Below are 57,671 nucleotides of genomic sequence, written 5' to 3' on the forward strand. Positions count from 1 at the left end.
GACGTGAAATACCTATGATGTGTTGCATGCTTAAAAATACGAAAAATCTTCTTTTTATACCAACATTTTGTTATATTTGTTAATAAGTAAACGGAAGTTTTTTCACAGACTGACGTTAGCGGTCAGTTTAAAGAGCCGAATGAAAAACGATAAAAATAAATATCGAAAGAAAGCAATTAATAGAATTATGTGACAAATTTTTAAATGATGAAATCAATTCAAATGATTTATCAGTTTTTGCTTTTGATGCAATCATGTCAGATGAAGTAGAATGGAATGAAAATGACGAAATAATTTCTGAAACGCTTTTCGAATGGGATAATGAAGAAATAAACTTTCCTATCAACAAAGTAAATATGAAGCTTTGGAAAAACAGGCTTGAAAATGATGTTGACGAATTAATGATTTATAACAATTGGAATGTCCACATTGAAAAACAAAAAGAAATTTGTGGAAAATATGGCTCAAATTGGAAGCCCATCAATAAAACACTTAACATTGGTATTTCAGAAAATTTAGATTTAGGCACATTAAATGGATTAAGACATAGAACCAAAAAAGGCGAAGTCTGTTGGTTTATTTGGAGTGGAGAATATTCGGAAGACGATAATTTTTTTCAACTAATTTGTGCTGAACATTTAATGCATAGAAAACCGAAACTGATTGACTATTTAGGACTTGACGTAGGATTTAGATTTATAATAAGCGAAAATGGATATGAAGATGTCTGGTTTGACGAAAAGCTATTGGAAATAGAAAAACCGAACCGCTAACAGCCACTGCAACGGATTTGGGCAATAGGCTTAATGGAAAATGGTTTTGCATTTGAGATGATTTGTCAAGCCCGCTGTAGTAATACAACGCTAGGCATCATTACATCGTAACACCCTAGCCTTAGAGATTTCGAGTAAAAGATTTTAGATAAGAGAACCAATTAAAAAATAAAAATTATGGCACTTATTAATCCTTATGTAAACTACAATGGCAATGCCGAGAAAGCATTCCTTTTTTACAAATCAGTATTTGGTGGAGAATTCGCCAAAATTATTCGTTTAAAAGACATATCGAGTCCTGAATATCCAGTAGCAGAAAATGATGCGAATAAAATCATGCTCATTGCCTTGCCCATTGGCAAAAACATTTTAATGGCCAATGACGTTCCAGAAAGCATGGGTCGAGTAAATGAAAATGAAAATAGGTCAAAAATATCTATCAGTGCAGAAAGTCGTGAAGAAGCTGATAAATTATTTAACGGACTTTCAGTAGGTGGAAATATTGAAGTGCCAATTAGTGACAGTCCTTGGGGTTCCTATTTTGGGATGTTTAGAGATAAATTCGGTATTGAATGGATGGTGGATTTTGATCCAAAATTTAACGGGAAAGTATAAGCAAAAAACCCTTAGCGGTGGTTCATACTTGGCACGCAACATTTTTTTGTGAGAACTGCATTTGATATTAAAAATGTCATTATTTTTTTTTAATTTTATACAGATGTATAATTTAAACCAATATATCGTAGATACTCCCAGCCGTTGCCACAGACTCAGTTGTGGTGATTCTCTTTTTACGGTTTATAACTGTAGGCTTGATGATAAATTTGCGGACCTGTGGAGTCATAATAATTACATTGTATATGTTGCAGAGGGGAAAAAGATTTGGCACACTCCTCATGGTTCCTATGATTTGCAAGCCGGAAGTTGTGTATTCATAAGACGCGGAGCCGCAATTGTAGAACAGTTTCTGGATACAGAGTTTTGCTTTTATCTTTTTTTCGTTTCCGATACATTCATTTGTGACGTATTGAAAACAAAATCAACAGCACTTCATCAATCTGACAAAAAATATGATCCCATCATACCCATTGAAAGCTCAGAAGCAGTGCATTCTTTTTTTAAATCGATGCTTCCTTATTTCAATGCAGTTGTTCCTCCAGACCAGTCGCTATTGCAGCTTAAATTCAAAGAACTAATTCTTACACTGGCAGACAACAAAACAAACGAAGCTTTATTATGTTATTTCTGCTCCTTACTCCATGCACCACAAACAGTAGCATTACAATCGGTTATGGAAGATAATTTTTGCTTTAATTTAAAAATGGAGGATTTTGCCAAATTAAGTTATCGCAGTTTATCTGCTTTTAAAAGAGATTTTGTAAAGGTTTATAATACTTCTCCTGGCAAATGGTTAATGGAGAAAAGATTGCAACATGCCAAACACCTGCTTACCAGTGGAGTCCAATCAGTCAGTGATGCGGCTTTTGAAAGTGGCTTTGAAAGCATCTCCCATTTTAGCAGGGTTTTTAGCAAAAAGTTCGGAACATCTCCCTCAACTATAAAGAGAGCTATAAATATTTTGAGCTGAACAGTCAAGTAAATGAACTTTGCAGTAAAGCAGTTTATCGAAAGGTTTTTTAGTTTTGATTAACTAAAAATTAAAAGCCATGAATGCAAACAAATTACTTTGGGAAAAAGGCGATTTCACGCGAATAGCAGAAAGTATGCGTGAAAGCGGAGCAACTTTGGTTGCCAAACTTGATATTACTAAAAATCTTAACGTTCTTGATTTAGGTTGTGGTGATGGTACTACAGCAATACCTGAAGCAAAACTTGGCGCCAATGTTTTAGGTGTTGATATTGCGAGTAATCTTGTTGCAGCAGGAAACATCAGGGCAAATGCTGAAGGACTTACCAATTGTACTTTTCAGGAAGGCGATGCAACAGATTTAAATGGACAAAAAGACGAGAGTTTTGATCTTGTGGTGAGCATCTTTGGAGCTATGTTTGCACCAAAGCCTTTTGATGTGGCTAAGGAAATGGTTCGTGTTACCAAACCTGGAGGAAGAATCGTAATGGGTAACTGGATACCAGGAGACCCAACATTAGTGGCACAAATATTAAAAATCAGTTCTTCCTATACTCCGCCACCGCCAGAAGGTTTTATCAGTCCAATGCTTTGGGGTATTGAAGAAAACGTTACACAGCGTTTTGTAGATGCAGGCGTACCAAAAGAAAATATAGCATTTACCAGAGATACTTTTACATTTAAGGCTCCATATTCCCCAACCGAATTTTTGAACAATTTCAAGAACTACTATGGACCAACCATGAATGCTTTTGAAGCAGCTGAAAAGAATGGTAAAGCTTTAGATCTTCAGAATGAACTGGAAACATTGTTTATAAACCAAAATAAAAGTCTCGATAAAAATACTACTGATATAACAGCAACTTTCCTACGAGTAGACGTTTCAATATGAAAGCATTAAAAACGTTAACCAAAACGCATTGATATACCACAATTATTCGTTTAGTTTGCAAATTGTGTTTATAATAGCGAACCAATAATACAAAAAGCCATGATTGAACATGCCCCAAAAAGTTAGACACTATTTGGGGCATGTTCAATCATGGCTTTTGCTGTTTTAAATCCCTTATTTCATTCAAAAAAAGCGTACCTATTTACTCTTAATCCTAAAATAGATTAGCTCCATACTTAGCAACAAATATGAAAAAACTACTTGTTAATTCAATTTAATTAACTAACTTTCATACACTTATACTTAAATTATCAATTCTAGATAATGAGCTTATTACTATTTAATTTTTATACCGTACGACTATGAAAATTTCTTTAGAAAAAAAAATAATCATTGGATTCATCCTCAATTTATTCGTTGTTTTTGCTATAGCTTGGATTTTTATTCTAAGGATTGACAAACAAAGAGACCAAACTTTAGACAAGTCTTTGAATTGGATAGAAATTGCATTAATCATTCTTTCGGTTATATTACTGACCGTTGTTTATTTTATCATTCGGTCCCAACTTCGGGCTAAAAACGTTTCCCAAGATTTACTTTTAGAAAACAAACAATTACTACAATCGATTATCGACAATACTTTGAGCCCCATGTTTATAAAAAAAATAAATGGCGAATATCTGTTGATTAATAAACAATTTGAGTCTTTATATAAAATCACAAATGAAGACATAATAGGCAAAACGGATCATGATTTTTTACCCGCATCAATAGCTGATGTCTACCGAAACTCCGATTTTGAGGTTGTAAAAGCATTAAAAGAGTTAAAAACCGAAGAAACAATTCAACAATCTGACGGAATGCACACGTATATCGCTGTGAAATTCCCAATCTATGACGCCACAAAAAGGATTTATGCTATTGGCGGCATTTTCACAGATATCTCCGAAAGAAAAAAACTGGAAGAATCTTCCAAAGCCGCCGATACATTCTTCAACATGTCAGTAGATATGATGATTATTTCTTCTATGAATAAATTTGTAAAAGTGAATCCGGCAGTCAGTAAAATTTTAGGATACTCAGAGGAAGAACTACTAAGCAAAAGCTTTTTGGAATTTACTCATCCGGAGGATATTGAAATCACACAAAAAGAAGTTTCTAAACTTCAAACGGGAGCTCCCTCAATAAAATTCGAAAACAGATACATTTGTAAAGATGGTTCAATAAAATGGCTCATTTGGTCTGTATTTCCTGATGTCACAACTGGATTATTGTATGCTGTAGCCAGTGATATAACCGCTCAAAAAGAAATTGAAACCGCATTAAATGTCGCTAATACATTTTTCTACATGTCCTTTGATATGTTTGTTGTCATTAAAAACGAAAAATTTGTAAAAGTAAATCCTGCTTTTACAAGAATACTTGGATACGATCAAAGAGAAATAATCAACAAACCCTTTTTAGATTTTATTCATCCTGAAGATGCTAAAGTCTTTATGGATGGAATTAAAAAACTACAAATCAGCGACTCCGTTATCAGTCACAGAGTTCGAGAAAGACTAAAAGACGGCTCCTATAAATGGTTTGACTGGACAAGCACAATCGACATTCAAACAGGGATAATTTATGCCGTGGCAAGAGATGTTTCTGAATTGATTAAAAATGAAGAATCCTTGAAGATAGCAAATATGTTTTTTGACATGGCATTTGATATTTTAACCGTAGCCAAAGACAATCATTTTATCAAAATTAATCATGCGTTCACAAAAACCCTCGGGTATAATCAGGAAGATATGGATCGGATTAAATTTATGGATTTAATACACCCTGACGATAAGGAAACTGCTGAGAAAGTATTGGAAAAACATTTAAAAGGGGAATCAATTATTAATTTTAGAATACGGTTTTTGTGTAAAGACGGTTCTTATAAATGGCTCGATTGGAATAGTAATATGGATCTTCAAAACGGCATTTTTTATTCTGTTGGACGAAATGTCACAGAACTTGTAGAACTCGAGAATGAGCAGCAACAAGCCATAGACAATCTCTATGAAAATGAAGAAAAATTACGATTAATAGTCGAAAACATAAGTGAGGGAATTGTTGTAGCAAACACAGATAAAAAAATAATTATGGCCAATGATATGGCCAATGAAATTTTTGGAATCGAAGAAGACGACAAAATATCCCCAAATTTAAGCAATCATTTTGAGCTCTATTTCCCTGATGAAAAAACCATTTTCCCTTCGCAAAATTTACCTATGGAACGCGCGTTGAGTGGCGAAGTGACTACTGATGTTGAAATAGTTCTTTGGAATCCAATGGCACAGGAAAAGAAAAGAGTGCTGATTAGCGGCAGACCATTAGTCGATCAAAACAACAATGTGGTTGCAGCTGTTGTAACGATAAAAGACATCAGTAAATACAAACAAATGGAGGAAGATTTGAAAGAATCAGAATCTAAATACCGACAATTAATCGGATTCCGAAAAGGCAATACTGATACGCTGATATAAGCCTGAAACTATGCGCTACAATTTCCTTTTTAAATTCTCTTTAACCTCATCAAACCATTCATTTTTCAAGATGCTTAATATAATACTGTCACGCCGAGCATCACTTCCCAGAGTTGGCATGTGATTGCGCAATACTCCTTCAACTTTACAACCGATGCTTTTCATGGCAGCAATGCTTCGTTCGTTATTATTATCAGCGCGAAACTCAACACGTTCGACTCCTAATGTTTCGAATGCGAATTGCAACAGTAAAAATTTACAATGCTTGTTTAACCCAGTTCCACGAAACGCTCCTCCGTACCAAGTATACCCCAGTTGAAGTGTTTTGAATTCTAAATTGATATCGTAAAAACGAGTACTTCCAGCATATTTCCCTGATTTTTTATCGAAAACTATAAAGGGAAATTCTACTCCGTTTTCTTCGGCTTTTAGAGCAATCTGAATGTATTTTTCTAAATTTTCTTTCCCATTCGCCCGAACAAGGGAATACTTCCAAGTTTCAGGTTCATTAATAGAAATTTCCATTAGATTCTCAACATCCGACTCCAATAATGGGCGCAGTAAAACAGTTTCGTCTTCTAGGATGGTATTTTGGAATAAAACTAAGCTCATATTTATATTCAGTTATGGGTATAAAAAACAATCTATTTTGAATCACTTAATTCATGTATTAAAATCGAGTTTTTTGAAGATAGACTACATTAAATCAAGTCGTAAATTTAATATAAAAATTGAAATTTAACTTCTTACGATTTAGAGATTTATTATTTTTATTTTCTTAATTTCGTTATCGGTAGCAAAAAATTAGTTTCACTAAATAAATAACTATGGAATTCAATTTTAAAAATTAATCCATGAAATCAATCCAGTTTTTAATCCTTCCGTTCGTTTTTTTTACTGCATTCAGTTCTTATTCCCAAAATCAAAGTAAAACGGATAAATCAAAAGAATTTAAAGTAGCATTCGAACAGTTCACACTAGAAAACGGACTGCATGTAATCCTGCATATTGATCGATCTGACCCAGTAGTCGCTGTTGCTTTGACAAGCCACGTGGGATCTGCGAGAGAAAAAGCAGGTCGTACCGGATTTGCACATTTATTTGAACATTTACTTTTCTTGGAATCTGAAAACTTAGGAAAAGGAGGTCTTGATAAAATGAGTGCCCGTATTGGTGGGGCTGGTGCCAATGGTTCTACCAGCAGAGACCGCACTAATTATTTTCAGACTGTTCCTAAAGACGCATTAGAAAAAATGATTTGGGCCGAAGCCGATAAATTAGGTTATTTCATCAATACGGTAACAGAACCGGTTTTAGCCAAAGAAAAACAGGTCGTTAAAAATGAAAAAAGACAGAGTTATGACAATAGACCTTATGGACACAATTTTTCTGTAATATCTAAAAGTTTATACCCGGCAACGCATCCGTACAGCTGGGATGTGATTGGTTCCTTAGAAGATTTACAGAATGCCACACTGGAAGATGTAAAAAGTTTTTACAACCGCTGGTATGTACCTAATAATGTCACCCTGACTATTGCCGGAGATTTCGATGTCAAACAAACCAAAGCTTGGGTCGAAAAATACTTTGGAGAAATAAAACGTGGGGAAGCAATTCCTAAAATGGAAAAGCAGTCTGTAACATTGACCGAAACTAAAAAACTGTATTATGAAGATAATTTTGCCAAATTACCGCAACTCACACTGACTTGGCCTTCGGTTTACGAATACCATCCTGACAGTTATGCTTTGGAAGTTTTGGCCAGTTATCTGTCAAAAGGTAAAAAGGCACCTTTGTACAAAACCCTTGTCGAAGACAAAAAATTAACTGATGCGACTGACGTTTTCCAATACAATTCAGAAATAGCGGGTCAGTACATGTTGAGTGTTACTGCTTTTGAAAAAACAAATTTGAATGAAGTAATGAATGGCGTAAACGAAGCTTTTAAAAACTTTGAAGCTGAAGGAATTTCTCAACAGGATTTAAATCGGATTAAAGCCGGACAGGAAACCGCTTTTTACACAAATCTATCCAGCGTATTAGGAAAAGGATTCCAACTGGCGCAATATGAAATTTTTGCAGGAACTCCAGATTATATTAATCAAGATGTGAAAAATATTCTAGCGGTAACTACCGAAGATGTGATGCGTGTGTATCAAAAATACATCAAAGGAAAACATTTTGTGGCCACAAGTTTTGTTCCAAAAGGTGAAACCAATTTAATCTTGGACGGTTCAGAATTAGCAGCCGTAGTTGAGGAAAAAATCATCGAAGGAAAAGAAGATGCATTTGATGCCAGCATTGCTGCAACGTATGAAAAAACGCCTTCTAAATTTGACCGAAGCATAGAGCCAGCGTATGGAGAAAGCCCTGATGTAAAATTACCATCGGTGTGGAAAAACAAATTGTCATCCGGTTTAAACGTTTTAGGTATTGAAAACCACGAAGTGCCTCTTGTTCAATTTCAGTTGCAGATTAAAGGCGGAATGTTACTTGAAAATACCGATAAAATAGGTGTTTCAACCATGCTGGCGGAACTGATGACAAAAGGCACAAAAAACAAAACTCCGGAACAATTGGAAAATGCTATTGAAAGTCTGGGAGCAACTATTAGAGCATACGCAACTGACGAATCTATTTTTATCTCAGGAAATACCTTAGCAAAGAATTACAATGAAACTATGGCGCTGGTTCAAGAAATAATCCTGCAACCTCGCTGGGATGCCAAAGAATTTGATTTGATTAAACAAAGTACTTTAAGCCAAATTCTACAACAAAAAGCGGATCCAAATAGTATTGCCAGAAATGAATTTAAGAAGTTAATTTATGGAACAGAATCTATTTTATCCAACAACCGCATCGGTAATGAAAATTCTGTAAACAGCATTACGATTGATGATTTGAAAAATTATTACACTAAAAACATGGCTCCGTCTGTTGCTGATTTTCAGATTGTGGGTTCCATTTCAAAAACGGATGTGACTAATTCATTAGCGACTTTAAATAAAAACTGGGAAGCTAAAAAAGTTACGGTTCCTAAAATAACAACTACGAATACCGTAGCGTCATCCAAAATTTATTTTTACGATGTTCCCGGTGCAAAACAATCTGTAATTAGAATAGGATATCCCGCACTTGCCGCTACGGATGCTGATTTTTATCCCGCTCAAATCCTGAATTACCGTTTGGGTGGTGGTGGTTTTGCCTCTCAATTAACGCAAGAATTACGTGAAGGAAAAGGATATACGTATGGTATCAATTCTTCCTTTAACGGTTCTGTTAATAAAGGTCCGTTTACTATTTCCAGTGGCGTTCGCTCTAATGTAACATTTGAATCCGTTAGTTTAATCAAAGAAATTGTAGCGCAATATGGAAAAAATTTCAACGAGAATGATCTTGAGGTTACAAAAGGATATTTAATAAAAAGTAATGCCAGAGCATTTGAAACACTGTCATCTAAACTGGAAATGCTTTACGACATCAGCAACTACAAATACTCTGATGACTATGCAAAACAACAGGAAAACATTGTAAAGAAGATTACTATTGGAGAACTAAAAAAGCTTTCGGATACGTATTTGAATGCCGATAAAATGATTTATTTAGTGGTAGGCGATGCTGAAACGCAATTGAAAAAGCTGGAGCAAATTGGTTTTGGAGCGCCAATTCTTTTGAATAAAACGGCGATAAAATAACTGATTGTATTAGCCTGGATTGAAGTAAAAATCCCGAACAGAAAAATTATTTTTTTTTAAGGGAGTCCCGAAATATCGGGATGTAACGAAGTGCTGTCTCGATTCTTAGGGATAGCTCCAAAAAAACTACTCGTTCATTTCGTCGTAACGCACCGGAATTTGCGGATCGTACAAAGGACATTTGAATTCTTCCATAGTATCTGCCAGAAGGTTCATAGTTTTACCTTCGGTTCCGTAGCAATCGATTTGTATGCTTTGCGATGTCGTTTTTATGTGAAAAGCACCTTTTCCAGTCGTGTTTTTCCAACTAAATTCGTCTACTTTTTCCCAGTTTGAAAATACCGAATTGATTCTATTGATGATAACCATCACAGGCAGTTCTTCTAATCCTTCGACGATTTCTTGCTCAACAAGAGCTTCATACACCAAGTGATGGTTGAGATAAATTCCGTCCTGATATCTCCAAAAAAGTAATTCGTACATTGGAAAAAAGTTTAAAGGTTTAATCGTTTAAAAGTTTAGGCAAAAAACCAAAGTTTAATTGTTTAAATCAATCAACGATTAATCAATTCAACGGTTAAACAATCTTAATATTCAAAAGTCCCGTATTCGCTGGTAATAGTAAGTTTTTTTGTGTCAGATGCTTCTACTCTACCTACGATTTGAGCATCAACATTGAATGATTTAGAAATCGCGATAATGTCTTGTGCAACAGCTTCCGGAACGTAAATTTCCATACGGTGACCGCAATTGAAAACTTGGTACATTTCTTTCCAATCCGTTTTAGATTGTTCTTGAATTAACTGGAACAATGGCGGAACCGGAAATAAATTGTCTTTTATAATGTGTAGCTTTTCTACGAAATGTAAAATTTTAGTTTGTGCTCCACCACTGCAATGTACCATTCCGTGAATTTCATCAGAAGAATATTTATCTAAAATTTTCTTGATAATTGGCGCATAGGTTCTGGTTGGCGAAAGCACTAATTGTCCAGCGTCGATTGGTGAATTTTCAACTGCATCCGTCAATTTTACTTGTCCGGAATAGATTAATTCTTCAGGAACTGCAGCGTCAAAACTCTCTGGATATTTAGTTGCCAAATACTTCCCGAAAACATCATGACGCGCCGATGTTAATCCGTTACTTCCCATTCCGCCATTATAGCTTTTCTCATAAGTAGCCTGACCAAAAGAGGCCAATCCTACAATTACGTCACCCGCTTTAATATTAGCATTATCTATTACTTTAGAACGTTTCATGCGAGCTGTTACTGTTGAATCTACAATTATAGTTCGAACAATATCGCCTACATCTGCCGTTTCACCACCTGTTGAATGTATGGTCACGCCAAAAGAATCCAGTTCTTTAATCAACTCCTCAGTTCCATTGATAATTGCTGAAATAACTTCGGCCGGGATTAGGTTTTTGTTTCTTCCTATAGTTGAAGAAAGCAAAATATTATCGGTTGCTCCTACGCACAATAAATCATCAATATTCATGATTAAAGCATCTTGCGAAATGCCTTTCCAAACGGAAATATCTCCAGTTTCTTTCCAATACATATACGCCAGAGAAGATTTAGTTCCTGCTCCATCAGCATGCATAATAAGACAATAGTCTTCGTCTTGAGTTAGATAATCAGGGACTATTTTACAGAAAGCTTGTGGAAATAATCCTTTATCAATGTTTTTTATGGCATTATGAACATCTTCTTTGGATGCCGAAACACCGCGAAGCGCATATCTTTTTGAAATATCTGAACTCATGTAGTATAGTTGTGAAGCCTGCATTATGGCAGGTAGTTGTGCGGCAAAGATAATTATTTTTTTGGGTTTTGCCTATGGGGTTTTCAAGTGTTTCGTTAAATCTACATTCCTTCCATAAAGTGTAGTTTTATTTCATTAAATTTGTTATAACATTTTAACTGTTAGATTTTTACATTTAAAAATCAACACTAAAATGCCGTTTATATTAATCGCTATTATCCTAAATTAATATTGATTTTAATTGAGTTTATCCAATAAACTACCTTTAAAAGTTCAACAAATTTTAAACACTGAATGAAACTTAGAGAAGTGGAAACCAGCAACCACTATAAAAAACGGGGCCATGCCGAAAAGCCATACGAGTAGGAAATTAAAACAACAATATCATGCCTAAATATGTAATTGAAAGAGAGATTCCTGGTGCCGGTAAATTAAATGCCGATCAACTGAAAGCTATTTCGCAAACATCTTGCGGAGTATTGGGTAAAATGGGACCGCAAATCCAATGGGTTAACAGTCAGGTAACCGCTGACAAAATTTATTGTACTTATATTGCCCCCAACGAAGAAATGATTCGCGAACATGCGAAACAAGGTGGGTTTCCTGCAAATTCCATAAGTCGAATATCGACAACCATTGACCCGACAACCGCAGAAGAAACCGTTTAGCAAGATGAAATTAAATGTATTAAACTTAAAAAAAATGCCTTTCCGAAACGGAAAGGCATTTTTTTTAAAAAACACGTTTGTTATTATTTTACAGTATTACACTATTTTTTCACGACCAATATTTCGACTCTCCTATTGGCAATTCGTTCTGCTTCATTTTTCTCCGGCAACGCATATATAGGTCTGCTGCTTCCAAATCCTCTATGCCCTAATCTTGAAGTGGCGATTCCGTTTCTTATTAAATAATCAAATACAAACTTTGATCTTCGATAGGAAAGTTTTACGTCATTTGGATTGTTGTTACAACAAATATGCCCGTAAACATAAATTTTCAATTGAGGATTCATTTTTAAAACCTGAAGAAGATCAGAAAGAATTGGTTCCGATTCTGTAATTATTCTTTCTGAATTAAAATAGAAATTTAGATTTTCGAGTTTTATCAAATCTCCTATTTTAGCGTTATTTACTTTTTCAATCAGAGAAATATTATTTTTTGTTTCATTAACAGGAACATCTTTCTCTGGGGTATTTTCAAAAACCAAATTCTCATTATCTGTTTTTTTGTTAATGGAAATCTTATCTTGATAATAAACTAAAACTTTACGGTTATCGCTTTGATTTTTTAATTGCTCAAAGTCTTCTCCTAAACCGTATAATTCAAGTTTTTCGCTCAGATGAACTTTATTAAATTCTAAAAGTGCGAGTACATTATTAGCTCTTCGAAAAGACAGTTCCTTGTTGTAAGAATTGGAATCGATACTATCACAAAATCCTTGAATTTTTAAAATCTCTTTACCTTTTGAATGCTCTAACCATTTGCAAAAATCTTGTTGTGATTTTTCATTAATTATATCTTGATTGAAATCAAAAAACAATACCAATTTATCTTGTGCAGACAAAGTAATTATATAAAAAAACAAAATCAAAAAAAGTCTTATTTTCATGTAAAACAATTGACTATTATTTTAAAAAAACGCACAAATAAAAAAAATAGTATAAAAAAACCCGATAGGTTTTGAAACGTATCGGGTCTACTATTTTAGAGCTTTTAGTTTATTTTGTAAACAACAATTCTCTGTATTTAGTCAATGTCCAAAGTTCATTATCTACCAGTAACTCTAGTTTATCACAGTGGTTTCTGATGATTTCAAAATATGGTTTTACATTATTACAATATGCCTCAGCCATTGCTTGCGCATCAGTCAAATTGTTTGCTTTCTTTCTTTCGTTTGTCATCGCTTCCACTTTAGAGTTGATTCCTTCGATATGACTGGAAATTTCTCTGATTAAGATGATTTGTTCTTTAGCAATCGATTCGAATTCAGCTCCAAAAATATCTTTCAATCCTTTAACATTCTCAATTAAAGTATTTTGGTAACGAATAGCAGTAGGAATTACGTGATTTTTAGAAATATCCCCTAAAACTCTACCTTCAATTTGAATTTTCTTAGTGTACTCTTCCAATTCAATTTCGTAACGCGCTTCAACCTCGATGTGATTCATGATATTCAACTCAGAAAACAAATCCAAAGCTTGTTTTGAAGCTCTTGCTTTTAATGCTTCAGGAGTTGTTTTGAAGTTGCTTAAACCTCTTTTCGCTGCTTCGATTTCCCAAGCATCGCTGTAACCGTCTCCTTCGAAAAGGATATTTTTAGAAACTTTGATATATTCTCTCAATACATTGAAGATAGCATCATCTTTCTTCATGTCTTTAGATTCAATCAAGCTATCCACTTCTTTTTTGAAATCTTTCAATTGTTTAGCAACAATTGCATTCAAAGTAGTCATTGCATTAGAACAGTTTGCGGTAGAACCTACAGCTCTGAACTCAAATTTATTTCCTGTAAAAGCAAATGGTGAAGTTCTGTTTCTGTCCGTATTATCCAAAAGTACATCTGGAATTTTACCTACTACATTTAGTTTTAAATCTGTTTTTTCTTCCGGAGATAATTTCCCTGCAGTTACGCCTTCTAATTCAGCTAAAACTTTAGTTAATTGCTCACCAATAAATACAGAGATGATTGCCGGTGGTGCCTCATTTGCACCTAATCTGTGATCATTACTTGCAGAAGCGATAGCTCCTCTCAATAATGCCTCATAATCATTTACCGCTTTGATTGTATTGATAAAGAATGTCAAGAACTGTAAATTGCTCATAGGCGTTTTACTTGGACTCAACAAGTTTACTCCAGTATCTGTTGCTAATGACCAGTTATTGTGTTTTCCTGAGCCATTAACTCCTTTGAACGGTTTTTCATGGAATAACACTTTCAAGTCATGACGTTCCGCCACTTTTTGCATTACGTCCATTAACAAACAGTTGTGGTCTACCGCTAAGTTTGTCTCTTCAAAAATAGGTGCCAATTCAAATTGATTTGGAGCTACTTCATTGTGACGTGTTTTAACCGGAATTCCTAACAACATACATTCTTGCTCTAAATCTCTCATGTACGTTAAAGCACGAGTTGGAATAGAACCAAAATAGTGGTCGTCTAATTGTTGTCCTTTTGCAGAGGTATGTCCTAGCAAAGTTCTTCCAGTCATCACAAGATCCGGACGAGAATCAGCCAATGATTTATCAATTAAGAAATATTCTTGCTCCCATCCTAAGGTTGCAGTAACTTTCTTTACATTTTTATCAAAATATTTACATACTTCAGTTGCAGCGTCATCCATTGCAGATAAAGCTCTTAGCAAAGGAATTTTATTATCTAAAGCTTCTCCTGTGTAAGAAATAAAAACTGTTGGAATACATAATGTAGTTCCAAAAATAAATGCTGGAGAAGTTGGATCCCAAGCGGTATATCCTCTTGCTTCAAATGTGTTTCTGATTCCACCATTTGGGAAACTAGATGCATCTGGTTCTTGTTGCACTAATTGAGCACCACCAAATTTTTCTACTGGATCGCTTCCATCGTATGAAGTTTCGAAAAAAGCATCATGTTTTTCAGCAGTTGTTCCTGTTAACGGTTGAAACCAGTGTGTGTAATGGGTAACTCCTTTTGAAAGAGCCCATTCTTTCATACCCATGGCAATATAATCAGCTAATTTTCTATCTATTTTAGTTCCATGCTGAACAGCACCCTGGACTCCCTTATAAGCATCTGAAGTCAAATACTGCTTCATCGCTTTATCATTAAATACATTCGAACCAAAAATAACTGATTTTCTATCGGATTCTTCAAAATGAACCGGCTTTCTAGTGGAAGCTTCTCTCAAAGCTTGAAAACGTAATGTAGACATGTGAAAAAAATTAAATTATTAATATTTTTATTAGTAAATAGCAAATATAAGGAATAAAACGTAGAAAAAATAGAATCGTGGATTATGAAATTAATTTATATTCCCCTTTTAAATTATCATTTTTAAAATATACCCCACTGAAAATGCAGTTATGAGAAAAATAACAGGCTAACAAATAAAAATACCCCCTTATTTTTACTGGAGTTAAAATTTAATTTATTTTTGCATAAAATAAAAGTTACGAATAAATTTATATTGTTATGGCTAAAATAAAATTAGAATACATTTGGTTAGATGGTTATGAACCAACACAAAATCTTAGAAGTAAAACTAAAGTTGAAGAGCATGAAAATTTCCAAGGAACTTTGGAAGAAATCGGAAACTGGTCATTTGATGGTTCATCAACTAGACAAGCAGAAGGTGGTTCATCAGATTGTTTATTAGTACCAGTTGCTATTTATCCAGATCCAACACGTAAAAACGGATACTTAGTAATGACCGAAGTTATGCATGCAGACGGTACGCCTCACCCTTCAAACGGTAGAGCTACAATTGATGATGATGGTGACTTCTGGTTTGGTTTCGAACAAGAATATTTCATTATGGATACTAAAACTTTATTGCCTTTAGGATTTCCAATTGGAGGATACCCTGCACCACAAGGGATGTACTACTGTTCAGTAGGTGGTAAAAACACTCACGGAAGAAGTTTAGTAGAGGAGCATGCTGATTTATGTATCGCTGCCGGAATTAACTTTGAAGGTATCAATCAAGAAGTTGCTTGTGGTCAATGGGAATTTCAATTATTCGCTCAAGGGGCTAAAAAAGCTGGAGACGAAATATGGATTGCCAGATATTTACTAGATCGTTTGACTGAAAAATACGGTTACTATATTGATTACCATCCAAAACCTCTTGGAGATACAGACTGGAATGGTTCAGGAATGCATGCCAACTTCTCTAATGAAATATTAAGAACATGTGGTTCTCAAGAAGTTTACGAAAAAATATGTGAAGCCTTCAGACCTGTAACAAAAGAACACATTGCAGTTTATGGAGCATACAACGATCAACGTTTAACTGGTAAGCATGAAACCGCTTCTATCAATGATTTCTCTTATGGTGTTTCTGACAGAGGAGCTTCTATAAGAATCCCATTAATCACTGTTCAAAAAGGATGGAAAGGATGGTTGGAAGACAGAAGACCAGCTTCAAATGGAGATCCATACAAAATCGCTGCAAGAATTGTTAAAACTGTAAAATCTGCTTTAATAGAAGAACCAGCTTTAGTATAAAAATAAGTTTATATAAAATTTGATTTTGTTTATAAAAAAGGTGTCATCAATTCTGATGACACCTTTTTTATTGTTAGACATTTTTAAAAATTAACTTTTGTTCAGAATAAATTTTAATCTTAAAAAATCAAAAAGTATCTTTGCTAATCTAAAAAAATAAACTGATATGATTGTCTGGATTTCTTTTTTAACAGCTGTTTTAATTTTTCTTGCACTCGATTTAGGAGTCTTCAATAAAACACCACACATTATAAGTTCAAAAGAGGCTGGTAAATGGACAGCAATATGGGTAACATTATCATTTATGTTTTCAGGAGTGGTCTATTGGCTTTACACCACGGATTATATTGCAAATCCAGATATTTTGAAACCTGCAGATGCGTCAATAAAATTCATTACAGGCTATTTAATAGAATTATCTCTGAGTATAGATAATATTTTTGTTATCGCTATTATTTTCTCTGCCTTTAAAATTCCACAAAAATACCAACATCGAGTATTATTTTGGGGAATATTAGGCGCTATCGTTTTTAGAGGTTTAATGATTTATTTTGGTGTTTTGCTTATCAACAAATTTTCATGGATGACCTATATTTTTGGAGGTTTTCTAATTTACACTGCTATGAAAATGTTGTTTAGTGGTGAAGATGAAAAATTTGAACCCAAAAAATCATTCATCTATAAGGCTCTTAAAAAAGTTATACCTATCTCGAATCACATCGACGGAGAACATTTTTTTGTAAAAAGAAGACACATTACAGCTGCTACACCTCTTTTTGTAGCGCTTGTAGTAATTGAAGTAATGGATGTCGTATTTGCTATAGACAGTGTTCCTGCAATTTTAGCCATAACAAGTGATCCTTTTTTGGTTTTTAGTTCGAATATCTTTGCCATTTTAGGATTACGTTCTATGTATTTCTTTCTTGCCCATATGCTTGATAAATTTGCTCATTTAGAATACAGTCTTATTGCAATCTTAACTTTCGTAGGTATTAAAATGCTGCTTCATGATTATATTAAATTACCGGAATGGGTGTCGCTGGCTTTTATAGCAGTTTCACTTATAGCTGGAATTATTGCATCTTTAAGAAAAAGCAATAAAGAATTCGTCTAATTAATTCAAAAAAATAAACGCAAAAAAAAAGGAAATCTCACGATTTCCTTTTTTTATTTTATTGAATATTGTAACCTACAAATTGATTTTTTGAATCTCAGTCTTCTCCACTTTTAATGCTGACATTACTGCGTCTATACTGTTTTTATTTACTGAAGTAGCAAAACTAGCCGGTATAATTACAATTCTAAAAGTTTGGTCTTGTGTCCAACTTGAAGGTAAAGTAGTAAGACTAAAATTAGCCGAAAGAAAAATATTAACATTATATCTGGTGTAATCAAAATTGAAATCTAATTCTCCACCGTCACTAAAATAATACGTTTGAGGCATTAGTTTCCAAATGTCTTCACCATTTACCGTATCATACAGGTGGTACACTAAAACTACATCCGATGAATAAATTGGTGGATTAAAAGTAACCAATCTACTGTAGTTATTATTGGAATTAAATGAAGTTGTAACTTCAAACACTTCACTAATGGTATCATTATCCACAGTATCGGTTATTTCTGTTACTTCGCAACTTTGTAGTGTCATCATCCCGATGAAAACTAAAAATAAGGTAATTTTTTTCATTAGTTATAGCTTTATAATTTATATTGAAAAACTGTATCCATTAATTGTGCCAAAGTTTATTTTAAAAAATAATGCGCTTTTTAAAAACGGAAAAAAAACTTAAATTATACCTGATAATACTAGGCTCCACACCAAAATAAAGATTTAAAAAACAATACGATTTTTTTTTTTAGAATAGTAATTTTTTGAAAGATTTGATTCCACATAGGAAAGATTTTTGGCTTGAAGCCAAAGGAAAATTTCTCATCGATGTTCTGAAATGCTGAACAACCCGTTTAAAGAAGAATATTCGTTAAAAATTACAAAATCTGTTAAATGTTTCATCTCAGTGGTATCTTTCTTGTCGTTACCGTCGGTTTGGCAAAATGGGGTAACGTTTACTACTCTACGATGGTGAGAAATTAGAATCACAAATACTCAATTAAGCACTTCAACCCCACTATTGCAAAAACAGCTGTTATAGGAAGCTGTAGTTCTTGTAGATTTAGTTTTTCTCGTCATAGCAATTCAAAAGTAACGATTATGTTTCCCGAACCTAATGCAGATGCAAAACCTGCAACATCATCTATTGTTCCCAATTTTGTGTAACTGTATGATGTTGAAAAAGTTTTGTAAAACAACACCAAAGTTTTTGAACTGTACAACATTAAGTCGCCATTTTTTATAGTTTCAGGGTTGGACGAATTTGTTGGAAGATTGTCTGGCAAATCATAATATTTCTCGTTGCTGTTCAGTTCAATCATATTAATAGTTAGGGGTAACATTTCCTTAAAGGCCTTTGCTGAATTATTGTTAAAAAGTGTAACAGTAAAGGTTTGTGAATTAACCGTTATTTTGATTTTACCGTTTATCATCGTATGGCTGTTTTCTGAATTGATATTGTCGTCTACTTTATTACTAGAAGATGCACTACTGATTAGAACAGACATAAAAGTTATGAGAATTAAAAATGAATGTTTCATAATATTGCATTTATTTTAAATACCCTTTGAAAAAAATTTCCAATTTATCAAACGGAATAACATCTACTTTGTCATACAAATCCACATGAACAGCATTAGGAACGATTACTAATTCCTTTGGTTCATTGGCGTTTTGAAATGCAGTTTCACTAAAATATTTTGAATGTGCTTTTTCGCCTGCAATAATTAAAACTGGTCTTGGCGATATTTCTTTGATGTACGTTAAGATGGGCATATTCATAAACGATAAAGGCGTAGTTGCAGTCCAAGAATTTCCCGAATTTACCGAACGCTTATGAAATCCTCTTTTAGTTCGGTAATAATCATAATATTCTTTTAAAAATTGTGGCTCATCTCCTTTTAGCGCTTTATTGCCTTCTGGTCCATAAGCAAATGTGCCATTTTCTGCATCTTTCCAACGTTGTTGTCCTAATTGTTCCAGCATTTTTGTGCGTTGTTCTAAAGTTACGGCATCATTATATCCTTTTGACATCACTCTTGTCATATCGTACATTGTTGAAGTAGCAACAGCTTTTATACGTTTGTCGATAGCGGTAGCGTTTAGGGCAAAACCTCCAAAACCACAGATCCCGATAATCCCAATTTTTTCTCTATCCACATTTTTTTGAATTCCTAAAAAATCTACTGCCGCACTAAAATCTTCTGTGTTAATTTCTGGTGAAGCCAAATTTCTCGGTTCGCCACCACTTTCTCCAGTGTACGATGGGTCGAATGCCACAACAGCAAAACCTCTTTCTGCCATTTGATTGGCATACAAACCAGACGATTGTTCTTTCACAGCACCAAAAGGTCCGCTGATTGCCAAAGCCGATAATTTTTCGTTTCCTGAATTTTTTGGAAGATACAAATCGCCTGAAAGCCTGATACCATAACGGTTTTTGAAAGATACTTTTTGTCTTGTAACCTTTTCGCTCAACTGAAATGTATATTGTTCTGTTGTTTCCATTTTTTTTGAATTTTCTTTTTTGTTTTGTGCAAATGCTTGTCCGAAAGTCATCAGAAATGCGATTACAATGATTGCTATATTTTTCATCTTTTTATTTATTTGAATTATTGATTGAATATTGTTCGGCCGTTACCGCTTCGTTCCATTCCACAATGCCTTTATCGGTATTTGGAATTATATACAATTGTTGCAAACCCACATCAGCACTTGCTCCATGCCAATGTTTTACATTTGGTGGACATTTGACGACATCACCTTTTTTAATAATTTCAATTGGTTTTCCTTCAATTTGGTGATAGCCAATTCCATCGGTAATAATTAAAATTTGACCAGCAGGATGACTATGCCAATTGCTTCTTGCTCCTGGTTCGAAATAAACGTTGCCAACCAAAGTGTTGTAAATACTATCGGCATCTACCAAAGTCGTTGGATAAGCATTTCCAGTGAATAAATCGTTTGAACCTTTTTCGCCTTTTGGAAAAATGGAGGTCAATTCTTGTGTTGTATTTTCCATTGTTGATTTGTTTTGATTGCAAGACAGTATCATTGTTGATAGGATGATTGCAAGTGTGATTTGAACTATTTTCATTTTATATTTTAATTTCTTTAATAATTTTTGCTGGAATTCCACCAACAACTACATTGTCTGGAACATCTTTAAAAACCACTGAGCCAGCCGCCACAACAGCGTTTTCGCCAATGGTGACACCTTGTAAAATGGTTGCATTGGCACCAATCCACACATTTTTTTTGATGTGAATAGGTTTCGGAATTAACGATTGTCTTTCTTTAGGATTAAGAGGATGACTTTCGGTGAGCAAACTTACTTTTGGAGCAAGCAGCACGTTGTCTTCGATGATAATTCCGCCTAAATCCAAAAACACACAATCAAAATTGATGAACACATTTTTACCTATTTTGGTATGCTTACCATAATTGATGTGCAAAGGAGTAAATACAGTTACACTTTCGTGAATTTCTGAAGATGTAATCTCACTCAATAATGCTCTAATTTCACTTGGGTTTGCTGTGTTGTTCATCTTTAGCAACAATGCTTTTGTAGCAAAAGAAGCTTCACGCATTTTGTATGCTTGAGCATCGTCTGGAATTATGGTTTCTCCGTTTCGCAATCTTTCAAAAATATCTTGTGTTTCCATTTTTTGCATTTTTTACGATACAAAATTAAAAATAAGCTAACTTACTTTTGTTACAAATAGTACAGCAATAATGTCAAATAGTACCTATTTTAGCCAATGAATTAATTTGTCCTAAAATGGAAGCGATGGAAAAGCCAAAAATCATATTATTAAAAGCTTCGGGAAGTGAAGAATTTCCAAAAGATTTTCAAAAAAAATACCATACACATATTTTTTGCTAGCGAGGAAGAACCCGATTTATTTTCAACAACCGCACATTTGATTGCAAACAAGGCGAATTTATTTTCTGGCTTGCAGATAATGCTATTTCTGAACTTAACTTTTCCAAAAATTTTAAGGCAACCATTTTATTTGTCGATAAACAATTGCTTTCGGATAATTATCCTAACCTTAATACGGCTACAGATACCATTCTTCATCATAGAGTAAATCCGATTTTGCATCCTGATAAAATTAATAAAGAGCGGATTTTAAAAAATTTTCAATCGCTTTACTCAAAATCATTGGAAACAAATAATCGTTTTTATAATGAAATTTTGAAATTGCAAATGCAACTTTTTATTTTAGAAATGTGGGATATTTTCATGGATCAATTGGAAAGACGCAACCGAACTTTGCAAAGTGGTACCTTGTACGAACGCTTTGTTCATCTGTTGGAACTCCATTGTATGAAAAATCGAGAAGTGCAATTTTACAGTGATCAACTACACATCACAGCAAAATATCTCAATCAAATTTGCAAAGCCAATACAGGAATCACAGCATCACAATGGATACAACGATATGCCAAAGACCGAATTGTTTTGCTGCTAGAAAACAAAAAACTAAATATTTCAGAAATATCAGATGAAATGGGCTTTTCCAGTCATTCATTTTTTACTAGGTATGTAAAAAAAGTCTTGGGTGTAAGTCCAAGTGAGTATAGAAATCTTGTGAAGTAGGGTTTGATTGATGGTTTTGCTAACTTGTATAAGGTCTGACAAAATCATCACAATCTACCCTTATTTGGGTGGCTTTGTCTGACTGGATAATGTATTAAAAACAAAAGTGTGATATCAGGAAACGTCAGGGTATGTATTTATCCAAAAGATGTACAGCGTATTACCGGTAAAACATACAGACAGGCAAGGTTGTATTTAAATACAATTAAAGACAACTTGAATAAAGAATCGCATCAATTAATTTCTATAAAGGAATTTTGTAGTTATTGTGGCCTTCAGATTGAACATGTTTTACGCTGTATTATCAGATAGGATCTAAGGAATTAAAAAACCCGTCACGCTTCTCTAATCAATTTATACATATTCAGCAAGATGTTCAAATAATAGGGCAAGCTGTTGAGTAATTAAATAAAAAAAGCATCTGCAAAAACAGATGCTTTTTAGTTAAAATTAGTTTTAAAACTATCTGGCAGAAATTACTTTTTTAATACTGCTTCCACGATTAGTAGTCACTTTTACAACATACACTTGGTCTCTTCCTCTATTCAATTTAAGATCAAGCGTTACTTCTTTATTCAAAAAACCATTAGCATCGGCTTTAGAAAGCACTGAAATACCTTGTGAATCAAATACCTCTATTGTCACATCAGAAACGTAATCAAAATTGTATCTTACGGTGAGTTGGTCTTTGAAAGGAACAGGATAAGTAGTAAACCCTGCGGCTTCAGTTTTTACTTCTATAGGCGCAACCACATCGGTAGTTTTAGCAGCTTGTTGTGCTGGAGCTGAACAAGTAGTAGTTGCACTGCTGCAATTAGCTGGATCAGAAGTACAATTAGCTGGACTAGTAGCTGTAACACTTGGATTAGAACCTGCTGCAAGATTGCCAAATACAACTGGTACATTTGCCACAGCCGTAATACCCGGATTAGCGCCATTTAATTTATAAGTGTATCCAATAATAGGATTACACACCTCGATGCTTCCAGTTGTTGTTGCTGCGCAAAGTGATGCTGTTGGCTGGGTTATTTTTAATTGTGGGGCACTTGGTGTTCCTGGTTGTGGATTCACAATTACATTGTCACCTTGTGTACTACAGGAGCCAAGAGAAGCAAAAAATTGATATGTTCCTGAGGCTACTGGACTGAACACACCACTGGAATTAGCCGTGTATATTATAACCCCGCCCTGCTTAAGTGTATAAGTGATGCCAGCTGTTGGCGATGTTACGGTAACAGTTCCGGTAGCAGTACTGCAGGTAGGGTCAATTACTGTAGCTGCTGGCGCACCAATTGGAGTCGGTCCTCCAACAGTTTTAGGAATAACAATACTACAGTTATTAGGAAGAGTAGAATCTGTTATAGTAACATTGTAATTACCAGCAGTAAGATTGCTAAAAGTTGTTGTAGCACCCGCAGCAACGGGAACTGGAGTACCATTTCCTAATTTTACACTATAAGGTGGTAAACCACCAAATGGTGCTACAGTAATAGAACCTCCTGCAGTACAAGTTGCACTGATTGCAGTTACAGTCCCATTAACTCCGGCATTAATTTCTATGAAAGGCAAGGTCCCGCATTTTGGAGCAATTTTACTAGATTCCAAGGGACATGATGCATTATCTGCAGCTGAAGTCCATGCCAAAAATAAATTAGTAATAATCAATCTTTGTCCACATGTATAGGTGACATTTCCAAAATTTAAAGATGTTATGGTATTAGGAGGAACTGCGGATGTATTTGGCGGAACAGGAGTACTATTACATCCACTGATTGGCTCTGAAGAAGCGAGAGTAGTACCATTATATCGCTCTAAAGTTCCCCAGAAAGCAAAGGATGTTCTGTTTGATCCTGTCGTATTGTTAATAGACAATGTCAATGTTCTGGTTACTGTCGTATTGGCTTCGCATGAATTACATGGATCCCCGCCAGTCAACCTTGCTTCAACTAATTGTAAATCTTTGGAAGTGCATCTTTTTGCATCGGGAAGATTAACTTGCGCAAATGCAGCAGAAGAACTTAAGTAACTAACTATTAAAAATACAAATACATTTCTGAAAGAAAAGAAAGTGCGCTCACCAAATAATTTTAATAAGCTGTCATGAACAAAACCACGGACATGATTGCTATTTAGTGATTTTGGATAAAAATCCGATGCATTAGGAATTAAAAAACCTAATGATGATATTTTGTTTTCCGATAAAAAGCAAAATATGTTCTTGCTTGATAAAGCTCCGAAAAACTGCTGAAGTGTATTATTTTTCATGATATTGTAATTTTACTCCATAGTTGTTAAAAAATAGGAAAACAGTAGACTTGGGATAGAAACAATCATATAAAAACAAATCACCCTCACAAACTCATTTATGAAGTACGCCATCATCAAAAGAATACTTTATTTTGGGGTAATAAACTACCTTTTATTAACCAAATTGGGGCTTTAAAAGAAACTTAAAAACCTTAATTTCAAATTAATAAATAAGTTCAAAAAAAGAAAAAATAGAAAGCTTTCAATCTAAGCGATACAACTTTCTGAATAAAAAACACCTTCAAAAAAATTGAAGAACTCCTTCATCAAAAGGATATTTTATTGCGGGGAACAATCCTAAAAATCCTTTTTTACCAGTAAACTATTTTGGAAAACAGCTCGAAAAAATGAATTATTTTTTTGCTATATCAAAGTTAATCAATGCATTAAAGCCCTATTAAAAAGCGAAAAGCAAATCTGATAAAGAGCAAATATATTCGATAAAAAACCTATTGATTCAGAAAAATAGTATGTTTTAAAATAAATTATTTTTATTTAAAATACTGTTAATCAATTAGTTATAAATAAAAAACCTCGAAAGCAAAACTTTCGAGGTTTAATTTCATACTCTAATCCTTCTCAATATTTTATAGGATCAGATGATTATTCATAACCTATTTTGAAGAAATTACTTTTTTCACACTACTCCCTCTATTGGTTGTTACTTTTACAACATACACTTCTGATCTATCTACATAAGAATTAAGATTTAGTGTAACTTCTTTGTTTAAATAACTATTATTATCCATTTTTGAAAGTATTGAAACTCCTTGTGAATTAAGTACATCGATTTTCACATCAGATACATAATCAAAATTATATCTAATGGTAAGTTGATCTTTGAAAGGAACTGGATAGGCTTCAAAACCTGCTTTATCACCCAAACCATCTCCTTCTTTTGTAGCAGGAGTTCCTCCTAATGGACATCCTGAATTATTAAGAATATCCAATTGAGTGGCTAATTTTCCAGGTGCATTTCCTCCTGATGAATAGGCTGCATTAACGGCATCTATTACCGATTGTGGACTATCAGAATATGGTGCAGGATAATCAACTTCATCGCTGCAAGCATTCAATAAAGCGGCTACTCCTTGACGAGCTAAATTAAAAATACCTCCACCACCTAAATTAAGCGCTTGCAATAAAGTTAAATTAGCAAGATTGGACGGTGCATTTACAAACACATCGCCGAACAACATTGTAGGAGTATAGCTTGAACACCATCTATCAGTATGGTTTTTCCAGTATCCTAATGTACAACCTTCAACGATACAAATTTGATTAGTAACGAGAACTACATCAGAAGCAGTACATCCATTTATTGGATCTGTAACAGTTAATGTGTACGTTCCAGCTGCATTCACAGTTGGTGTAGCTGTATCTGCCCCAGAGACAATGTTACCACCATTACTGGCAACCCAAGAGTAGATTGCATTTTGAGTAGTTGAAGTTCCTGATAATAGTACAGTAGTTTCACCACATAATATCAGAACATCGTCACCTGCAACTGCATTTGGTAGTGCTATATTAACCGTTACAGTCACCTCATCACTATCACTACAACCAGAAGCGGTATGTGTTTTAGTAACGGTATACGTAGTAGTCACACTTGGATTAACTGTTGGATTTGCAGCAGTCGAAGTAAATCCGGCTGGAGATGAAATCCAAGAATAAGTAAATCCAGCTTCTGCTACTTCTCCAATAGAACCGCCATCAGGATTTGATATACAGGTTTTAGTGAAATCAGGTCCTGCTACCGCAACTACTGTTGGTTGATTAACTGTTACAATAACCTCATCAGTATCGCTACAACCTGAAGCTGTATGCGTTTTGGTAACGGTATAAGTAGTAGTCACACTTGGATTAACGAATGGATTTGCAGCAGTCGAAGTAAATCCGGCTGGAGATGAAGTCCAGGAATAAGTAAATCCGGCTTCTGCCACTTCTCCAATAGAACCACCTGATATGTTAATCAAGCAATTTTTAGTGAAATCAGATCCTGCTACCGCAACTACAGTTGGTTTATTCACCGTTACAGTCACTTCATCAGTATCGCTACAACCAGAAGCGGTATGCGTTTTAGTAACAGTATAAGTAGTAGTCACACTTGGATTAACTGTTGGATTTGCAGCAGTCGAAGTAAATCCGGCTGGAGATGAAATCCAAGAATAAGTAAATCCAGCTTGAGCCGCTTCTCCAATAGAACCGCCATCAGGATTTGATATACAGGTTTTAGTGAAATCAGGTCCTGCTACCGCAACTACTGTTGGTTTATTAACCGTAACAGTAACCTCATCGGTATCGCTACAACCAGAAGCGGTATGCGTTTTAGTTACGGTATACGTAGTAGTCACACTTGGATTAACTGTTGGATTTGCAGCAGTCGAAGTAAATCCGGCTGGAGATGAAGTCCAAGAATAAGTAAATCCAGCTTCTGCCACTTCTCCAATAGAACCACCTGATATGTTAATCAAGCAATTTTTAGTGAAATCAGATCCTGCATTCGCAACTACAGTTGGTTTATTCACCGTTACAGTAACCTCATCGGTATCGCTACAGCCAGAAGCGGTATGCGTTTTGGTAACAGTATACGTAGTAGTTACACTTGGATTAACTGTTGGATTTGAAGCAGTCGAAGTAAATCCGGCTGGAGATGATGTCCAAGAATAAGTAAATCCAGCTTGAGCCGCTTCTCCAATAGAACCGCCATCAGGATTTGATATACAGGTTTTAGTGAAATCAGGTCCTGCTACCGCAACTACTGTTGGTTGATTCACCGTTACAGTCACATCATCAGTATCGCTACAACCAGAAGCGGTATGCGTTTTAGTAACAGTATAAGTAGTAGTCACACTTGGATTAACTGTTGGATTTGCAGCAGTCGAAGTAAATCCGGCTGGAGATGATGTCCAAGAATAAGTAAATCCGGCTTCTGCCACTTCTCCAATAGAACCACCTGATATGTTAATCAAGCAATTTTTAGTGAAATCAGATCCTGCTACCGCAACTACAGTTGGTTTATTCACCGTTACAGTCACTTCATCAGTATCGCTACAACCAGAAGCGGTATGCGTTTTAGTAACAGTATAAGTAGTAGTCACACTTGGATTAACTGTTGGATTTGCAGCAGTCGAAGTAAATCCGGCTGGAGATGAAATCCAAGAATAAGTAAATCCAGCTTGAGCCGCTTCTCCAATAGAACCGCCATCAGGATTTGATATACAGGTTTTAGTGAAATCAGGTCCTGCTACCGCAACTACTGTTGGTTTATTAACCGTAACAGTAACCTCATCGGTATAGCTACAACCAGAAGCGGTATGCGTTTTAGTTACGGTATACGTAGTAGTCACACTTGGATTAACTGTTGGATTTGCAGCAGTCGAAGTAAATCCGGCTGGAGATGAAGTCCAAGAATAAGTAAATCCAGCTTCTGCAACTTCTCCAATAGAACCACCTGATATATTAATCAAGCAATTTTTAGTGAAATCAGATCCTGCATTAGCAACTACAGTTGGTTTATTAACTGTTACAGTAACCTCATCGGTATCGCTACAGCCAGAAGCGGTATGCGTTTTGGTAACAGTATACGTAGTAGTTACACTTGGATTAACTGTTGGATTTGAAGCAGTCGAAGTAAATCCGGCTGGAGATGATGTCCAAGAATAAGTAAATCCAGCTTGAGCCACTTCTCCAATAGAACCGCCATCAGGATTTGATATACAGGTTTTAGTGAAATCAGGTCCTGCTACCGCAACTACTGTTGGTTTATTCACCGTTACAGTCACATCATCAGTATCGCTACAACCAGAAGCGGTATGCGTTTTAGTAACAGTATAAGTAGTAGTCACACTTGGATTAACTATTGGATTTGCAGCAGTCGAAGTAAATCCGGCTGGAGATGATGTCCAAGAATAAGTAAATCCAGCTTGAGCCGCTTCTCCAATAGAACCGCCATCAGGATTTGATATACAGGTTTTAGTGAAATCAGATCCTGCTACCGCAACTACAGTTGGTTGATTAACCGTTACAGTAACCTCATCGGTATCGCTGCAACCAGAAGCTGTCTGTGTTTTGGTAACGGTATACGTAGTAGTCACACTTGGATTAACAAATGGATTTGCAGCAGTCGAAGTAAATCCGGCTGGAGATGATGTCCAAGAATAAGTAAATCCGGCTTCTGCAACTTCTCCAATAGAACCACCTGATATATTAATCAAGCAATTTTTAGTGAAATCAGAACCTGCATTTACCACTATCGTTGGTTTATTCACCGTTACAGTAACCTCATCGGTATCGCTACAACCAGAAGTGGTATGCGTTTTTGTAACGGTATACGTAGTAGTTACACTTGGATTAACTGTTGGATTTGCGGCAGTCGAAGTAAATCCGGCTGGAGATGAAATCCAAGAATAAGTAAATCCGGCTTGAGCCACTTCTCCAATAGAACCGCCATCAGGGTTTAATGTACAGGTTTTAGTGAAATCAGATCCTGCTACCGCAACTACTGTTGGTTGATTAACTGTTACAGTAACCTCATCAGTATCGCTACAACCTGAAGCGGTATGCGTTTTGGTAACGGTATACGTAGTAGTCACACTTGGATTAACGAATGGATTTGCGGCAGTCGAAGTAAATCCGGCTGGAGATGATGTCCAGGAATAAGTAAATCCAGCTTCTGCCACTTCTCCAATAGAACCACCTGATATATTAATCAAGCAATTTTTAGTGAAATCAGATCCTGCATTAGCAACTACTGTTGGTTTATTCACAGTTACAGTCGCCTCATCAGTATCGCTACAACCTGAAGCGGTATGCGTTTTGGTAACGGTATACGTAGTAGTCACACTTGGATTAACTGTTGGATTTGCGGCAGTCGAAGTAAATCCGGCTGGAGATGAAGTCCAAGAATAAGTAAATCCAGCTTCTGCAACTTCTCCAATAGAACCGCCATCAGGATTTGATATACAGGTTTTAGTAAAATCAGGTCCTGCTACCGCAACTACTGTTGGTTTATTCACCGTTACAGTAACCTCATCGGTATCGCTGCAACCAGAAGCGGTATGCGTTTTGGTAACAGTATAAGTAGTAGTTACACTTGGATTAACTGTTGGATTTGCAGCAGTCGAAGTAAATCCAGCTGGAGATGAAGTCCAGGAATAAGTAAATCCGGCTTCTGCCACTTCTCCAATAGAACCACCTGATATGTTAATCAAGCAATTTTTAGTGAAATCAGATCCTGCATTCGCAACTACAGTTGGTTTATTCACCGTTACAGTCACTTCATCAGTATCGCTACAACCAGAAGCGGTATGCGTTTTAGTAACAGTATAAGTAGTAGTCACACTTGGATTAACTGTTGGATTTGCAGCAGTCGAAGTAAATCCGGCTGGAGATGAAATCCAAGAATAAGTAAATCCAGCTTGAGCCGCTTCTCCAATAGAACCGCCATCAGGATTTGATATACAGGTTTTAGTGAAATCAGATCCTGCTACCGCTATTGGCGGTGTATTGTTTTTTTCTACAACTACTGTCGCTTGAGCAAAGCACCCTGTAAAACCTGGCGCATAGACTTTGACAGTATAGGTACCAGAGTCTGTTACCACTCTGTCAGGATCCAGTGGATTATCGCCTGGAATAAGTACATTAGAAGGATTATACCATTCTATAGTTGCTCCCGTTGGGGCTATGCCTGTAGCAGTAATAGTGGCATTGGTATTAATACAAGTAATCACTTGATTAACATTAGCAGCTACCGTTGGAGTTACTGTATCACCAAATGGGAATGGTCCTGCAAAATCTTTTTGCTCACTGGTAAAAGAATCAGACTGTCCACCTGCGGAACTACGGGTCTTAACCAATAAACTCCCCAATACATTGGCACATGGCCCAGAACCTTGTCCTTTTCTGTCCAAACCAAAAGCAGTAAGATTAATACCAATTTCTACATGTTGAAGGATTTGGTAGTGATCAAAAAATGCTGCGTTTGGACCTTCAATAGTTCCCCAAGGCGGACCTAAAGTAGTATCTTCAGCATTTACCCTTCCAAAAATATTTTCAACATCGGCTGGGTCATTGGAAACAATACGCCCATAACCAAAATTACCGCTTTGCTCCCCTTTTTCAAAAGTTCCGGGAACTACGCTAAATGGTCTTAAGGCTGCTGAATTATTATATGTATTAAAAACAGTTTCATCCATCCATACTCTGATTCTAACTTCAGGTTTAGATCCTCCTCCTTCATAATCAATCGAAACGATTATAGTTCCAGGAACATTAACACTTCCGTCAGCATTAAAAGTAAATGCGGTACGACCTCCATCGCTGCCTGTATTCCCAAAAACTAAATCTCCTGGAGAGTAGCTAACTAAGGTACGGAAGAATTCAAAATCAATATGCTTGCTACCATCAGTAGATCGCAATGTTGCAGCAGCATAAGCCCAAAGTACATCAAAAGGTCTGTCGTCTACAGGAAAACCTGGATTTGTAGAGGGATCATGCGGATTTGTTCCTCGTAAATGCGCCATTACATCAATGATATCATCTTTTTGAGGAACACTTCCAGCGCCTAGACTCCAAGTAATTGGATTATCAGCATTTTTATCTGATGTACTAGAAAAAATACTCGAATCACTATTCCCTTGAGCGGAATTAGTATCCCTGCCATACACAGAATCAATCCATAAAAACCCATCAACAATTGGATATGGAAAGCCTGGAGCTGGCGTGGTTACTGACTGCCCTTTTGTAAAGGAATAATTATTATTAGCCAGAATAGAAGTTCTCAGCGCAGCAGCACCAGTTACATCTATGACTCCTTTACCACTGCCTGGGTAGGTAGTATTAAACCAGTCGTCTGTACCAGCCTGATTGGGAAGACTCCCAAACTGCAACAAGTTGGCATAAGCATCAGCTTCAATACCAAAATTGGCTTTGACAGTTGCTCCACCAACAAGTTGCCCATAAATAGGAGCCTGACCAAATACTAAAAATAGCAACGTTACATAAAAAAAGAGCTTTTTAGCAAACGCACTCGTCCAAAAAAAGCTCGAAAAACCTGCGTTGAAGCGCCAGGAAAAAGTGCAACAATAATCTTGTACACTTTTTATCGTATAAAATATAAATTTTTTCATAATAATTTGGTTTTAAGACCATATTATTAATAAGAAAGCACATGTAGAAGTGGGGTTTTCGAAGAGTTGAAAAGATCCTGTTCCATAGATAGAGTGTAGTTTAATACCATAAATTAGAAAAAAAAAGGAAGTTACAGACTGAGGCTAAAAATTACTGAGCTACAAATCAACCTTCATAAACACATTTATGAAGTAATCCATCATTCAAAAGATTTTTATTGTGGGGAACAATAACTAAATTCTTTTATCTACCAGACAATTGCTTTACAAAGCAATCTTTAAACTTTAATCTAAAACAATCAGTATTGAAATTAATAACTGGTTCAAACAAAAGATTTTTAACTCAAAGGAAAAACTTGCATCAAACGAAATATCTTCAAAAAACAATTTTATGAAGCACTCCATCTAAAAAAGTCCACTTTATTGCAAAGAGTAAAAATACATCTGATAACCAAATAGTTACGTTGTAAAAAAAACTTAAATAATTAACTTTTGTTGAATCAAAGTTAGCTATAACATCAAAAAAAGAAAACAAAAAAACTCTAAACAAGATAAAATTCTGTTATTCCCGACAAGAGACACTATTCGCTAAGAAAAGGTTTACAGCTACAAAATATTAATACTTAAAAACCTGTTAACTTACTGATAATCAATTAATTAGGTAATATATTATTTAAATTTTGTTAATAAAAAAACAATGTTAAAAAACAGTAATATCCTTTAACATATGAATTAGTGATATCGATTCTTTATCCAACATTTATTTAAAAAATTATTTCTCTTAAAGTACTGAAAATGAATCCTTTTTTAAGGTTAAAAAAAACTCAGGAGGGTTTAAAAACATTGCTTTTTATTCATGAAAACAATATAGCCTTCTAAAAAACGTCAAAAAAAAGACCCTTCATTGCTGAAAGGTCTTTTGTGTTAAAAATTATAATCCAATTCTAATTCCTATTTCACGGCAACAGTGTTGTTTCTTAAAATTTTGCTAAAAAATAACACATGAGAAGGCAATGCATTTTCCCAATATTCCCAAGTGTGAGCTCCTGGACGTTCCGTATAATCATGAGAAACTTTATTATAAACGAGTCTTCGGTGTAATTCCCTGTTAGATTCTATCAAAAAATCATCTACTCCGCAATCTATAATCAATTCCAGTTTGTTACTTTTTATTTTATCAACCATATTTAAAACAGCATTTGAGGCATACACTTCCTGTGGTACTCCTTCAATTCCAAAAACAGGTTCCATTAATTTAGTCACTCTTTCCTTAGATTCTGGATTAATCATACTCCCCATATCAACGGCTCCACTCATACTTCCTGCGGCACAAAATAGTTCCGGGTGTTTTGTCGAAAGATACAATGCCCCATGACCTCCCATAGAAAGTCCTGTAATTACACGTCCTTTTCTGTCATTTATTGTTCGATAGGTATTATCTACTTTCTGAATTACTTCTTTTGTGATATATGTTTCAAACTGACTTCCTTTATTAACAGGACTATCAAGATAAAAACTGAAAGTTTCCCCTTCCGGCATTACAATTATGATATTATACTGATCCGCTAAATTGTGCAATAAATTCTTATCCGGGGTTTTAGACAACCAATCATTAAAATGACCATAAGCACCGTGCAACAGATAAAGAACAGGATAGTTAACCTTGCTTTTAGCATAAGAACTGGGCAATACTACCGCAGCTTTATAGGTTTTATTCATAGCTGAACTCGGGATTTGCAACGTATCGGCTTTTGCACCATAAGATGATGCAGTGTGTCCAAGAAGGAAAAATAAAAATAGAATCTGAAGTTTCTTCATTTGATAGTTTTTTTGGTGATTGAAAAGTAAATATACACTTTTCCAGAAAAACTTGCTTTATCGTTTAAAAATCGAATACACTTTACAAAAACAATTGATTCATTTAGAACAGCTTAATTCAATATTGATGTGTTTTTGTAAAAACAATTCAATAAATAATTAACTCCACATTAAACAAAAACCTCTTACTTTTTTATTTCGAAATTAAACAATATATATTTTTTTAACATAAATGAATTTATAAATTATTGAATTTTAACCATAATCGGCATTATGATGATAAAATAGCACCTAAATCAGAAAATATAGTTCTATTCCGTAAACGATTCTTATCCTAATTTTACAATAGAAATTTTAACTATTAATTTAAAAACTAGAATTATGAAAAACATTTTAAAATTGAGTTTATTGTTGATAGTAACAATGACTAGTATGAGTATGTATGCAATTGAAGACAATTTTTTACTTAACGTAAAAAAAGGAAAAGGAAATGAAATTAGCTTTACTCTAAACCAAATTAAACAAGCTAATGTATCTATTTATGATGATCAGAATAATTTAATCTACACCGAAAAAGCAAAAGGTGAAAAAAGAATTTCAAAGACCTATAATTTAGACGAATTTCCCGTGGGAACGTATTATTTGGTTGTCGAAAACAACCTGAAAAAAGTAAAACACGAAATTATTATCTCGGAACAAAAAACATTTTTAACAACAAAAGCAATCTCGGAAGTTTACAAACCAACGATGAAAAATAGAAATTTGGCAACTATCAATTAGTGTACTGCCGAATAGTATTAATAAAGGCTGTCTTTTGGGACAGCCTTTTTGTTTTATTATAAATATGAATTACATTTTACATATTTCTTCTATATTGCCCGCCTACTTCAAACAAAGCCGAAGTGATTTGTCCCAAAGAACAAACCTTTGTCGCTTCCATCAAATGTTCAAATAAGTTTTCGTTTTTAATGGCAGCTTCCTGAAGCGTATTCAAATGTGTATTTACTAAATCCTGATTCGATTGATGTAAATGGTTCAACATATCAATTTGGTATTGTTTTTCTTCTTCGGTGGCACGAATTACTTCAGCTGGAATCACTGTTGGAGAACCTTTAGAACTCAAGAACGTATTTACACCAATAATTGGGAATTCACCGGTATGTTTCAAAGTTTCATAATACAAACTTTCTTCCTGAATTTTACTTCGTTGGTACATCGTTTCCATAGCACCAAGAACACCACCACGTTCTGTAATTCGGTCGAATTCCTGTAAAACCGCAGCTTCCACTAAATCTGTCAATTCTTCGATAATAAAAGCACCTTGAATTGGATTTTCATTTTTAGCCAAACCTAATTCTTTATTGATAATCAACTGAATTGCCATTGCACGACGTACAGATTCTTCTGTTGGCGTTGTAATTGCTTCGTCATACGCGTTAGTATGCAACGAATTACAGTTGTCATAAATGGCATACAACGCTTGCAAAGTCGTACGAATATCATTGAAATCAATTTCCTGCGCGTGTAAAGAACGACCTGATGTCTGAATATGGTATTTCAACATTTGCGCACGTTCGTTGGCACCGTATTTGTTTTTCATGGCTTTCGCCCAAATTTTACGTGCCACACGACCAATAACTGCATATTCAGGATCTACTCCATTCGAGAAAAAGAATGATAAGTTTGGTCCAAAATCGTTGATGTTCATGCCACGACTCAAATAATATTCCACATACGTGAAACCATTAGAAAGTGTGAAAGCCAATTGCGTGATAGGATTTGCACCCGCTTCAGCAATGTGATATCCTGAAATAGAAACCGAATAGAAGTTTCTAACATTGTTGGTAATGAAATATTCCTGTACGTCACCCATCAATCTCAATGCAAATTCAGTAGAGAAAATACACGTATTTTGTGCTTGGTCTTCTTTTAAAATATCAGCTTGAACCGTTCCACGAACTTGTGACAATGTTCTTGCTTTTATGTCGTTATACACTTCCAAAGGTAAAACCTCATCTCCGGTAACCCCCAAAAGCATCAACCCTAAACCGTTATTTCCTTCAGGTAAATCACCTTGATAATGCGGTCTCTCGACTCCTTTTTTGGTATAGATTTGTTTAATTTTTGCTTCAACTTCTTTTTCAAGACCATTTTCTTTGATGTAAAACTCGCATTGTTGGTCAATAGCCGCATTCATGAAAAACCCTAACAACATAGGAGCTGGTCCATTAATAGTCATGCTTACCGAAGTCATCGCATGAACCAAATCGAAACCAGAATATAATTTTTTGGCATCATCCAAACAACAAATAGAAACTCCGGCATTACCTATTTTTCCATAAATATCAGGACGCACATGTGGATCGTTTCCGTATAAAGTTACGCTGTCAAAAGCCGTTGATAATCGTTTTGCAGGTAATCCCGCACTTACATAATGAAAACGCTTGTTCGTTCTTTCTGGTCCGCCTTCTCCGGCAAACATACGAGAAGGATCTTCTCCTTCACGTTTGAAAGGATACAATCCAGCAGTAAAAGGGAATTCTCCAGGAACATTTTCCTGCAAACACCAACGTAAAATATCTCCCCAAGCTTGATACTTTGGCAACGCTATTTTCGGAATTTGAGAATGTGAAAGTGACTCTGTATGCGTAGCCATTTTTATTTCCCTGTCACGAACTTTGAACGTATAAACTGGATTTTTGTACTTGTTTACTTTTTCGCTCCAAGTCAAAATGATTTCCCAATTGTACGGATCCAAATCCATTTTTACTTTATCAAATTGATTCAGTAAAAGGTTTAAAAAGATTTTGTCTTCAGCGGCACCTGGTTTTTCAGATTCCAAAGCAGTTGGTAAAACCGAATCGTCATTAATTCCTGCTTTGTTTATTTCAGGTATTTTCTTGGCAACTGTTTCAATCGTTTTGAAAATTCCGTATAATTTCTGGGCAACTTGTTCCTGACTAACCGCCGTAACATCATATTTTCTGTTACTTTCGGCAATTTCAGATAAATAACGCGTTCTGTGTGGCGGAATAACGAAAATCTTCTCACTCATTTCACGAGTGATTTGGAACGTTGATTTCAAATCAGAATTCGTTTTCTCATGGATTTTATCCATAATAGCTTTGTACAGCGTATTCATTCCCGGATCGTTAAACTGCGAAGCAATTGTCCCGAAAACTGGAAGTGTATCTAAATCTGCATCCCAAAGATTATGGTTGCGTTGGTATTGTTTTTTCACGTCTCTCAATGCATCCAAAGAACCGCGTTTGTCAAATTTGTTTATCGCTACCAAGTCGGCAAAATCAAGCATGTCGATTTTTTCCAATTGGGTTGCAGCACCAAATTCCGGTGTCATAACATATAAAGATACATCAGAGTGGTCCATGATTTCCGTATCAGATTGCCCGATTCCAGAAGTTTCCAAGATGATGATATCATAATTTGCCGCTTTAATCACTTGAATCGCATCGGCAACATATTTAGACAAAGCCAAATTCGATTGACGTGTGGCCAATGAACGCATGTAAACTCTAGGACTATTGATAGCATTCATTCGGATTCTATCTCCAAGTAATGCTCCACCAGTTTTTCTTTTGGATGGATCTACAGAGATTAACCCGATTGTTTTTTCCGGGAAATCGATTAGAAAACGACGCACCAGCTCATCTACTAATGATGATTTTCCTGCTCCTCCTGTTCCTGTAATCCCAAGAACCGGAATCGTGCAATTCTCATTCTTTTTTTGGATGGCTTCCAAAGTTTTGGCCGCAACATCAGGAAAATTCTCTGCTGATGAAATAATTCTGGCAATTGCTTTTGGATTTTTTTCTTCTAAATGATTGATTTCATCACTTAGTTGATCTCCAATAGCATAATCTGCACGTTGTACTAAATCATTTATCATTCCTTGTAAACCCAAAGCACGTCCGTCATCAGGAGAATAAATTCTTGTAATTCCATACGCTTGTAACTCGGCAATTTCAGAAGGCAGGATTACACCTCCGCCACCGCCAAATATTTTGATTTGCCCTGCTCCTTTTTCCTGAAGCAAGTCATACATGTATTTGAAATATTCGTTATGCCCACCTTGATAGGAAGTTATTGCAATCGCATTGGCATCTTCTTGAATCGCTGTATTGACAACTTCTTCCACACTACGGTCATGGCCCAAATGGATTACCTCAACACCTGTAGACTGAATAATCCTACGCATGATGTTGATTGCGGCATCGTGACCGTCAAAAAGAGCTGCTGCGGTAACAATTCTTACTTTATTGTTAGGGATATATGGTTTTTGTTGTTCCATTTTATGAATATGATAATTTAAGCCTGCAATTTACGATTTTATTTTAAAAATTATTTGATGTTGTGGCTCGTTGTTAATAAATAACACAGAATTTTGTTATTTAGCCCCGATTGAAGCGGCATCTCCCGATTTAGAAAAACAAGGCTTTTATCAGCCGTAGTTTTTATTTATCGGGAATACAGCGGAAAGCGGGACAAATCCTGATTAATAAAACTAAAATTTGTGCTCCTAAAGAATAGTTGGCTTTGTTTTTGAATAAGTAGTATTTTTACAAAAGCCAAATGGCAAACAGACGAAGTAAACTAATACTCTAATTACGATGAAGAAAATTTTAATGGTTATGATGGCGGTTTCGCTTTCGAGTTGTGCTGAAATGCAACAGGTGATGAATCAATTTCCACAAACGCAAGGAATTGGCGGCGTTGATATTGCCGGTGGATTGAAGGAAGCATTGAACAATGGGATTTCGAAACAGGTAACAAAACTGACTGCTACCGATGGTTTTTACAGAAATGAAGCCGTGAAAATTTTATTGCCGGAAGAATTGAGAAAAGTAGATACTGGTTTGAGAAGAATTGGATTGAGTTCTTTGGCTGACGAAGGTTTGAAAGTATTGAATCGTGCTGCCGAAGACGCAGTGAAGGAAGCGACTCCAATATTTGTTGATGCCGTTAGAAACATGACTTTTATGGATGCCAAAACGATTTTGATGGGAAATGAAAGTTCGGCTACCACTTATTTGCAGAACAGTACTTCGACAGCTTTGTACGGAAAATTTAATCCGGTGATTAAAAATTCGTTTACCAAAGTTGGTGCCGATAAAGTATGGGCCAACATTATTACTAAATACAATAGCATTCCTCTTGTAAATAAAGTGAATCCTGATTTGACTGATTATGTTACGAACCAAGCGTTGAATGGCGTTTTCAAAATGGTTGCTGTTGAAGAAAAAAACATCAGAACGAATTTGAGTTCCAGAACTTCTGTTTTATTGCAAAAGGTTTTTGCCTTGCAGGATAACAAATAGATTGAAATTTGGCTGTTTTTTTTCAAACATAAAACAGCCAAATCCAACTTTTTTATAAAAACAAATACGTTTAGTTTTGAAAAATACTATTCATTACTACCAACAAAGCTGAAAACAGAACCCTAATGCAGAAAATTACAATCCTAATCCATTGCGAAGATCAAAAAGCAATTATTGCTTCCGTTACGAATTATATTTCCTCTATTGATGGTAATATTATTTATTTAGATCAACATGTCGATGCCGATGAAAATGTATTTTTCATGCGTTTAGAATGTGAATTCAGTGCCAAAAATTGGAATATTGAAGCCATTAAAACTGATTTTCAAGCTAAGTTAGCTGCTCCTTTTAATATGTCGTGGGAAATGTATACCCAAAACGAAAAACCAAGAATGGCTTTGTTTGTTTCTAAATACGATCACTGTTTGTATGATATTTTAGGACGCTACAGCGCTGGCGAATTACCTCTTGAAATCCCTTTGATTATAAGCAATCATGAGGATTTGAAAGCAGTGGCAGAGCGTTTTTCTATTCCGTTTCATTATGTTCCTTTTACGAAAGACATTAAAAGCGAAGGCGAACAAAAACAGTTGGATTTATTGAAAGAATACAATATTGACTTCATTGTTTTGGCACGCTACATGCAAATTATCACACCTAATTTGATTGCGCAATACAAGAATCAAATTATCAATATTCATCATTCCTTTCTTCCGGCATTTCCCGGAGCAAAACCATATCATTCTGCTTTTAAACGCGGTGTGAAAATCATTGGTGCCACCAGTCATTATGTAACCGAAGGATTAGATGAAGGTCCGATTATCGAGCAGGATATTGCCCGAGTTTCACACAGTCATTCTATAGAAGATTTTATTATGAAAGGGCGCGATCTGGAACGCATGGTTTTGGCCAGAGCCATAAAACTGCATGCCGAGAGAAAAACAATGGTTTATGACAATAAAACGGTGGTGTTTTTATAAATCCTCACCCAACCCTCTCCAAAGAAAAGAGAACCAAACCCCATAGAATTAAAGGATATTGTCTATTATATATAAAATGCTCGCTTATTGGTGAGCATTTTTTTTAACCTGAAATTTCAATTTCCCTCGTTTTTTCATTATTGTCAAATACTACTTTGGTCCAAAACGATTTTGCTTTTTGATGCGTTGGATACCAATCCCGGTTTTCTTCCACAAGAATAAAAAGCCCTGTATCAGTTCCTAAAACGATAAACTTTTCTAGTTTTGGTTGTTTTGAAAATACCGAAAGACCGTATTTATTAAACATTTCATCACTGAGTTTTGAAACATTTTTGGTCACAAAACCTATTTCGCTTACAGAAAGAATTGACAATCCATCAAATGGTTTTTCTGAAGTATTATCCAAGCTAAAACGGGCAATAAATTCTAAAATATTTCCATTATTGTCATAGAAATAAAAAGACTTTGCATTCCAGTTATAGAAATCGGCAATTTTTTCTGGTGGAACAACCTCCATAATTTCAGTTTTCTTTTCTATCCAAGCAAAGGCTTCCAACAATTTATTATTGGGTAAATCAAAAGCAAAATGATACACTGGTTTTAAATTCTCAGAAGAACGGAAAGTTAGTTTTGTGGAACCAGCGGCAAATGAAATACTCGAATTGGTTTTCGAAATAGTTTTCAATCTGATAACGTCAGTGTAAAACAACTCCGTTTCAGTAATACTATCCGTCAATAATTCGAGTTCGAGAATATTCATCGTGTTTAAATAAAGTAATTTATCTTTTTAACAAATACACCTCAACGCCCAGCAACTAAATCACTATGAATTTCTAATGATAGTCTAAACCTACTGAAATTCTATAGCCTCAGATGATGTCAAAATACTTAAAGAAGTGCTCTGGAAATAAAGTTAAAAAACTTAACTTATGTACAACAAAGTAATAACAAAATCTTAACAGCAAAACGTCTCCTTATGTGTGATCTTTGCAGAGTAATAAACTGGTTATTTATTATTTTGGTTTTGGTTAGTTAAAGAATTGCCTGCATTTGTAATGCAGGCATTTTTTTATTTAGCGGTATTTATAAAAGAAAGAACTGCATCATTGAAAGCATTAGGTTGCTCCACATTTACTACATGTCCACATTTTTCTATTACAAAGAGTTTTGACGATTTATAATGATTTTCAACAACTTTCCTAACCGATGGCAAAAACATATAATCCTCTTCGCCCATAACATAAAGCGTAGGAATATTCAATTCGACCTGGCGGAACCATTTCAGCACCGGATTTATTTCTGCAGTGAGTTTAAACCATTTGATGAATTCTTTCTGGTATAATTTTTTAGCTTCATTGATAAAAAGAACACGAGATTGCTTGTGACTTTTTTTAGGCATAATGACAAAGGCAAAAAACTTATATAAAACCAAATACGGCAATACGTATTTAAACATATTTCCCAATCGCATTAATACTTGAGAACGGAAATTCATTTTCAGGATTGCGCCGCCAAGAATCATGCTTTGCACGCGTTCCGGATACATTTCAGCCAATTGTCTGATGAGTATGGTACCCAAAGAAATGCCAACGAAATGTGATTTTTTAATTTTAAGAAAATCTAAGACTTCCAGAATATCATTGGCCAAAGCCGAAAAAGTATATTTCTGTTTGAAAGCTGTCTTTAAAGTAGGTTTTGATTCCCCGTGACCTCTTAAATCCAATAACAATACATTATACTGTTTTTTAAAATCACGTATTTGCTTAAACCAGATAGAAGAACTCCCACCGGCGCCATGAACAAAAGTTACCCACTGATCGGTGTTTTTATTTTCGTAAATGGTATAATTAATCACTTGTTTTTTTTGTAAAAATAGGACTTTAATTTTAAATCCCAATCTTAACAAAAAATAATGCTGGTTTTATAATTGTATACCGTAAATTTGCAAAAAATTTACACCCATGAAAGGATTATTGAAAGAGAAAAGTGAAATAGAAAAGCTTAAAAGAGAATACCAAATGCTCTCAGAACTAAATTTCAACTTCGACAAGACCACTGTTAAGTCTACCGTAACAACAGAAGAATTAATTTTAGAGGAATGCGAATTATAATTTTTGATGCATTTTTTTAAAATAGTCAAACGCTTTTAGCAGCCTGCTTCCATACCAAGAAAACATTTCGCCATCAACAAACACCGTTTTTGCATGATGCGTGTGTCTTCCTATTTCGAATGCATCTTCCTCCTTAAAAGGATACGGCTCTGAAGACAGAAAAACCAAATCCGGATCTCCTTCCAATCGCATTTTTTTGAGTTCGATTTCCGGATAACGTGATTTGTTATCATAAATATTCTGAAAGTGGTTCAGTTTCAGTAATTCATTGATAAAATTATCCGAACCAGCGACCATAAAAGGGTTTTTCCAAATGAAATAGGCTGCTTTTTTAACCGGTTTATCTTTGATGAAGTTTTTAAAATCGCTCAAGGCAAAAGCCAATTTGTCGTTCCATTTCTGGGCTTCGGTTCTGCAATTGAAGAGCTGACCAAAGTCGGTAATCATTTGAAAATTGTCTTCAATCGTGATGATATTCGTCACCCAAACCGGGCAAATTTTACGCAATTCTGCTACGATTTCTTCCGTATTTTCCTCTTTATTACAAATGATGATATCCGGTTGCAACAACCTGATTTTCTCATAATGCACTTTCTTGGTTCCTCCAACTATTTTCTTAACAGACTTAAAATGATACGGATGCACACAGAATTTGGTAATCCCAACAATTCGGTCTTCCAAGCCCAAATCATACAGTAATTCCGTTTGAGAAGGAACCAGTGAAATAATGCGCTTGGGTGACGTTTCAAAAGAATGGGAAGTTCCTATTTGATCGATTATATTTTTTTGTTTCAAGTTTCAAGTTTAAAGTTCATAGTATTAAAACATAAATTGGCAGCTTTTTAACCATTAAGAAATTAAGAAAATTAAGCTTTAAAAGTATTTCTTAATAGTTGTGACAAACAAGCTTTAAAGTATTTCTTAATGGTTTAAAAAAAGTCCCTGTTTAAAATTATTCCACTTTAAACCTTAAACCTTTTCAAACTTCAAACTCATAATTCCTTCCATTTCCTGTTGCATTTTCAACGCTTCTTCTCTTGCTTTTTCAACAAAATCAGTTCCGTTTGACGCATAAATAATCGCTCTGGAAGAATTAATAAGTAACCCAACATTGGCATTCATACCGTATTTACAAACTTCAGCTAGACTTCCGCCTTGTGCGCCAACTCCGGGAACAAGCAAGAAACTGTCGGGAACAATTTTACGAATTTCAGTAAAATATTCGGCTTTGGTAGCACCTACAACATACATCAGGTTTTCACTGTTTTTCCACGTTTTTGACGTTTCTAATACTTGCTTGTATAGTTCTTTAGCTCCGCTCCGTTCGGCTCCGCCTCGGGTTCCATCCACGTTTAAAGTCTGAAAATCGAACGCACCTTCATTGGAAGTCAAAGCCAGCATAATCGTATGTTTATTTTCGAAAGCAAGAAAAGGCTCCACCGAATCTTTCCCCATATAAGGAGCAACGGTAACGCTGTCAAAATTCAAATCCTCAAAAAAAGCTTTGGCATACATCGAAGACGTATTTCCAATATCACCACGTTTTGCATCTGCAATCGTGAAGATATCCGGATAAGTTGAGTTGATGTAATTAATTGTTTTTTGCAACGACATCCAACCTTTTATTCCGTAAGCTTCATAAAAAGCGGTATTGGGCTTATACGCCACCGCTAAATCATGGGTTGCATCGATTATGGCTTTATTAAATTCGAAAATAGGATCTTCCAGTGCTAATAAATGTTGTGGAATTTTATTTAAATCAACATCTAATCCTACTGCTAGGAATGATTTCTTGATTCTGATTTGGTCAATAAGTTGTTGTGTAGTCATTGTTTAAATTGTGTGCTGCAAATTTATGAAAAAAACCCCAAAAGCATTGGCCGTTTTATAACTTAAAAATTCAATGAATACGCTCTATTTTAATGCTGATCTTTTTTTAAAATTGTCAGGATAATAGATTGTCAGGACTGCACTAAAACTATATTTTTATTTTAAAAGAAATTGATTTTCAAACCAATAAGAGTTAATTATATAAGAAAAATAAAAATTTGTATAACAAATGAAATCCATAGCAACCTCATCTTTGCAGTGTTAATCTAACATTGTAAAAACAAAAAACATGAAAAACTTTATCTTATCAGCATCTTTATTTGCAACAACAATATTGTTTGCAAACACTACAGAAAAAATTGATCAAACTACAATTTCAAAAAAACAAAAAGTTGAAATTAGCAAAACAACAGATAAAACGGTCTTTTTCTGGGAAGTAAACACGCCAACAGGTTATGCAAGTGGTTATACGCTTTCGGAAGCCAAAGCATTAAAAACAATAAAATTGATGGCTACAAACGACATCGTAACGTATAGAATCGTTGAAGCCTATAAATAGTTTTTAAAACTAAATATAGGCTTCAATAGCTTATTTTTATAAAAATTATTTCCCTTTTGAGGTCCCGAAGAACACAAAAAAAAGTGAAACGAATTTCACTTTTTTTTATTTAGAATACCTCGCTGGCTTCTTTCAATTTTTCCATGTTGTTGACTAACGCTAGCTCGTCAACAATTTTCTGAATGTCACCATTCATGATATTTCCTAAATCGTACAAAGTCAAACCTACACGGTGATCCGTTACACGACCTTGTGCGTAATTGTAGGTACGGATTTTAGCAGAACGGTCACCAGAACTTACTTGAGACGTACGTTTGGTAGCGTCCTCGGCCTGTTTTTTGGCTAATTCCTGTTCGTATAGACGGGAACGCAAAACACCAAAAGCCTTATCTTTATTCTTGTGTTGTGATTTTTGATCCTGACATTGCGCCACTAATCCTGTTGGAATGTGCGTCAAACGAACCGCTGATTTGGTTGTATTTACTGATTGTCCACCAGGCCCTGAAGAACAGAAGAAATCCACACGCACATCATTCATATCAATCTGTACATCAAATTCCTCTGCTTCCGGCAATACCATAACAGTCGCTGCTGATGTGTGAACACGTCCTTGCGTTTCTGTTTGCGGTACACGTTGCACACGGTGAACACCCGCTTCAAACTTCAAGGTTCCGTAAACATCTTCTCCCGTAACTTCAAAAATCACCTCTTTAAATCCACCCGAAGTTCCTTCATTCATATCCACAACAGATGTTCTCCAACCTCTGTTTTCACAATATTTTGTGTACATACGGAATAAATCCCCTGCAAAAATACTCGCTTCATCCCCACCCGTTCCGGCACGAATCTCCACCATAACATTTTTGGCATCTTCGGGATCTTTAGGAATCAACATAAATTTGATTTCATCCTCCAGTTCCGGTAATCTTTCCTTTGCTTCTTCCAGTTGCATTTTGGCCATTTCGGTCATATCTGCATCACTGTTATCGGCTATAATTTCGTTTGCTTCTTCAATATTTGCCATAATCATCACGTATTCATCGCGCTTTTCGGCCAAAGCTTTTAAACTTTTGTACTCTTGATTCAATTGCACATAACGCTTCTGATCAGAGATAACATCCGGCTGAATGATTAAATCCGATATCTCATCGAAACGTTGTTTTACTATTTGAAGTCTATCTAACATTTTCTTATTCCTTTTATTGGAGTGCAAAAATACGAAAAAACTATTCAGTTTGCAAGGCTCGTTTTTGACGTATTACTTATCAATTGAAAACTTAAGGAACGCTAAGTCATCAGTAACACAAATGGTACATGAGTAGAAACTTTAAACGTTAAACTTTTAAACAATTAAACTCTTTTTCAGGAGCTGTTTCCTGCTATTCGCTGTATTCCCGATAATAAAAACTACGGCTAAAAAGCCTTGTTTTTCTAAATCGGGAGATGCCGCTGCAAACGAAGTTCACTGAACTCCAATTAAAATAAAAGTAAAGTGAAGTAATCAGGGCTAGGGCATTTTTGATTGAAAATAGCGTTTAAGGTTTCCCGTAAAATCCCATTAATATTGATAATTCAAGCATTAGTTAAATTACAAACCCTTGATATTGTAGACAAGTCCTAATAAATGTTAAAAAATTTGCACAATAATACAAATGTACATACATTTGTTCCAATCGTACCAGTAGCGCTTCCCTTAAGAACAGCCTTCTGGTCTTTTTTTTTATACCAATATGGCGAACAAAACACCTAAAACTATAGAGGAACAAATTGCACTCTTAAAAGAGCGAGGAATGCTATTTCATAACGAAGCCAATGCGCCACATTTCCTGAAAAACATTAGTTATTATCGCCTAAAAGGATATTGGTGGGAAATGCAATCTGACAAAGTAAAGCATAAATTTAACGACTACAGTTACTTTGAAGAGGTCATAGATTTATACAATTTCGATAGACATTTAAGACTATTAATGTTTGATGCAATAGAAAGAATTGAAGTGGCTTTAAGAACCAAATTAATTTACCAGCTTTCGCTTTCTTATGGACCGTTATGCTATATAGATTATACTATTTTTTCAGATAAAACCAAACAAAAATCAATTACCGATCATTTAAATATAGAGATTTCCAGAAGTAAAGAACAGTTTATTTTAGAACATAATAAAAATCATAAAAACGAACTTCCAGAAGCGTGGAAGGCTTTAGAAGTCGCATCACTCGGTACACTTTCAAAGCTATACAAAAACTTAGCGCATCAATTACCTGAAAAATCTAAGATTGCAATAGAATTTGGTTTTAATTCACATAAAGATTTTTCTAGTTTTCTTGAAGCAACAACAGTAATTAGAAATGTAATCGCACATCATTCCAGATTGTGGAATAATAATATTACAACAAAATATTTATGGCCTAAAAACCTAAAAAATCAACCAATAACCTACATTCCCAACGAAAATCAAAGAGCAAAACTATTCTCTTTACTTTCTCTTACATTATATACAATTGATTGTATAAGTCCGGGGAATTCCATAAAAGATAAATTCTTTAAATTGGTAAATGAATATCTAAACGTTCCGGTACACAAAATGGGTTTCCCTGCAAATTGGCGAACGCAACCAATATGGATGCAATAGTCATTATTTCATTCAACTACCTCATCTGGCTATCGTTTTCTACGAGTGCCAGTTTTTATTTATAGCACAATCGTAGCATTTGCAACGCGGGTATTTTAACTTAAAGATTAGCCCTCTCTCAAAGGCTTTCCGCTTCCATCAGGGCTAGGCGTTTGTGTTAAAATAACTGCGTTTACGGTTTCCCGTAAAGCTCATGAATTAAAAGGAGTTAGTTTTGAAAAAAAATACAAACCAAATTTATTTAATAAGTATTTTTGGTAGAAAGATATATATTTGAAAATAAATATAAATTCTTCAGCTGAACTGACCGCAATCAATATATTTCCAGAGACATAAAATCAAATGTAACTAACACCAAAACTATGATAGAATTCAACGATAATGAATATATAGAAATTTACAACCCTTTGAAACACAATTATGTCCAAATTAGAATCTTGAATAAAAATGAAAATGGCTACAATGCTATACTACTGCAAAGCTCAAAAGAAATTAAAATTTATGACTACCATCTAAATTATGGTTACAAAAAAAAATGTATTTCTGAAAATCTACTTAATAAATTGGGTTTTAAAAAGGAAGGATTCATCTATACTCTTGGAAATATTAAGATTTGGGAATGTATAATTGGAGAAATAAAAAAAATAAATGAACCTTATTATTTATATGAATATGAATCTAGATTTCTTGGTTTCGCTATATTGAATAAAAACGAATTGAAAGAATTTAAAAAAGATTTCCATGAAATAGATTTTAATTCTACTATTCATAACATTAAGGAAAAGTATTTTTTTACGAATTCTATTAATGATGTTTTTAATTATTTGCTAAAACATAATTTAAAAAAATATAATTACAAAGAATTTGACAAAATTATGTTTTAGTAAATAATCTAAAAAGTTACACAATAATTACAACAGCACATAAGATAAGAAAAAACATATGGCAAATCTTAAAAAATACAATTTTGAAATTAGAACTCTAAGAAGCATAGAAGACAAAAACTCACCACATACGTTAATTAAATTTGAATTTTTAGCTAAAAATTTAAATCCACTGAAGATTATATGAATAGCCTAATTAAGCACTACGATCAAAACCAACCATACATTCCTAATTTTCCTTGGGAAACAACTCTACTTATTGAAACTACATATTTAAAATAAATTATTTTTTATGAAATCATCTTTCAAAACAGTTATTGTTTTTTTTATTTCTTTTTTTTGCTATTGTCAAACAGATCATTGTAGTTATAATACAGAAAAACTTCCAAATAATTATTATAAATATTTACAAGGTAATTTTGAAAATGACAATCAAATTGATAAAATCATATTTGATATCACATCAATGATTGGTTTAGAAAAAAATTTTGTTTACGTTAATAGTCCAGGAATTAATAATTGTGTAGCATTGAATTATGAAGGTTTCAGATATATCTTGTATGACAAGTCTTTTTTAAATAAGCTTTCACAGAATAGAAACATAAAACAATCTGTCTATATTTCTGTTTTGGCTCACGAAATTGGTCATCACCTTCAAGGACATACTCTAAAAAACATTTCAGAAAATGATAATAAATTAAGTGAAATCGAAGCGGATAAATTTTCTGGTTTTGTTATGGCAAAATTTGGTTATTCATTAATGGAAGCTCTAGCAGCAATAAATAGTTTGCCACAAACATTTAGCAAAACACATCCAGACAAATTAAAAAGGTTATTAGCGATTAAAGAAGGTTACGAAATTACTACTAAAAAACAAAATTATTTCATTTCTAAAATAAAATCAGAATTATTAAATACTCTTTTTGTTCAATATTATATGAAAGGACAAGAAGATTTAAGAAATAATAATATTGAAGATGCAATAGACAACTTTACAACATCAATAACATTAAATAAAGAAAATAATTTCTTTCCTATTGCATTAAGAGCAATAGCTTATTCAAAAGCTAAATTATATCCTCAAGCAATAAATGATTACAAAAAGTTAGAAAATATAAAGATTAATGACAGTTTAGCTATAGGAGATTTTTTATATTTTAATCGAGGAGTTACATTTGCAAAAATGGAAGATTTTTCAAAAGCTTCAAAAGACTTTTATAAGGCTTATGAACTAAACAAAAAAGACAAAATTGCTTTAATGAGATTTGCTGAAAGCCAAACTTTAAATAGAAATTATCAGTCTGCAAAATTAGCTTATGAATTTCAATTAACCGATGATGATATTAATAATTCCGAATTAGAAAAATTTTCTATCGGAGATGCTTTTTTTTACAAAGCACTATCATATTATGAAACTAACGATTTAGAATATTCAGAAAAATACTTTGAAGAAGCAAAAAAATTATTTCCAAAAGAATATCCAAGATTAGCTTTACCATATTTTTATTTAGGTAGAATTTTTGAAAAGAAACATAATTACGAAAAGGCTTTAGAACAATATTTGGCTTTTATAGAAATTAATAAAAGTGAACAAAATTACTTTATCTATGACATTAATTATGATAAAGCCAATGACGTTTATTTATCACTAGCAAATCTTTATCAACAAAAAGAAGACTATGATTTATCTACAAAATACATAAACACATTAATTGAGAGAAAACCAAAATTACCAAATTCATACATAACTAGAGGTTTGAATAATTATTACAAAAACAATTTAGAAAATGCAAAAAGTGATTTTTTAAAGAGTTGTGATTTAGGATCAAATGAAGGGTGCGAACTAGTAGAAAAATTAAAAAATAAAACAATTCAAAAAGTTAAATTAAAAAGTTCTAATCATATAATTGGCGGTTATAAAACCAACAAAATTTTAGAATACACTTACAATTCTTTAACCAAAGAATATGATTTAACAAACGAATTGAATGTTCAATCGAAGTTATATTTTGATTTAGATAATTATGCTTTTAAAAGAGGTGAAAATAATTGGCTATATTCACCTTGGACTTATCAAAATTATGATCAAAGTTCACAAAGACATTTTTATTTAGATAATTATGGACAAACTATAACATTTGACAAAAACCACAAAACAATTACTTGGTACACAAAAGAAATTAATAGTGTTTTCCAAAATATTATAATCTACACTGAATTAATTGAAGACAAAACTATTATACCAAATAAATAAAACACCATCTCCGCAAACTATAAATAAGTCGCAACAACAAAATATAATCGTGATTGCTCTGCGAAGTCTCACGACTTCGTAGCAATTACAATAATCAACAAACACAGGAAAATAAAGGTTGCTAAAGTTAAAACGGCATATAGCAATGGGTACGAAGTCAGGAGACTTCGCACAGCATGCTATTAATACTATTTTCATTTTTGAGAAGACAGCATATCCCACTGATGCTTGTTTGCAACAAATCCCCACTGGTGCTCGTTTGCAACGAGTGCCTACTCCCTTATGAAAACAGAACATAGCGTTTACAATGCGACTTAAATAACGCTAAAAATAATGAAATACTAAAAGAATTATTTTTAAGATTTTCATTTTGATTACATTTGCACTACATGAAGAAGAATCTTTACATAATTGCAGGTTGTAATGGCGCAGGAAAAACAACTGCTTCTTTTACTATTTTACCTGAAATTTTAGACTGTAAGGAATTTGTGAATGCAGATGAAATAGCAAAAGGTCTGTCTCCTTTTCAACCTGAAAAAGTTTCATTTGAAGCAGGCAGAATTATGATAAACCGAGTAAATGAACTTTTACTTTTGAATGAAAATTTTGCTTTTGAAACAACTTTAGCTACAAAAAGCTATAAATCAAAAGTAATTAATGCCCAAAAAACAACTATACAGTTACTTTATTATTTTTTTGGTTGCAAAACGTGGACTTGGCAATTGAAAGGGTCAAAACAAGAGTATCAGAAGGTGGACATAATATTGAAACGGAAGTCATCCGTAGAAGATACAAAAATGGAATAAAAAACTTATTTGAAATTTACCTTTCCATCGCAGACGAAGTTATGATTTTTGACAATTCCTTTGGAAAACCTGAATTAATTGCAGAAAAAGTTTTGAATTCAGAAGTGACTATTTTAAATAAAATTAAATTCGATAAATTAAAAAAACAGTACAATGAAAACTCCTAAAAGAACAGAAAACCAAACCAAAATTTTGGAAGGAATGGACAAAGTTTACGAAAAATTAATTGAGTTCAAAAAGAAAATGAATAGTGATTTGGTAGTTTTGAAAGACAATAAAATAGTACGCATTAAGCCGTAAAGAAACATTCTATTTTGCCAATTTTAATTTAGAGCACAATCGCAGCGTTTGCAACGCGGGTATTGTAATTTTAAGAAGTAGTTCCTCAAGACTATGAGCAACTCAAAACAACAGATAAACTGGATGGGATTGCTTCGTTCCTCGCAATGACTCCACAAAGCCCACTTAGCCTTTACTAGAAAAATGGGTTTCCTAGATTTTTTTCTTTAGATATTATGAAAATAAAACGAAATCTTTAGCCCCCGCTCTGCGAAGTATAAATAAGTCGCAACAACAAAATATAATCGTGATTGCTCTGCGAAGTCTCGCGACTTCGTAGCAATTCCAATAATCAACAAACACAGGGAAAGTTAGGACGGCATATAGCAATGGGTACGAAGTCAGGAGACTTCGCACAGCATTCTATTAATACTATTTTCGATTTTTGAGAAGACAGCATATCCCACTGATGCTTGTTTGCAACGAGTACCAATTTTAATTTGTAGCACAATCGTAGCGTTTGCAACGCGGTTTTTTATACTTTTATTAAACTAAAACCTTATTTTAATAAAATGAATCCCAAAGTTGATGACTTTATAAGCAATGCCAAAAAATGGCAGCCCGAAATGGAACAATTGCGACTATTGCTACTCGATTGCGGACTAACCGAAGAGTTCAAGTGGCGTACGCCTTGTTATAGTTTTAAGGGAAATAATGTGGTACTTATAGGCAGTTTTAAAGAATACTGTGCACTTAGCTTTTTTAAAGGAACTTTACTTCAAGACACCGAAGGAATTCTATGCAAACCCGGAGAAAACAGTCAGGCTGTACGTTTTTTTAAGTTTACCAATCTGGAAAGAATCATAGAACAGCAATCGATAATCAAAGCCTATATTTATGAAGCCATTGAAATTGAAAAAGCAGGCTTAAAAGTAAATTTCAAAAGCAATACCGAACTTGAATTAGTAGCAGAATTACAAAATACTTTAGACAAAAATCCCGACTTAAAAGTTGCTTTCCACGCCTTAACTCCCGGGCGGCAGCGCGCTTACAACCTATACTTTTCGGGTTCCAAACAATCCAAAACCCGCGAAACCCGAATTGAAAAATACACTCCCCGTATTCTTGACGGAAAAGGAATCAACGATTGTACTTGTGGATTGTCTAAAAAAATGCCCAACTGTGACGGATCTCACAAGTACATTCGAGCAGAAAATAAATGACAATCCACAGCATCTTTTGCTTTGGTTATTATGAAAACGAAACGGAATCGATAGCCCTGATGGAAGCGGCATCTCCCGATTTAGAAAAACAAGGCTGTTCGGCCGTAGTTTTTATTTATCGGGAATACAGCGGACAGCAGGACGGTTCTTAATTGAAAACACCATTCGTTCTGCTCCAGCAATGCAAAGTGTTCTTTATAAAAACATTTTCTTAAAGTCTGGATTGCTGTGCAAAGTCTCCTGACTTCGTGAAGCATGGGTGAAATTATTTACCGTAAAAATATTTTTCACAGCAATTTTTTTTTACTTTTAAAATAAAAAACATGAACAGAGTTTTATTCTTACTATTTATTATTTCTTTCTCAAAAACCAGTGCACAAAATGCTGTTTCTGATAAAATAAAGAATAACAATCCTATTTTCAAAGGTTGGTATGCTGATCCTGAAGGAATCATTTTTGATAAAACATACTGGATATATCCCACTTTTTCAGCTCCTTATGAAAAGCAAGTTTTTTTGGATGCTTTCTCGTCTACTGATTTAACCAATTGGACAAAACATGCTAAAATTTTAGATACAACTGCCGTAAAATGGGCAAAAAAAGCGATGTGGGCACCGTCAATCATTAAAAACAAGAATAAATATTTTCTGTTTTTTGGAGCTAACGATATTCAAAGTGATACTGAATCAGGAGGAATAGGTGTAGCGGTTGCATCTAAACCTGAAGGTCCTTATAAAGATTATCTAGGAAAGCCCTTAGTTGATAAATTTTATAATGGCGCACAACCTATTGACCAATTTGTTTTTAGAGATAAGGATGGTCAACATTATTTGATTTATGGTGGATGGAAACATTGCAATATTGCTAAGTTGAAACCGGATTTTACGGGCTTCATCCCTTTCAAAGACAAAACAGTATTTAAAGAGATTACTCCGGAAAATTATGTTGAAGGTCCTTTTATGTTTATCCGAAATAACAAATATTATTTTATGTGGTCCGAGGGTGGCTGGGGCGGACCCAATTATTGCGTAGCGTATGCGATTGCCGATTCTCCAATGGGACCATTCAAGCGCATTGGTAAAGTCTTGCAACAAGATCCTAAAATTGCTACCGGAGCAGGGCATCATTCGGTTATGAAAGCACCTGATTCCAATCAATATTACATTGTTTACCACAGAAGACCGCTTACTGAAACGCATGCTAATTCAAGAGAAACGTGCATAGAAGAAATGTTTTTTGACGAACAAGGTTTTATCAAACCCATTACGATTACCAACGAAGGTGTAAAAGCACATACTATTAAATAATTGTATGGTATCTTTATTAATTCATAACCCGATCCAACCATTAGCGCAGCATTACAGGCTATGCTCATAAACCAGAACAGCTAAACAAACAGTAAAAAAACACTAATACATTTAAAAAACATACCTATGAAACTACTACTTACCACATTCCTTTTAGTTTTCAACTTAACGGCATTCGCACAATCGAATGACTTCGCCGGTGATTACAATCGTATTTTAAATGGTAAAGATGAAAGTCATTTATTTGATTATAAATTGAACTTACATCAAGATGGAACATTCCTATTTCATTATTATTCGAAAATTAAACAGGGAATTCCACCTGAAGTAAATAAATACGGAAAAGGAAAATGGAGTGCAAAAGACAATGTGATTACTTTTTCTTCCAACAAACAAGAAGACTTTGATGAAAAATACACGTTGGATTTTAATAATTCCAAGGCGAGATTTGTAACTAAGAATCCTAGAGATAAATCGGACCGAATAATCAAAACCAGACTTACGTTTGTTGAATCAGAAATCTCCTGGATGCAAAAACTGGATGTTTTTAAGATATAAATCCGCATTACAACGCCTGCATACAATTAAACAATCAACAGCTTGACGAAGAAGCAGTAAGAGTAACTTTTAATTTACCAATCGAATATAAATTGAATTAACGATTACACCATTTGACCACAATGAAAGAGGAGATTCAAACATATAACGACATACAGACCTCGGACGACAAAGCAATTTGCAACGTGCTTACTCAGACTATTGACAACGAATTGACCGAAGCTGAGAGCAAAATTTGGCACGCCCACCCTGTTTGGTTTTTAGACGGTAATCCAATTGTTGGTTACAGCAAACAAAAAGCAGGATGGCGTTTGATGTTTTGGAGTGGTGCTGACTTTGAAGAAGATGATTTAAACATAAAAGGAAAAAAATTTAAAGACGCTTCTATTTTCTTCACTACAGTTGAACAAATCAACACAAAAGACCTTAAACGTTGGCTGAACAAATCAAGAGATATCCAGTGGGATTACAAAAACATAGTAAAAAGAAAAGGACAATTAGAAAGGTTGAAATAGATGGAGATTAACCTTAAAATCTAAAGCATGAACAAGACAAATAATCACGATGAGCGTATTGCAAAAATGACATTCGCATCGGTATATCCACATTATATCGCAAAAGTCGAGAAGAAAAACAGAACAAAAGAAGAATTGTTACAAGTTATAGAATGGTTAACAGGTTATGATGAAAAAAAACTGCAAGAGCTCGTGGAAGAAAAAGTAACTTTCGAAAAATTCTTTCAAAATGCTACACTAAACCCTAATACGCACTTGATTACCGGTGTGATTTGTGGGTATCGGATAGAAGAAATCGAAAATCCGTTAACGCAACAAGTACGATATTTAGACAAACTGGTCGATGAATTGGCTAAAGGACGCAAAATGGAGAAAATTTTGCGAGTGGCGTAAAGCACTCCAAAGACAACGAGATAAATTTACACTCTTAAACCCTCACTCAAATCAGCTTCATTCGGTTCCCAACAGGGATAATTAATCTTCAATTCCATAATAATAAGACCCGCTCTGTTTAAGACTCTCCAATGCATTTTTTGGAAATACCCGTTCATAACTCCTACCGATTTCTTTTTAATACCAATTTCTAAATTCCTAATTTGCGCCCTTAAATCAGAAAGAGAAAATGAAGGTCTGTATTGCCGAGAAACCAAGTGTAGCACGCGAAATCGCATCCGTTTTAGGAGCCAATACCAAGCACGATGGCTATTTTGAAGGCAATGGCTATCAGGTAACCTACACTTTTGGGCATTTATGCACCCTAAAGGAACCCAACGATTACAAACCGCACTGGAAAAGTTGGGACCTCAACAACTTACCCATGCTTCCCGAGAAATTTGAGACCAAAGTGGTAGAGAATACAGGGATTCAAAAGCAATTCAGAATCATAAAAAGCTTGTTTGACAAAGCCGAATTAGTCATCAACTGCGGGGATGCCGGGCAAGAAGGAGAACTCATTCAGCGCTGGGTCATGAACGAAGCGCAGTACAAAGGCGAGGTAAAACGCTTGTGGATTTCGTCGCTGACCACCGAAGCCATAAAAGAAGGTTTTGAGAACTTAAAGCCATCTGCCAACTACGATAATTTATACTACGCCGGATTTTCCAGAGCCATTGGCGACTGGTTACTCGGTATGAATGCCACGCGTTTGTACACTGTAAAACATGGCGGTTACAAACAAGTTTTGTCTATTGGAAGGGTGCAAACCCCAACATTGGCAATGGTCGTGGACCGATTCAAAGAAATTGAGAATTTCAAACCGCAACCGTATTGGGAATTGCAAACCTTGTATCGAGAGACACTTTTTAGCTATGAAGAAGGACGCTTTTTGAAAAAGGAAGATGGAGAACTTCTCGCCAATAAAGGAAAGGAAAGCGAATTCGAAATTGTTTCTGTCGAAAAAAAGAACGGTAATGAGTTTGCACCAAAACTATTCGATTTAACAGGTCTTCAGGTGTACTGCAATACCAAATTTGGTTTTACGGCAGACGAAACACTTAAAATTGTACAAACGTTATACGAACAAAAAGTAGTCACGTATCCGAGAGTTGATACCACGTTTTTACCTAATGATATTTATCCAAAAGTACCAGGGATTCTAAAAAACCTGACGAATTATGCCGCGTTGACGCAGCCGCTTTTGGAAAAAAAGATAAAAAAATCACCCAAGGTTTTCAATGATAAAAAAGTAACGGATCACCACGCGATTATTCCAACGGGAATTCAAAGCAATTTGCAATACAATCAGCAACAAGTGTATGATATTATTACAAAGCGATTTATTGCAGTCTTTTATGACGATTGTTTGGTTGCCAATACTACGGTAGTCGGGAAAGCTGCCAATGTTTTATTTAAAACCACGGGAAAAGAGATTTTAAAAAAAGGATTTCGAGTTGTTTTTGAAGATCCTAATACCAAAGAAAAAGAAGCCGATATCTTGCCGAGTTTTGTTGTAGGCGAAAAAGGACCGCACCAACCTTCGTTTTTGGAAAAGGAAACCAAACCACCAAATCAATTTACAGAAGCGACTTTATTGCGCGCCATGGAAACCGCGGGCAAGCAAGTTGATGATGAGGATTTACGCGAATTGATGAAAGAAAATGGTATCGGTCGCCCATCCACGCGAGCCAATATTATTGAAACGCTGTTCAGACGCCAATACATCGTAAGAAACAAAAAACAAGTATTGCCAACGCCAACAGGAATTCAACTAATTGACACTATTCAAAATGAGTTGGTCAAGTCAGCAGAACTGACGGGTTCTTGGGAAAAACAGTTGAAAGATATTGAAAAAGGAACCTTTACTGCCGGTTCCTTTATCAAAAACATGAAGCGCATGGTTGAGGTTTTGGTGTATGAAGTACGCAGTGAAACCAGACGCGCCAACATCTCACATGCAGGAAATGCTCAAAAGGAAGAAGCTAAAGTGGAGAAAAAGAAAGCCGCAGGAATTTTGGGGGAAGCCTGTCCGAAATGTAAAAAAGCAACGCTCATCAAAGGAAAATCCGCTTATGGCTGTGGCGAATACAAAGCAGGTTGCACGTTCCTATTACCCTATACTTTTGCGGAGAAAAAAATATCCGAGAACCAATACCTGCGATTGCTTCAAAAAGGATCTACCGTAAACTTGAAAGATTTCAAAACCGATGCCGGCGCTGTGGAAGGTTTACTTCGCTTTGACGAAAATTTCCAACTCAAATTAGAACCGAAGAAAACTTTGGTGAAAACCGGACCTGATGAATTAGCCTGTCCGAAATGTGAAAAAGGTACAGTTCTTAAAGGAAAAACTGCTTATGGTTGCAGTGATTATAAATTAGGTTGTGATTTCAAAGTGACTTTCGATGTGGTCAGAACGAATTTAAAAGATCAAAAACCGACCAAAGAATTGGTTTATACTATTTTGAAAGAAAGCGAAAATAATTTCTGATTAATGTTATCTGAAATGCTTCGCTGGTTCGCTATCGCTCGGGTCAAAAATCATTAATCAAAAATCTT

At 34.7% G+C, this 57,671-nt stretch carries 45 protein-coding genes and 1 pseudogene; 26 read left to right on the top strand and 20 right to left on the bottom strand.

Annotation, left to right across the window (positions count from 1 at the left end; all coding sequences use genetic code 11):
• Positions 1-254: 254 nt before the first annotated feature.
• The 5 genes from QLS31_RS06445 to QLS31_RS06465 all read left to right on the top strand — a co-directional run bounded on the left by QLS31_RS06445 (position 255) and on the right by QLS31_RS06465 (position 5,769).
• Positions 255-773: a hypothetical protein gene (locus QLS31_RS06445; protein ID WP_282743173.1), complete on the top strand. Its 519-nt coding sequence runs from the start codon at positions 255-257 to the stop codon at positions 771-773.
• A gap of 177 nt (positions 774-950) precedes the next feature.
• Complete coding sequence (locus QLS31_RS06450) at positions 951-1,388, top strand: VOC family protein (protein ID WP_282743174.1); 438 nt, start codon at positions 951-953, stop codon at positions 1,386-1,388.
• A gap of 103 nt (positions 1,389-1,491) precedes the next feature.
• Positions 1,492-2,361 carry an AraC family transcriptional regulator gene (locus QLS31_RS06455; RefSeq protein WP_158234592.1) on the top strand — a complete coding sequence of 290 codons (870 nt, stop codon included), beginning with the start codon at positions 1,492-1,494 and terminating at the stop codon, positions 2,359-2,361.
• A gap of 79 nt (positions 2,362-2,440) precedes the next feature.
• On the top strand, positions 2,441-3,253 hold the full coding sequence (locus QLS31_RS06460; RefSeq protein WP_282743175.1) for a class I SAM-dependent methyltransferase: 813 nt from the start codon (positions 2,441-2,443) through the stop codon (positions 3,251-3,253).
• Positions 3,254-3,615: 362 nt separating this feature from the next.
• Complete coding sequence (locus QLS31_RS06465) at positions 3,616-5,769, top strand: PAS domain S-box protein (RefSeq protein WP_282743176.1); 2,154 nt, start codon at positions 3,616-3,618, stop codon at positions 5,767-5,769.
• Positions 5,770-5,784: 15 nt separating this feature from the next.
• Here QLS31_RS06465 and QLS31_RS06470 read toward each other — a convergent pair whose 3' ends face one another.
• Positions 5,785-6,381: a GNAT family protein gene (locus QLS31_RS06470; RefSeq protein WP_282743177.1), complete on the bottom strand. Its 597-nt coding sequence runs from the start codon at positions 6,379-6,381 to the stop codon at positions 5,785-5,787.
• A 242-nt stretch (positions 6,382-6,623) separates the two neighbouring features.
• On the opposite strand from QLS31_RS06470, the gene QLS31_RS06475 reads away from it, so the two are divergent.
• The gene (locus QLS31_RS06475) at positions 6,624-9,464 is read left to right on the top strand and encodes a pitrilysin family protein (RefSeq protein ID WP_282743178.1); all 2,841 of its coding nucleotides are present in this window, start codon (positions 6,624-6,626) and stop codon (positions 9,462-9,464) included.
• 126 nt (positions 9,465-9,590) lie between these two features.
• Here QLS31_RS06475 and QLS31_RS06480 read toward each other — a convergent pair whose 3' ends face one another.
• Both QLS31_RS06480 and QLS31_RS06485 read right to left on the bottom strand, forming a co-directional pair.
• Positions 9,591-9,947, bottom strand: coding sequence for a hypothetical protein (locus QLS31_RS06480; protein ID WP_282743179.1), 357 nt, complete (start codon positions 9,945-9,947; stop codon positions 9,591-9,593).
• Between the two features lie 104 nt (positions 9,948-10,051).
• Entirely contained in the window at positions 10,052-11,230 is a 1,179-nt protein-coding gene (locus QLS31_RS06485; RefSeq protein ID WP_282743180.1) for an AIR synthase related protein, read from the bottom strand.
• 386 nt (positions 11,231-11,616) lie between these two features.
• Here QLS31_RS06485 and QLS31_RS06490 point away from each other — a divergent pair, with 386 nt between their 5' ends.
• On the top strand, positions 11,617-11,898 hold the full coding sequence (locus tag QLS31_RS06490; protein ID WP_099714691.1) for a DUF4242 domain-containing protein: 282 nt from the start codon (positions 11,617-11,619) through the stop codon (positions 11,896-11,898).
• Positions 11,899-11,999: 101 nt separating this feature from the next.
• Here the strand turns inward: QLS31_RS06490 and QLS31_RS06495 are convergent, their stop codons facing one another.
• The gene (locus tag QLS31_RS06495) at positions 12,000-12,842 is read right to left on the bottom strand and encodes an OmpA family protein (protein ID WP_282743181.1); all 843 of its coding nucleotides are present in this window, start codon (positions 12,840-12,842) and stop codon (positions 12,000-12,002) included.
• A 109-nt stretch (positions 12,843-12,951) separates the two neighbouring features.
• The gene (locus QLS31_RS06500) at positions 12,952-15,141 is read right to left on the bottom strand and encodes a glutamine synthetase III (RefSeq protein ID WP_099714689.1); all 2,190 of its coding nucleotides are present in this window, start codon (positions 15,139-15,141) and stop codon (positions 12,952-12,954) included.
• 260 nt (positions 15,142-15,401) lie between these two features.
• On the opposite strand from QLS31_RS06500, the gene QLS31_RS06505 reads away from it, so the two are divergent.
• Positions 15,402-16,436: a glutamine synthetase beta-grasp domain-containing protein gene (locus QLS31_RS06505; RefSeq protein ID WP_282743182.1), complete on the top strand. Its 1,035-nt coding sequence runs from the start codon at positions 15,402-15,404 to the stop codon at positions 16,434-16,436.
• A 166-nt stretch (positions 16,437-16,602) separates the two neighbouring features.
• The gene (locus QLS31_RS06510; protein WP_282743183.1) at positions 16,603-17,550 is read left to right on the top strand and encodes a TerC family protein; all 948 of its coding nucleotides are present in this window, start codon (positions 16,603-16,605) and stop codon (positions 17,548-17,550) included.
• 75 nt (positions 17,551-17,625) lie between these two features.
• Here the strand turns inward: QLS31_RS06510 and QLS31_RS06515 are convergent, their stop codons facing one another.
• The 5 genes from QLS31_RS06515 to QLS31_RS06535 form a co-directional block, all read right to left on the bottom strand.
• Positions 17,626-18,126: a hypothetical protein gene (locus tag QLS31_RS06515; protein WP_099714686.1), complete on the bottom strand. Its 501-nt coding sequence runs from the start codon at positions 18,124-18,126 to the stop codon at positions 17,626-17,628.
• Between the two features lie 497 nt (positions 18,127-18,623).
• Positions 18,624-19,088, bottom strand: a complete 465-nt coding sequence (locus QLS31_RS06520; protein ID WP_282743184.1) for a cyclophilin-like fold protein — start codon at positions 19,086-19,088, stop codon at positions 18,624-18,626.
• A 10-nt stretch (positions 19,089-19,098) separates the two neighbouring features.
• Positions 19,099-20,142 carry an alpha/beta hydrolase gene (locus QLS31_RS06525; RefSeq protein ID WP_282743185.1) on the bottom strand — a complete coding sequence of 348 codons (1,044 nt, stop codon included), beginning with the start codon at positions 20,140-20,142 and terminating at the stop codon, positions 19,099-19,101.
• Between the two features lie 4 nt (positions 20,143-20,146).
• Complete coding sequence (locus tag QLS31_RS06530; RefSeq protein WP_282743186.1) at positions 20,147-20,569, bottom strand: cupin domain-containing protein; 423 nt, start codon at positions 20,567-20,569, stop codon at positions 20,147-20,149.
• Positions 20,570-20,645: 76 nt separating this feature from the next.
• Positions 20,646-21,212, bottom strand: a complete 567-nt coding sequence (locus tag QLS31_RS06535; protein ID WP_282743187.1) for a sugar O-acetyltransferase — start codon at positions 21,210-21,212, stop codon at positions 20,646-20,648.
• A 503-nt stretch (positions 21,213-21,715) separates the two neighbouring features.
• On the opposite strand from QLS31_RS06535, the gene QLS31_RS06540 reads away from it, so the two are divergent.
• Entirely contained in the window at positions 21,716-22,153 is a 438-nt protein-coding gene (locus QLS31_RS06540; protein ID WP_282743188.1) for a helix-turn-helix domain-containing protein, read from the top strand.
• 462 nt (positions 22,154-22,615) lie between these two features.
• Here the strand turns inward: QLS31_RS06540 and QLS31_RS06550 are convergent, their stop codons facing one another.
• The 3 genes from QLS31_RS06550 to QLS31_RS06560 all read right to left on the bottom strand — a co-directional run bounded on the left by QLS31_RS06550 (position 22,616) and on the right by QLS31_RS06560 (position 33,408).
• Complete coding sequence (locus QLS31_RS06550; RefSeq protein ID WP_282743191.1) at positions 22,616-24,418, bottom strand: T9SS type A sorting domain-containing protein; 1,803 nt, start codon at positions 24,416-24,418, stop codon at positions 22,616-22,618.
• Positions 24,419-25,074: 656 nt separating this feature from the next.
• Entirely contained in the window at positions 25,075-31,590 is a 6,516-nt protein-coding gene (locus QLS31_RS06555) for a T9SS type A sorting domain-containing protein (RefSeq protein WP_282743192.1), read from the bottom strand.
• Positions 31,591-32,541: 951 nt separating this feature from the next.
• The gene (locus tag QLS31_RS06560) at positions 32,542-33,408 is read right to left on the bottom strand and encodes an alpha/beta hydrolase-fold protein (protein ID WP_099714683.1); all 867 of its coding nucleotides are present in this window, start codon (positions 33,406-33,408) and stop codon (positions 32,542-32,544) included.
• Positions 33,409-33,789: 381 nt separating this feature from the next.
• On the opposite strand from QLS31_RS06560, the gene QLS31_RS06565 reads away from it, so the two are divergent.
• Positions 33,790-34,188, top strand: coding sequence for a FimB/Mfa2 family fimbrial subunit (locus QLS31_RS06565; protein WP_282743193.1), 399 nt, complete (start codon positions 33,790-33,792; stop codon positions 34,186-34,188).
• A 76-nt stretch (positions 34,189-34,264) separates the two neighbouring features.
• On the opposite strand, the gene QLS31_RS06570 is transcribed toward QLS31_RS06565, so the two are convergent.
• Positions 34,265-37,717: a methylmalonyl-CoA mutase family protein gene (locus tag QLS31_RS06570; RefSeq protein ID WP_282743194.1), complete on the bottom strand. Its 3,453-nt coding sequence runs from the start codon at positions 37,715-37,717 to the stop codon at positions 34,265-34,267.
• Between the two features lie 319 nt (positions 37,718-38,036).
• Between QLS31_RS06570 and QLS31_RS06575 the strand changes: the two genes are divergently transcribed.
• Both QLS31_RS06575 and purU read left to right on the top strand, forming a co-directional pair.
• Positions 38,037-38,744, top strand: a complete 708-nt coding sequence (locus QLS31_RS06575; RefSeq protein ID WP_099714680.1) for a DUF4197 domain-containing protein — start codon at positions 38,037-38,039, stop codon at positions 38,742-38,744.
• 125 nt (positions 38,745-38,869) lie between these two features.
• Positions 38,870-39,724, top strand: coding sequence for a formyltetrahydrofolate deformylase (purU, locus tag QLS31_RS06580; protein ID WP_121342608.1), 855 nt, complete (start codon positions 38,870-38,872; stop codon positions 39,722-39,724).
• A gap of 103 nt (positions 39,725-39,827) precedes the next feature.
• Here purU and QLS31_RS06585 read toward each other — a convergent pair whose 3' ends face one another.
• The 4 genes from QLS31_RS06585 to pyrF all read right to left on the bottom strand — a co-directional run bounded on the left by QLS31_RS06585 (position 39,828) and on the right by pyrF (position 43,665).
• Entirely contained in the window at positions 39,828-40,484 is a 657-nt protein-coding gene (locus QLS31_RS06585) for a hypothetical protein (RefSeq protein WP_282743195.1), read from the bottom strand.
• Between the two features lie 309 nt (positions 40,485-40,793).
• The gene (locus QLS31_RS06590) at positions 40,794-41,579 is read right to left on the bottom strand and encodes an alpha/beta hydrolase (protein WP_099714677.1); all 786 of its coding nucleotides are present in this window, start codon (positions 41,577-41,579) and stop codon (positions 40,794-40,796) included.
• 250 nt (positions 41,580-41,829) lie between these two features.
• Positions 41,830-42,630, bottom strand: a complete 801-nt coding sequence (locus tag QLS31_RS06595; RefSeq protein WP_282743196.1) for a helical backbone metal receptor — start codon at positions 42,628-42,630, stop codon at positions 41,830-41,832.
• A 174-nt stretch (positions 42,631-42,804) separates the two neighbouring features.
• Entirely contained in the window at positions 42,805-43,665 is an 861-nt protein-coding gene (gene pyrF / locus QLS31_RS06600) for an orotidine-5'-phosphate decarboxylase (RefSeq protein ID WP_282743197.1), read from the bottom strand.
• A 289-nt stretch (positions 43,666-43,954) separates the two neighbouring features.
• Between pyrF and QLS31_RS06605 the strand changes: the two genes are divergently transcribed.
• Positions 43,955-44,224: a hypothetical protein gene (locus tag QLS31_RS06605; protein ID WP_282727205.1), complete on the top strand. Its 270-nt coding sequence runs from the start codon at positions 43,955-43,957 to the stop codon at positions 44,222-44,224.
• A 109-nt stretch (positions 44,225-44,333) separates the two neighbouring features.
• On the opposite strand, the gene prfA is transcribed toward QLS31_RS06605, so the two are convergent.
• Positions 44,334-45,410: a peptide chain release factor 1 gene (gene prfA / locus QLS31_RS06610; RefSeq protein ID WP_282743198.1), complete on the bottom strand. Its 1,077-nt coding sequence runs from the start codon at positions 45,408-45,410 to the stop codon at positions 44,334-44,336.
• 544 nt (positions 45,411-45,954) lie between these two features.
• Here prfA and QLS31_RS06615 point away from each other — a divergent pair.
• The 11 genes and pseudogenes from QLS31_RS06615 (at position 45,955) to QLS31_RS06665 (ending at position 55,073) form a co-directional block, all read left to right on the top strand.
• Positions 45,955-46,854 carry an Abi family protein gene (locus QLS31_RS06615; RefSeq protein ID WP_282743199.1) on the top strand — a complete coding sequence of 300 codons (900 nt, stop codon included), beginning with the start codon at positions 45,955-45,957 and terminating at the stop codon, positions 46,852-46,854.
• Between the two features lie 437 nt (positions 46,855-47,291).
• Positions 47,292-47,738 (top strand): hypothetical protein, encoded by a 447-nt coding sequence (locus QLS31_RS06620; RefSeq protein ID WP_282743200.1) that lies wholly within the window; start codon positions 47,292-47,294, stop codon positions 47,736-47,738.
• 292 nt (positions 47,739-48,030) lie between these two features.
• Positions 48,031-49,992: a hypothetical protein gene (locus QLS31_RS06625; protein WP_282743201.1), complete on the top strand. Its 1,962-nt coding sequence runs from the start codon at positions 48,031-48,033 to the stop codon at positions 49,990-49,992.
• A gap of 145 nt (positions 49,993-50,137) precedes the next feature.
• Positions 50,138-50,278 carry a hypothetical protein gene (locus QLS31_RS06630; protein ID WP_282743202.1) on the top strand — a complete coding sequence of 47 codons (141 nt, stop codon included), beginning with the start codon at positions 50,138-50,140 and terminating at the stop codon, positions 50,276-50,278.
• 103 nt (positions 50,279-50,381) lie between these two features.
• Positions 50,382-50,965, top strand: a pseudogene (locus QLS31_RS06635) (zeta toxin family protein).
• A complete protein-coding gene (locus QLS31_RS06640) occupies positions 50,952-51,098 on the top strand; it encodes a hypothetical protein (protein WP_282743203.1) in 147 nt (48 codons plus the stop codon). The pseudogene QLS31_RS06635 and the gene QLS31_RS06640 overlap by 14 nt, the downstream one beginning before the upstream one ends.
• A 551-nt stretch (positions 51,099-51,649) precedes the next feature.
• A complete protein-coding gene (locus tag QLS31_RS06645; protein WP_282743204.1) occupies positions 51,650-52,300 on the top strand; it encodes a DUF1801 domain-containing protein in 651 nt (216 codons plus the stop codon).
• A gap of 323 nt (positions 52,301-52,623) precedes the next feature.
• Positions 52,624-53,607, top strand: coding sequence for a glycoside hydrolase family 43 protein (locus tag QLS31_RS06650; RefSeq protein ID WP_099714669.1), 984 nt, complete (start codon positions 52,624-52,626; stop codon positions 53,605-53,607).
• Between the two features lie 126 nt (positions 53,608-53,733).
• Entirely contained in the window at positions 53,734-54,165 is a 432-nt protein-coding gene (locus QLS31_RS06655; RefSeq protein ID WP_282743206.1) for a hypothetical protein, read from the top strand.
• Between the two features lie 122 nt (positions 54,166-54,287).
• Positions 54,288-54,680 carry a DUF1801 domain-containing protein gene (locus QLS31_RS06660; protein ID WP_282743207.1) on the top strand — a complete coding sequence of 131 codons (393 nt, stop codon included), beginning with the start codon at positions 54,288-54,290 and terminating at the stop codon, positions 54,678-54,680.
• A gap of 27 nt (positions 54,681-54,707) precedes the next feature.
• Positions 54,708-55,073: a DUF2200 domain-containing protein gene (locus QLS31_RS06665; RefSeq protein ID WP_282743208.1), complete on the top strand. Its 366-nt coding sequence runs from the start codon at positions 54,708-54,710 to the stop codon at positions 55,071-55,073.
• Positions 55,074-55,099: 26 nt separating this feature from the next.
• On the opposite strand, the gene QLS31_RS06670 is transcribed toward QLS31_RS06665, so the two are convergent.
• A complete protein-coding gene (locus tag QLS31_RS06670) occupies positions 55,100-55,231 on the bottom strand; it encodes a hypothetical protein (RefSeq protein ID WP_282743209.1) in 132 nt (43 codons plus the stop codon).
• 71 nt (positions 55,232-55,302) lie between these two features.
• Between QLS31_RS06670 and QLS31_RS06675 the strand changes: the two genes are divergently transcribed.
• Entirely contained in the window at positions 55,303-57,603 is a 2,301-nt protein-coding gene (locus QLS31_RS06675; RefSeq protein ID WP_282743210.1) for a DNA topoisomerase 3, read from the top strand.
• Positions 57,604-57,671 lie beyond the last annotated feature (68 nt).

This window comes from Flavobacterium sp. XS2P24 (assembly GCF_030010285.1).
GTDB lineage: Bacteria > Bacteroidota > Bacteroidia > Flavobacteriales > Flavobacteriaceae > Flavobacterium > Flavobacterium algoritolerans.

Excerpts from the sequence above, each read along its gene's own strand:
- QLS31_RS06445 (WP_282743173.1), top strand. The coding sequence starts at position 255 with ATGTCAGATGAAGTAGAATGGAATGAAAATGACGAAATAATTTCTGAA.
- QLS31_RS06450 (WP_282743174.1), top strand. The coding sequence starts at position 951 with ATGGCACTTATTAATCCTTATGTAAACTACAATGGCAATGCCGAGAAA.
- QLS31_RS06455 (WP_158234592.1), top strand. The coding sequence starts at position 1,492 with ATGTATAATTTAAACCAATATATCGTAGATACTCCCAGCCGTTGCCAC.
- QLS31_RS06460 (WP_282743175.1), top strand. The coding sequence starts at position 2,441 with ATGAATGCAAACAAATTACTTTGGGAAAAAGGCGATTTCACGCGAATA.
- QLS31_RS06465 (WP_282743176.1), top strand. The coding sequence starts at position 3,616 with ATGAAAATTTCTTTAGAAAAAAAAATAATCATTGGATTCATCCTCAAT.
- QLS31_RS06470 (WP_282743177.1), bottom strand. The coding sequence starts at position 6,381 with ATGAGCTTAGTTTTATTCCAAAATACCATCCTAGAAGACGAAACTGTT.
- QLS31_RS06475 (WP_282743178.1), top strand. The coding sequence starts at position 6,624 with ATGAAATCAATCCAGTTTTTAATCCTTCCGTTCGTTTTTTTTACTGCA.
- QLS31_RS06480 (WP_282743179.1), bottom strand. The coding sequence starts at position 9,947 with ATGTACGAATTACTTTTTTGGAGATATCAGGACGGAATTTATCTCAAC.
- QLS31_RS06485 (WP_282743180.1), bottom strand. The coding sequence starts at position 11,230 with ATGAGTTCAGATATTTCAAAAAGATATGCGCTTCGCGGTGTTTCGGCA.
- QLS31_RS06490 (WP_099714691.1), top strand. The coding sequence starts at position 11,617 with ATGCCTAAATATGTAATTGAAAGAGAGATTCCTGGTGCCGGTAAATTA.
- QLS31_RS06495 (WP_282743181.1), bottom strand. The coding sequence starts at position 12,842 with ATGAAAATAAGACTTTTTTTGATTTTGTTTTTTTATATAATTACTTTG.
- QLS31_RS06500 (WP_099714689.1), bottom strand. The coding sequence starts at position 15,141 with ATGTCTACATTACGTTTTCAAGCTTTGAGAGAAGCTTCCACTAGAAAG.
- QLS31_RS06505 (WP_282743182.1), top strand. The coding sequence starts at position 15,402 with ATGGCTAAAATAAAATTAGAATACATTTGGTTAGATGGTTATGAACCA.
- QLS31_RS06510 (WP_282743183.1), top strand. The coding sequence starts at position 16,603 with ATGATTGTCTGGATTTCTTTTTTAACAGCTGTTTTAATTTTTCTTGCA.
- QLS31_RS06515 (WP_099714686.1), bottom strand. The coding sequence starts at position 18,126 with ATGAAAAAAATTACCTTATTTTTAGTTTTCATCGGGATGATGACACTA.
- QLS31_RS06520 (WP_282743184.1), bottom strand. The coding sequence starts at position 19,088 with ATGAAACATTCATTTTTAATTCTCATAACTTTTATGTCTGTTCTAATC.
- QLS31_RS06525 (WP_282743185.1), bottom strand. The coding sequence starts at position 20,142 with ATGAAAAATATAGCAATCATTGTAATCGCATTTCTGATGACTTTCGGA.
- QLS31_RS06530 (WP_282743186.1), bottom strand. The coding sequence starts at position 20,569 with ATGGAAAATACAACACAAGAATTGACCTCCATTTTTCCAAAAGGCGAA.
- QLS31_RS06535 (WP_282743187.1), bottom strand. The coding sequence starts at position 21,212 with ATGGAAACACAAGATATTTTTGAAAGATTGCGAAACGGAGAAACCATA.
- QLS31_RS06550 (WP_282743191.1), bottom strand. The coding sequence starts at position 24,418 with ATGAAAAATAATACACTTCAGCAGTTTTTCGGAGCTTTATCAAGCAAG.
- QLS31_RS06555 (WP_282743192.1), bottom strand. The coding sequence starts at position 31,590 with ATGAAAAAATTTATATTTTATACGATAAAAAGTGTACAAGATTATTGT.
- QLS31_RS06560 (WP_099714683.1), bottom strand. The coding sequence starts at position 33,408 with ATGAAGAAACTTCAGATTCTATTTTTATTTTTCCTTCTTGGACACACT.
- QLS31_RS06565 (WP_282743193.1), top strand. The coding sequence starts at position 33,790 with ATGAAAAACATTTTAAAATTGAGTTTATTGTTGATAGTAACAATGACT.
- QLS31_RS06570 (WP_282743194.1), bottom strand. The coding sequence starts at position 37,717 with ATGGAACAACAAAAACCATATATCCCTAACAATAAAGTAAGAATTGTT.
- QLS31_RS06575 (WP_099714680.1), top strand. The coding sequence starts at position 38,037 with ATGAAGAAAATTTTAATGGTTATGATGGCGGTTTCGCTTTCGAGTTGT.
- purU (WP_121342608.1), top strand. The coding sequence starts at position 38,870 with ATGCAGAAAATTACAATCCTAATCCATTGCGAAGATCAAAAAGCAATT.
- QLS31_RS06585 (WP_282743195.1), bottom strand. The coding sequence starts at position 40,484 with ATGAATATTCTCGAACTCGAATTATTGACGGATAGTATTACTGAAACG.
- pyrF (WP_282743197.1), bottom strand. The coding sequence starts at position 43,665 with ATGACTACACAACAACTTATTGACCAAATCAGAATCAAGAAATCATTC.
- QLS31_RS06605 (WP_282727205.1), top strand. The coding sequence starts at position 43,955 with ATGAAAAACTTTATCTTATCAGCATCTTTATTTGCAACAACAATATTG.
- prfA (WP_282743198.1), bottom strand. The coding sequence starts at position 45,410 with ATGTTAGATAGACTTCAAATAGTAAAACAACGTTTCGATGAGATATCG.
- QLS31_RS06615 (WP_282743199.1), top strand. The coding sequence starts at position 45,955 with ATGGCGAACAAAACACCTAAAACTATAGAGGAACAAATTGCACTCTTA.
- QLS31_RS06625 (WP_282743201.1), top strand. The coding sequence starts at position 48,031 with ATGAAATCATCTTTCAAAACAGTTATTGTTTTTTTTATTTCTTTTTTT.
- QLS31_RS06630 (WP_282743202.1), top strand. The coding sequence starts at position 50,138 with ATGGGTACGAAGTCAGGAGACTTCGCACAGCATGCTATTAATACTATT.
- QLS31_RS06640 (WP_282743203.1), top strand. The coding sequence starts at position 50,952 with ATGAAAACTCCTAAAAGAACAGAAAACCAAACCAAAATTTTGGAAGGA.
- QLS31_RS06645 (WP_282743204.1), top strand. The coding sequence starts at position 51,650 with ATGAATCCCAAAGTTGATGACTTTATAAGCAATGCCAAAAAATGGCAG.
- QLS31_RS06650 (WP_099714669.1), top strand. The coding sequence starts at position 52,624 with ATGAACAGAGTTTTATTCTTACTATTTATTATTTCTTTCTCAAAAACC.
- QLS31_RS06655 (WP_282743206.1), top strand. The coding sequence starts at position 53,734 with ATGAAACTACTACTTACCACATTCCTTTTAGTTTTCAACTTAACGGCA.
- QLS31_RS06660 (WP_282743207.1), top strand. The coding sequence starts at position 54,288 with ATGAAAGAGGAGATTCAAACATATAACGACATACAGACCTCGGACGAC.
- QLS31_RS06665 (WP_282743208.1), top strand. The coding sequence starts at position 54,708 with ATGAACAAGACAAATAATCACGATGAGCGTATTGCAAAAATGACATTC.
- QLS31_RS06670 (WP_282743209.1), bottom strand. The coding sequence starts at position 55,231 with ATGAACGGGTATTTCCAAAAAATGCATTGGAGAGTCTTAAACAGAGCG.
- QLS31_RS06675 (WP_282743210.1), top strand. The coding sequence starts at position 55,303 with ATGAAGGTCTGTATTGCCGAGAAACCAAGTGTAGCACGCGAAATCGCA.